The 57,671-nt window shown below is 58.6% G+C and carries 52 protein-coding genes and 1 riboswitch (2 of these 53 cut by a window edge); of the genes, 27 read left to right on the top strand and 25 right to left on the bottom strand.

Going from position 1 to position 57,671, the window contains the following annotated elements; all coding sequences use genetic code 11:
• The 3 genes from lepB to VFQ24_18735 form a co-directional block, all read right to left on the bottom strand.
• A protein-coding gene (gene lepB / locus VFQ24_18745; protein HET9180401.1) for a signal peptidase I crosses the window boundary here: on the bottom strand, positions 1-347 show its 5' end (the start). It extends 418 nt beyond the left edge of the window; only the first 347 of its 765 coding nucleotides appear in the window; the start codon lies at positions 345-347; its stop codon lies off the left edge, out of view.
• Positions 340-1,053: a ribonuclease III gene (rnc, locus tag VFQ24_18740; protein HET9180400.1), complete on the bottom strand. Its 714-nt coding sequence runs from the start codon at positions 1,051-1,053 to the stop codon at positions 340-342. The genes lepB and rnc overlap by 8 nt, the downstream gene beginning before the upstream one ends.
• Before the next feature lie 98 nt (positions 1,054-1,151).
• Entirely contained in the window at positions 1,152-2,249 is a 1,098-nt protein-coding gene (locus tag VFQ24_18735; GenBank protein HET9180399.1) for a hypothetical protein, read from the bottom strand.
• Between the two features lie 223 nt (positions 2,250-2,472).
• Between VFQ24_18735 and glmM the strand changes: the two genes are divergently transcribed.
• Positions 2,473-3,849, top strand: coding sequence for a phosphoglucosamine mutase (glmM, locus tag VFQ24_18730; GenBank protein HET9180398.1), 1,377 nt, complete (start codon positions 2,473-2,475; stop codon positions 3,847-3,849).
• A gap of 78 nt (positions 3,850-3,927) precedes the next feature.
• Complete coding sequence (locus VFQ24_18725; GenBank protein ID HET9180397.1) at positions 3,928-4,743, top strand: hypothetical protein; 816 nt, start codon at positions 3,928-3,930, stop codon at positions 4,741-4,743.
• A 115-nt stretch (positions 4,744-4,858) separates the two neighbouring features.
• On the opposite strand, the gene VFQ24_18720 is transcribed toward VFQ24_18725, so the two are convergent.
• The 5 genes from VFQ24_18720 to VFQ24_18700 all read right to left on the bottom strand — a co-directional run bounded on the left by VFQ24_18720 (position 4,859) and on the right by VFQ24_18700 (position 8,320).
• Positions 4,859-5,128: a hypothetical protein gene (locus VFQ24_18720; protein ID HET9180396.1), complete on the bottom strand. Its 270-nt coding sequence runs from the start codon at positions 5,126-5,128 to the stop codon at positions 4,859-4,861.
• A gap of 152 nt (positions 5,129-5,280) precedes the next feature.
• Positions 5,281-5,706: a c-type cytochrome gene (locus tag VFQ24_18715; GenBank protein HET9180395.1), complete on the bottom strand. Its 426-nt coding sequence runs from the start codon at positions 5,704-5,706 to the stop codon at positions 5,281-5,283.
• Between the two features lie 72 nt (positions 5,707-5,778).
• Positions 5,779-6,462: a type II CAAX endopeptidase family protein gene (locus VFQ24_18710; GenBank protein HET9180394.1), complete on the bottom strand. Its 684-nt coding sequence runs from the start codon at positions 6,460-6,462 to the stop codon at positions 5,779-5,781.
• Between the two features lie 178 nt (positions 6,463-6,640).
• Positions 6,641-7,624: a hypothetical protein gene (locus VFQ24_18705; GenBank protein ID HET9180393.1), complete on the bottom strand. Its 984-nt coding sequence runs from the start codon at positions 7,622-7,624 to the stop codon at positions 6,641-6,643.
• A gap of 87 nt (positions 7,625-7,711) precedes the next feature.
• On the bottom strand, positions 7,712-8,320 hold the full coding sequence (locus VFQ24_18700; protein HET9180392.1) for a TetR/AcrR family transcriptional regulator: 609 nt from the start codon (positions 8,318-8,320) through the stop codon (positions 7,712-7,714).
• Between the two features lie 256 nt (positions 8,321-8,576).
• On the opposite strand from VFQ24_18700, the gene rlmN reads away from it, so the two are divergent.
• Positions 8,577-9,758 carry a 23S rRNA (adenine(2503)-C(2))-methyltransferase RlmN gene (gene rlmN, locus VFQ24_18695; GenBank protein ID HET9180391.1) on the top strand — a complete coding sequence of 394 codons (1,182 nt, stop codon included), beginning with the start codon at positions 8,577-8,579 and terminating at the stop codon, positions 9,756-9,758.
• A 134-nt stretch (positions 9,759-9,892) separates the two neighbouring features.
• Here rlmN and pgeF read toward each other — a convergent pair whose 3' ends face one another.
• Positions 9,893-10,849, bottom strand: a complete 957-nt coding sequence (pgeF, locus tag VFQ24_18690; protein ID HET9180390.1) for a peptidoglycan editing factor PgeF — start codon at positions 10,847-10,849, stop codon at positions 9,893-9,895.
• Between the two features lie 309 nt (positions 10,850-11,158).
• Here pgeF and acpS point away from each other — a divergent pair, with 309 nt between their 5' ends.
• From acpS to VFQ24_18675, 3 genes are all read left to right on the top strand, one after another.
• The gene (gene acpS / locus VFQ24_18685; protein ID HET9180389.1) at positions 11,159-11,542 is read left to right on the top strand and encodes a holo-ACP synthase; all 384 of its coding nucleotides are present in this window, start codon (positions 11,159-11,161) and stop codon (positions 11,540-11,542) included.
• Complete coding sequence (locus VFQ24_18680) at positions 11,526-12,260, top strand: energy transducer TonB (GenBank protein HET9180388.1); 735 nt, start codon at positions 11,526-11,528, stop codon at positions 12,258-12,260. The genes acpS and VFQ24_18680 overlap by 17 nt, the downstream gene beginning before the upstream one ends.
• 61 nt (positions 12,261-12,321) lie before the next feature.
• Entirely contained in the window at positions 12,322-12,774 is a 453-nt protein-coding gene (locus tag VFQ24_18675; GenBank protein ID HET9180387.1) for a hypothetical protein, read from the top strand.
• Positions 12,775-12,843: 69 nt separating this feature from the next.
• Here the strand turns inward: VFQ24_18675 and VFQ24_18670 are convergent, their stop codons facing one another.
• The 3 genes from VFQ24_18670 to gltX all read right to left on the bottom strand — a co-directional run bounded on the left by VFQ24_18670 (position 12,844) and on the right by gltX (position 16,446).
• Positions 12,844-14,022: a VWA domain-containing protein gene (locus VFQ24_18670; GenBank protein ID HET9180386.1), complete on the bottom strand. Its 1,179-nt coding sequence runs from the start codon at positions 14,020-14,022 to the stop codon at positions 12,844-12,846.
• A 92-nt stretch (positions 14,023-14,114) separates the two neighbouring features.
• A complete protein-coding gene (rlmB, locus tag VFQ24_18665) occupies positions 14,115-14,861 on the bottom strand; it encodes a 23S rRNA (guanosine(2251)-2'-O)-methyltransferase RlmB (GenBank protein ID HET9180385.1) in 747 nt (248 codons plus the stop codon).
• A 67-nt stretch (positions 14,862-14,928) separates the two neighbouring features.
• Entirely contained in the window at positions 14,929-16,446 is a 1,518-nt protein-coding gene (gene gltX / locus VFQ24_18660; protein ID HET9180384.1) for a glutamate--tRNA ligase, read from the bottom strand.
• A gap of 233 nt (positions 16,447-16,679) precedes the next feature.
• On the opposite strand from gltX, the gene VFQ24_18655 reads away from it, so the two are divergent.
• The 5 genes from VFQ24_18655 (at position 16,680) to VFQ24_18635 (ending at position 20,406) form a co-directional block, all read left to right on the top strand.
• Positions 16,680-17,021, top strand: a complete 342-nt coding sequence (locus VFQ24_18655) for a PilZ domain-containing protein (protein ID HET9180383.1) — start codon at positions 16,680-16,682, stop codon at positions 17,019-17,021.
• Positions 17,022-17,283: 262 nt separating this feature from the next.
• Entirely contained in the window at positions 17,284-18,294 is a 1,011-nt protein-coding gene (locus VFQ24_18650) for an NAD(P)-dependent oxidoreductase (protein HET9180382.1), read from the top strand.
• Positions 18,295-18,377: 83 nt separating this feature from the next.
• On the top strand, positions 18,378-19,514 hold the full coding sequence (locus VFQ24_18645) for an alcohol dehydrogenase catalytic domain-containing protein (protein HET9180381.1): 1,137 nt from the start codon (positions 18,378-18,380) through the stop codon (positions 19,512-19,514).
• Positions 19,515-19,624: 110 nt separating this feature from the next.
• Positions 19,625-19,894 (top strand): hypothetical protein, encoded by a 270-nt coding sequence (locus tag VFQ24_18640; GenBank protein ID HET9180380.1) that lies wholly within the window; start codon positions 19,625-19,627, stop codon positions 19,892-19,894.
• Positions 19,895-20,190: 296 nt separating this feature from the next.
• The gene (locus tag VFQ24_18635) at positions 20,191-20,406 is read left to right on the top strand and encodes a DUF4926 domain-containing protein (GenBank protein ID HET9180379.1); all 216 of its coding nucleotides are present in this window, start codon (positions 20,191-20,193) and stop codon (positions 20,404-20,406) included.
• 31 nt (positions 20,407-20,437) lie between these two features.
• Here the strand turns inward: VFQ24_18635 and VFQ24_18630 are convergent, their stop codons facing one another.
• From VFQ24_18630 to VFQ24_18620, 3 genes are all read right to left on the bottom strand, one after another.
• Positions 20,438-21,427: an aldo/keto reductase gene (locus VFQ24_18630; GenBank protein ID HET9180378.1), complete on the bottom strand. Its 990-nt coding sequence runs from the start codon at positions 21,425-21,427 to the stop codon at positions 20,438-20,440.
• 716 nt (positions 21,428-22,143) lie between these two features.
• Positions 22,144-22,575 carry a pyridoxamine 5'-phosphate oxidase family protein gene (locus VFQ24_18625; GenBank protein ID HET9180377.1) on the bottom strand — a complete coding sequence of 144 codons (432 nt, stop codon included), beginning with the start codon at positions 22,573-22,575 and terminating at the stop codon, positions 22,144-22,146.
• 74 nt (positions 22,576-22,649) lie between these two features.
• The gene (locus VFQ24_18620) at positions 22,650-23,513 is read right to left on the bottom strand and encodes a M55 family metallopeptidase (GenBank protein HET9180376.1); all 864 of its coding nucleotides are present in this window, start codon (positions 23,511-23,513) and stop codon (positions 22,650-22,652) included.
• Between the two features lie 489 nt (positions 23,514-24,002).
• Between VFQ24_18620 and VFQ24_18615 the strand changes: the two genes are divergently transcribed.
• Positions 24,003-26,204, top strand: coding sequence for an APC family permease (locus VFQ24_18615; GenBank protein HET9180375.1), 2,202 nt, complete (start codon positions 24,003-24,005; stop codon positions 26,202-26,204).
• 118 nt (positions 26,205-26,322) lie between these two features.
• On the opposite strand, the gene VFQ24_18610 is transcribed toward VFQ24_18615, so the two are convergent.
• The 4 genes from VFQ24_18610 to VFQ24_18595 form a co-directional block, all read right to left on the bottom strand.
• On the bottom strand, positions 26,323-27,768 hold the full coding sequence (locus tag VFQ24_18610; GenBank protein HET9180374.1) for a sialidase family protein: 1,446 nt from the start codon (positions 27,766-27,768) through the stop codon (positions 26,323-26,325).
• A gap of 37 nt (positions 27,769-27,805) precedes the next feature.
• The gene (locus VFQ24_18605) at positions 27,806-29,695 is read right to left on the bottom strand and encodes a M61 family peptidase (GenBank protein HET9180373.1); all 1,890 of its coding nucleotides are present in this window, start codon (positions 29,693-29,695) and stop codon (positions 27,806-27,808) included.
• Positions 29,696-30,051: 356 nt separating this feature from the next.
• Complete coding sequence (locus VFQ24_18600; GenBank protein HET9180372.1) at positions 30,052-31,446, bottom strand: glucoamylase family protein; 1,395 nt, start codon at positions 31,444-31,446, stop codon at positions 30,052-30,054.
• A gap of 74 nt (positions 31,447-31,520) precedes the next feature.
• Positions 31,521-32,405, bottom strand: coding sequence for a carboxypeptidase regulatory-like domain-containing protein (locus VFQ24_18595; GenBank protein HET9180371.1), 885 nt, complete (start codon positions 32,403-32,405; stop codon positions 31,521-31,523).
• A 320-nt stretch (positions 32,406-32,725) separates the two neighbouring features.
• On the opposite strand from VFQ24_18595, the gene VFQ24_18590 reads away from it, so the two are divergent.
• The 9 genes from VFQ24_18590 (at position 32,726) to VFQ24_18550 (ending at position 40,491) form a co-directional block, all read left to right on the top strand.
• A complete protein-coding gene (locus VFQ24_18590) occupies positions 32,726-33,346 on the top strand; it encodes a TetR/AcrR family transcriptional regulator (GenBank protein HET9180370.1) in 621 nt (206 codons plus the stop codon).
• 81 nt (positions 33,347-33,427) lie between these two features.
• Positions 33,428-33,838, top strand: a complete 411-nt coding sequence (locus tag VFQ24_18585) for a hypothetical protein (protein ID HET9180369.1) — start codon at positions 33,428-33,430, stop codon at positions 33,836-33,838.
• A 95-nt stretch (positions 33,839-33,933) separates the two neighbouring features.
• Positions 33,934-35,064, top strand: coding sequence for an NmrA family NAD(P)-binding protein (locus VFQ24_18580; GenBank protein ID HET9180368.1), 1,131 nt, complete (start codon positions 33,934-33,936; stop codon positions 35,062-35,064).
• A 16-nt stretch (positions 35,065-35,080) separates the two neighbouring features.
• The gene (locus VFQ24_18575) at positions 35,081-35,593 is read left to right on the top strand and encodes a hypothetical protein (protein HET9180367.1); all 513 of its coding nucleotides are present in this window, start codon (positions 35,081-35,083) and stop codon (positions 35,591-35,593) included.
• Between the two features lie 446 nt (positions 35,594-36,039).
• Positions 36,040-36,241, top strand: a riboswitch (FMN riboswitch).
• Between the two features lie 260 nt (positions 36,242-36,501).
• Entirely contained in the window at positions 36,502-37,086 is a 585-nt protein-coding gene (locus tag VFQ24_18570) for a riboflavin synthase (GenBank protein ID HET9180366.1), read from the top strand.
• A complete protein-coding gene (ribH, locus tag VFQ24_18565) occupies positions 37,083-37,580 on the top strand; it encodes a 6,7-dimethyl-8-ribityllumazine synthase (GenBank protein ID HET9180365.1) in 498 nt (165 codons plus the stop codon). The genes VFQ24_18570 and ribH overlap by 4 nt, the downstream gene beginning before the upstream one ends.
• A gap of 8 nt (positions 37,581-37,588) precedes the next feature.
• Positions 37,589-38,803, top strand: a complete 1,215-nt coding sequence (gene ribA, locus VFQ24_18560) for a GTP cyclohydrolase II (protein HET9180364.1) — start codon at positions 37,589-37,591, stop codon at positions 38,801-38,803.
• 39 nt (positions 38,804-38,842) lie between these two features.
• Positions 38,843-39,907, top strand: a complete 1,065-nt coding sequence (gene ribD, locus VFQ24_18555) for a bifunctional diaminohydroxyphosphoribosylaminopyrimidine deaminase/5-amino-6-(5-phosphoribosylamino)uracil reductase RibD (GenBank protein ID HET9180363.1) — start codon at positions 38,843-38,845, stop codon at positions 39,905-39,907.
• A 191-nt stretch (positions 39,908-40,098) separates the two neighbouring features.
• Positions 40,099-40,491 (top strand): hypothetical protein, encoded by a 393-nt coding sequence (locus VFQ24_18550; GenBank protein HET9180362.1) that lies wholly within the window; start codon positions 40,099-40,101, stop codon positions 40,489-40,491.
• Positions 40,492-40,723: 232 nt separating this feature from the next.
• Here VFQ24_18550 and VFQ24_18545 read toward each other — a convergent pair whose 3' ends face one another.
• Both VFQ24_18545 and VFQ24_18540 read right to left on the bottom strand, forming a co-directional pair.
• Positions 40,724-41,401, bottom strand: coding sequence for a hypothetical protein (locus VFQ24_18545; protein HET9180361.1), 678 nt, complete (start codon positions 41,399-41,401; stop codon positions 40,724-40,726).
• Between the two features lie 201 nt (positions 41,402-41,602).
• Positions 41,603-41,821: a hypothetical protein gene (locus VFQ24_18540; protein ID HET9180360.1), complete on the bottom strand. Its 219-nt coding sequence runs from the start codon at positions 41,819-41,821 to the stop codon at positions 41,603-41,605.
• A gap of 341 nt (positions 41,822-42,162) precedes the next feature.
• On the opposite strand from VFQ24_18540, the gene VFQ24_18535 reads away from it, so the two are divergent.
• The gene (locus tag VFQ24_18535) at positions 42,163-43,641 is read left to right on the top strand and encodes an ATP-binding protein (protein ID HET9180359.1); all 1,479 of its coding nucleotides are present in this window, start codon (positions 42,163-42,165) and stop codon (positions 43,639-43,641) included.
• A gap of 71 nt (positions 43,642-43,712) precedes the next feature.
• Here the strand turns inward: VFQ24_18535 and VFQ24_18530 are convergent, their stop codons facing one another.
• The 3 genes from VFQ24_18530 to VFQ24_18520 all read right to left on the bottom strand — a co-directional run bounded on the left by VFQ24_18530 (position 43,713) and on the right by VFQ24_18520 (position 48,333).
• Positions 43,713-44,624, bottom strand: a complete 912-nt coding sequence (locus VFQ24_18530; GenBank protein ID HET9180358.1) for a Bpu10I family restriction endonuclease — start codon at positions 44,622-44,624, stop codon at positions 43,713-43,715.
• A complete protein-coding gene (locus tag VFQ24_18525) occupies positions 44,605-45,846 on the bottom strand; it encodes a DNA methyltransferase (protein HET9180357.1) in 1,242 nt (413 codons plus the stop codon). Before VFQ24_18525 ends, VFQ24_18530 begins: the two co-directional genes overlap by 20 nt.
• 1,002 nt (positions 45,847-46,848) lie before the next feature.
• Positions 46,849-48,333 carry a menaquinone biosynthesis decarboxylase gene (locus VFQ24_18520; GenBank protein HET9180356.1) on the bottom strand — a complete coding sequence of 495 codons (1,485 nt, stop codon included), beginning with the start codon at positions 48,331-48,333 and terminating at the stop codon, positions 46,849-46,851.
• Between the two features lie 292 nt (positions 48,334-48,625).
• Between VFQ24_18520 and VFQ24_18515 the strand changes: the two genes are divergently transcribed.
• From VFQ24_18515 to VFQ24_18495, 5 genes are all read left to right on the top strand, one after another.
• The gene (locus tag VFQ24_18515) at positions 48,626-50,005 is read left to right on the top strand and encodes a VWA domain-containing protein (GenBank protein ID HET9180355.1); all 1,380 of its coding nucleotides are present in this window, start codon (positions 48,626-48,628) and stop codon (positions 50,003-50,005) included.
• Between the two features lie 9 nt (positions 50,006-50,014).
• Positions 50,015-51,091, top strand: coding sequence for an A/G-specific adenine glycosylase (gene mutY, locus VFQ24_18510; GenBank protein ID HET9180354.1), 1,077 nt, complete (start codon positions 50,015-50,017; stop codon positions 51,089-51,091).
• Positions 51,092-51,605: 514 nt separating this feature from the next.
• A complete protein-coding gene (locus VFQ24_18505) occupies positions 51,606-51,863 on the top strand; it encodes a hypothetical protein (GenBank protein ID HET9180353.1) in 258 nt (85 codons plus the stop codon).
• Positions 51,864-51,888: 25 nt separating this feature from the next.
• Positions 51,889-55,317, top strand: coding sequence for a carboxypeptidase-like regulatory domain-containing protein (locus tag VFQ24_18500; GenBank protein HET9180352.1), 3,429 nt, complete (start codon positions 51,889-51,891; stop codon positions 55,315-55,317).
• Positions 55,318-55,525: 208 nt separating this feature from the next.
• The gene (locus tag VFQ24_18495; protein ID HET9180351.1) at positions 55,526-57,031 is read left to right on the top strand and encodes a DUF2779 domain-containing protein; all 1,506 of its coding nucleotides are present in this window, start codon (positions 55,526-55,528) and stop codon (positions 57,029-57,031) included.
• Positions 57,032-57,206: 175 nt separating this feature from the next.
• Here the strand turns inward: VFQ24_18495 and VFQ24_18490 are convergent, their stop codons facing one another.
• On the bottom strand, positions 57,207-57,671 hold the 3' portion of the coding sequence (locus tag VFQ24_18490) for an HNH endonuclease (protein HET9180350.1). 69 nt of this gene lie beyond the right edge of the window; 465 of the gene's 534 nt are visible here — the last part of the coding sequence; its start codon lies off the right edge, out of view; it ends in the stop codon at positions 57,207-57,209.

The raw sequence follows: 57,671 nt of genomic DNA, 5'->3' as shown, positions 1-57,671 counted from the left end.
CGGTGGAAAACGCGGACGCTGTCGCCCGGAAGTCCGATGACCCTTTTCACAAAGTGTTCGCCTGGTTCCTGCGCGTCCTCTGAGCTGCCCGGATATTTGAATACCACAATGTCGCCGCGATGGATCTGGCGGTAAGGAAGCAGCCTTGCCAGGGCGCCGTGCGGATAAGCAAACGCGAACTTGTTCACCAGGAGATGGTCGCCGATCAAGAGCGTGTTCTCCATCGAGCCGGTCGGGATCTTGAACGCCTGGACCACGAAGGTGGTCCCAAAAATCGCGAGGACCACCGTTACAACCAGGGATTCAAACGTGTCGCGGAAAGACGATTTCTGGTAGGGTTCAGCCATCTGCCTCCACTTTTTCTGTGAGCATCGCCAACGCGCGTCTGGCGGCCTGCTGCTGGGCAGCCTTCTTGCTGGCGCCGCTGCCCCGCGCCACCACGCCGGCGCCTGTTTTCACTTCAACGGTAAAGGTCTTCTGGTGCTCCAGCCCTTCCTCTTCAACTACGCTGTAACGGGCAGGCCCCTGGCGCTCTGCCTGGAGACGTTCCTGCAGCGCGCCCTTATAATTGTTGGCAAACAGATCGTCAACCCGGGCGACGAGGTCCGCCGGGAGGACCACCCGCTCAATAACTCGCCTGGCTTCTTCAAAGCCGCCATCGCGATATACGGCGGCCAGCAGGGCCTCGAGCGCATCCACGAGGATGCCGGATTTGCGCCTGCCGCCGCTCCGTTCCTCCGACTGGCCCAACCTTAAGTATTCACCCAGGCCGAGCTCGAGCGCAATGCCGCTGAGGTAATTGGCGGCCACAAGGCTGGAGCGCGCCAGAGAAAGCTTCCCTTCGTCGTATTCGGGAAAAGCTTCCAGCAGCCGCAAGGTAACCGCGAAGCTCAAGACGGCGTCGCCCAGAAACTCCATCAGTTCATTGTAGCGAGTTGGACGGGAGACTTCCTGGGCATATGAGGAATGGGTGAGCGCTTCGACCAGCAGGTCACGGTCGCGGAACTTGTAACCGATCCGCTTTTCCAGCCTGTTGAAGGAAGGTCGCGCCATGCTTTGGTGATGCACTACGGCCAGTCCGGGCCTCCGGCGCGGGCCGGAAGGTCGCGCCAGATCGGATTTTTTCCGGACCGGCTGGCTCAAATCCCGGCCTAGGGTTTTGCGGCGGCCTTGGGCTGGGAGCTTTCAGCGTTCTTCAATTCCTGGACCTGCTGGTTGGCAAGCTGCTCGATGACCGTTCCCGGAGCCAACTGCCCGGCCTTGGAGAAAGCTGCAACCGCGTCGCTGAGTTTGTTTTCACCCCGGTAAACTTCCCCCAGCCGGTAGTAATCCGAAGGATTCGGAGTATCCGACTTGGCGATGGCGGACTTGTAGCTCTCCTCCGCCTTGGCCAGCTCAGATTGGTCCAGTCCCTGCAGGGCCATCCTCGAACGTTCCAGGTGGACCATGCCAATGGACGCATACGCCCCGGATGCAATCTGGTCCTTCCGTTTCTGATAAGCGTCGTCAGATTCCTTGGACTGCTTTGGAAGCTGATCGATTTCCTGCAGCGCCTTCTGCGCGTAATCCGCGGCCGTCCCCAGCCTCTTTTCCTTTTCGGCATCGCTGACGCTGTTGAGCATCTGCGGCTGTGGGAGGACGCCCGAAACCATCAGCAGGCTGATGAGGTTATTGGGATCAAGATCCAGGCTCTTTTCGCCGTACTTGATCACATTCCCCGCATCGTTTTTCTGCTGATAAGCGCTCGCCTCGAGAGCGTACACATAGGTGAGGAGAGGGCTCTTTGGGTACTTCGCGGCGAAGTCGTCAGAGGATTTGATGATGGTCTCAGCGTCGGTCGAACCCTTGAGCTTGTTGTAAGCCTCGGCCTCCTCCGGGCTCACCTCGGCGTTTCCGACCTTGGACTTGCGCGCGGCGCGCATTGCGGGAGTGAATTGTTTTGCGTAGGTGAGGAACTGGTCGTCGGCGCCGGCTTTGGTGACTTTCTTCTCGATGTCGGGCGTAAATTCAAAGTCGAGTCCTCGGGCATGGACCTCATCCGCCGCCTTCTTCAATTCCTTCTTGTTGTGTTTAACAAGCTTGATCAATTCGTCTTCGGTGAGCGGCGCCTGCACCGGCGCAGAGGCCTTTGCAGGTTGCTGTTCCTGCTGCTGGGCCGCGTGGGCCGGGCGCACGCTCATCAGAACGCTTCCGGCCAGAGTCAGGGTCCAAACTGTTCCAAGGCTGACCGCCTTTTTTGTCCAGGACATAGTTCACTCCCACATTCAATTAGACGCTATTAGGCCCAGCGTACTAGAAGCTTTATTCCATGTCAACCGAGAGAGAGTGTCATTTCCGGCGGTGGCGGCAGCCCAGGATAGAAACACCATGCCCATGGCCGGCCGTTCCCACCTGCCCGAAATCCGCCGATTAATTGCCGCCTCGACGTTCCGAAGTTGAGTCACAACGCTTCCGCCATTACAATGGCACAATATGCAAACACGGAAACTCTTCGGCACAGACGGCATGCGGGGCAAAGCCGGGCACTATCCGCTTGACCATGAAACGGTGTTCAAGTTCGGGAAGGCGATTGGCGGGCTGATCGAGAAGATGAACGGCGCCGGCCAGCCTCAGGCGGTCCTTGGAGAAGACACACGCGAATCGGGCCGCCAGATTTCCCGCAACCTGGCCGCCGGGATCAGATCGACAGGGACCCGGCTGTTCTATGCCGGCGTCATCACTACGCCCGGTGTCGCTTTTCTCACGCGCCATCACGGATTCACCGCCGGCGTCATGGTTTCGGCCTCCCATAATCCCTATTACGACAATGGCATCAAGGTCTTCTCCAATTCCGGGCTTAAGCTTTCGGACTCTCAGGAACTGGAAATCGAACAGGCCATCGAACGCGATCGATCGACAAACGGCCAGCATCCGCAGGAAGACCTCTCGCCAGAGCCGGAATTCCTGCAAGAGTATGTCGCCTATCTTCGCGGCATCCTCCCTGCCGATCTGCCTTTGCCGAAAGGGCCGCTGGTGGTGGATTGCGCCAATGGCTCAGCGTCTCGTGTGGTTCCCCTGCTCCTCAAGGAAACTGGGATACAGGCCCGCATCCTCAACGCCGCGCCCGATGGCCGCAACATTAATCTCGACTGCGGCTCGCTTTTTCCGGCTTCCATGGCCCGCGAAACTCGGGCCGCAGGCGCCAGCCTCGGTGTTGCCTTTGACGGCGATGCCGACCGGGCGATCTTCGCCACCAGCGACGGCCGCCTCACCGACGGAGACCACATCCTCTATGCCGCGGCGCCCTGGTACGACCGCCTTCAGAAATTGAATGGCCACACCGTCGTCGGCACGCTGATGACGAACCTCGCGCTCGAGCACGCGCTGGCTCGATGCGGCATCGGGCTCAAGCGGGCGGCGGTCGGAGACCGGTACGTGCTGGAAGAAATGCTCCGCTCAGGGTACAATCTAGGCGGCGAACCCTCCGGCCACATCATCTTCGCGGACCTGTCGCTCGCCGGCGACGGCATCATCACTCTGCTCCAGATGCTGCGCATCCTCGGCGAGACTGGAGCATCGTTCACCGAGGCCGTGAGCGGATTGCAGCAGTACCCGCAGGTCATTCGCAACATTCCGGTCCGGGAAAAGCCGCCCCTTGAATCCATCCCTGAGGTGGCCCGGACCCTCGAGGCCTGCGCCCGCGAGCTTGGAGATTCCGGGCGGATCGTGGTCCGCTATTCAGGGACTGAGCCGCTGGCTCGCGTGATGGTGGAAGCACAGGACGAATCCGCGGTTGAGCATCACGCAGCGCGCATCACAAGGGCCATCGAAGCAGCCATCGGCGCGGCAACAGAGACCCAGGCGCACTGACACGCAAGGGGCAACTCGCTGCTTCGAATGAACATCGCACCACCGGGATCCAGACCATCGGGCGAGGAGGTTGCAAACATGGCCTACTCTGCTTACTCCAGGCTTTTTCTACCCGCGTTCCTGTTACTGGCGCTCTCTCAACCGCTGGCAGCCCAAAACGCCACCGAGACCGGCAAACCACCGCTGCCGGACGCAACCGTAACCGTTCCGGCGGAGACGCATATTCCTGTGAGTCTCGAAAATGCCATTAACTCGAAAACCGCCTATGCAGGCCAGTCGATCTACTGCCGGACCATCTTCCCTATCACCGTTGACAACCAGATCGTGATTCCTGTGGGCAGCTACGTCAGGGGAGAAGTTACCCAGGTGGTTAAGCCCGGCCGGATTCGCGGCAAAGCCAAGCTGGGCATCCGGTTCGATTCCCTCACGCTTCCCAACGGTGTGACCCAGCCCCTCCGCGCCTCGCTCTCTTCATTCGCAGGAAGCGGACAGGAAGGCTTCAACCGCAAAGAGGGCAAGGTCGAAGGCCAGTCCACCAAGGGCCAGGACGCAGGCAAAGTGGCACAGACCACCATCACCGGCGCTGAAGTCGGCTCCATCGCGGGAATTTCGGGCGGCCATACGCTCAGAGGGCTGGGCATTGGAAGCGCCGCAGGCGCCGCAGCCGGCGCCATCTGGGTGATGGCCGGGCGCGGCAAGCAGATATACCTTCCGCCAGGGACCAGCCTGGAACTTCAATTGGGCGCCCCGCTGCAATTTGCGCAGGGGCAACTCGACTTCAGCGGCGACCCGCCGCCCGCCCCGGCTGCTCAGCCTCAGCAGCCGGAGCAGAATAGACGCGTGCGCATCCGACGCCGCTTCCCGATGGGGCCCGGAATTTTCCGCCCGTTTTAACCGCGCGCATTCCAGTGCCTGGCCGCTCTAGGGTTGAGTTCTATCAAGAGGGACGACGGTCACACGCGCTTCCAATTGCCAACGCAGCAGGCGATTCCACACGGCTGCAAAGCCGTTACATAAAGACCAGCGACTGCCCGGTGATTTCAAACCTTTTCCGGCAACGCGGGTTTTGGCATTGGACAAAGTCATCGCGCCGCAGCATGTACGATCTGATTTTCTGGAACTTCGCCCGGTCGCGATCATCGGCGTTTCCCCGCAAGGTTTTCTTCTTGGTGCGTTCAATCCAGCGGACCTGGTAAGTGGCCGCCTGGCGGCAGAAATGGCAGGAAAGATTGGCAGCTTTCGAAACTTCTTTTTCGTCGAAAAATTCTCGCTCTTCCATAATCTGCACATTCTAGCTTGAATCCGGCAAGCCTTGCAGAAAGTTTTCGGTTGGGTCCGGCCCAAGGCCAGCTTGCCAGTCCATCGCAAAAACAGGCCTGCTTCCCCAAAGCCTGCCGGCCTTCAACTCTGTTCGAAACGGGCAAAGATCCTTTACTTCGGAGGAGGCAGCGACTTCAGATAGGCCACCACCGCTTCCGCATCGTGCTTCGATAGGCGGAACGCAGGCATCGGCGGAGCAGGAGGTTTGTTGCTACGGTTGAGACCTGTGGTCAAAAATCGGACAGCCTCGCTTTCCGTCCAGCCCGCCAGTCCCGCGATCGGCGGCGCCACGGACACCCAGCCTGGCACCGGATGAGTGGGCTGAAAGTCAAGCGGCGTCCCCTGCAATTCGCGCCCTGCAATCACCTCGCCCCGTTGATTGTGCGGCGAGTGACAGTCTGTGCAACCTGCCACACGGGTGGTGAGATATTTTCCGTGCGCGATCAGCTTCGTCCGATTCGACACCGGCCCTCCCTGCGCGGCAGCTACCGACGCCGCCCATAGCAACGCACCGCATAGTGCAAAAAATCTCGACATGCTCTTCCCTCCCCTTCGGAACAACAGCCGTCCTAAAGTAGCGCGACCTCTGCCGTTCGGCAAGAGGATTAGTCATCCCTGCTGCTGCAGAAATTCCGGTCCCAGCCAGAGCAACGCGACGGCATCAATCAAAAAATGTGCAGTCATTGATGGATAAAGCGAACCCGTCTCCACCATCGGCCAGGCCAGCAGCGCGCCCAGCAAACCCGCCCGAACCATTCCGTTCAGGCCCTGGTAAAAATGCGCCAGGCCAAAGGCCGCTGATGAAATCACCACGCCCCACACAGCCGAATGGAACCAGGCCGTCACCTCCACCAGCAGAAACCCGCGGTAAAGAAACTCTTCGCACAGGCCCGCCGTAGGCGCCAGCCCCAGAACGGCCCACAGCTTTTCGCGGCCGGTCTGCGGCAGCAAGAGCTGCACCATCTCGGATTCTTCTGGCCACCAGCCGCGCTGCTCGAGCAGCAGGACAAGCCCCAGCCCGGCCACCGATATCAGCACCAGCGCGGCAGTCCATTTGAAGAATTCCGATTCCGCCAGGACAGCCAGCCCTGCCGATTGCCATCCGGGCCCGGCCACATAAACCACCAGCGCCCCGATTCCCGCCAGGGCCCACTGCGAAACCACCGCAGAAAAATAGATGGCCGTTTTGGGAATTCCCCGCACCTGCTCCGGCCGCGCGCTGCGCCAGGAAAGCAGAGGAACACCGGCAATGAGGAACACCGAAAATGCGATGCGGAGCGCGCCTGGGAACATCAGCTTCCTTCATCAAGTTGACTGGTGTGCGAGTGGGCCAGTGTCTCATTCGCCGGGCGGCGCGTCAACCCGTTCAGCGCCTTTGAGGACAAATCTTCGGGCCAACGGACAACAAGTTAGGACGGTTCGTGTGTAGACATATGGTCCGCCGACAGGAGGATTGGGGACCGGGCTACCGCTAATTGTTTTTCCTGCTTTTTTCGTACTGTTTTTCCTGAGATTTTTGTTCGGCTTCTGAGGGAACACCTAAGTCGCGGCGCAGCGCATCGGAGATCAGGCTCCGGTCATAGGGGTCCTGAGTCATCTGTCCACCACGCTTGAACTTATACTGGGTGCCGTAGATCTGGGGCTGATTGATCGATTGCAGATAGCGGTCGAGTGTTGCGGCGGCTATCCAGATGGCGTTCCCATCGCCACGTGCGACGGCGACCATGGCCAGAGTATGAGCCAGCAGGCAATCTTCCGGTGTGCCGCCGTGTTGAAATATAAAAGCCGCCCTCTCGAAATCCTTTCCGCTGCGTAGCTTCCCCTCCGCAAGAAGCTGGCGCACGGTTTCGCGGCGCGCCGCGTCTCTTTTGTTAACTACCGACCAGTCAATTCCCGCGAAACCAGCCCGGCGGTCTTTCTGGTCCGCCTCGAAAATCCTCTGCATCTCCGCATTGGAAACTTTGGTCTCGTCCAGATAATAAGTACGAGCACTGTCCCAATCAGTGGCAACAATCACGGCTCCTTTTTCTTTGATCACCGGCCAGGACTCGAAAGTGGGAATATCGATGGTAAGCGTGGCATGACCCGATGAACTCAGGCAGAGCCGGAACTTGTCCTGATCGTTCTTGTCGGCGGGGTTTTGAGTTGTGAACGCGAGGCAATTCCCCGTGATAATGCTTCCGACGATGGGGTACTGGACAGTGGGGCCTTTGATGTCTGAGATGAAATTGCCCATTCCGGTAAAATTGAAATGGGTGGGGCGAGCTAGCCAACCATCGAGCCCGTTCGCACGCGTCGTTGCCGGTTTAAGAGTAACCACAATCAGGGCACGGTTTCCAAGCCTCACTACCCAATTCCCGGCAAAATCAGACGTTGTCTCGGCGAGGCCGGCGGCGGAAATGGTGGCCGCCACTAGCAGAAAACATAAAAGTTTTAAGGAAATGAAGCGATTCATGGCCCTCATTCTAGTTGGGTGAAGACTTCAGCGCAACGCGTTTGGCGTGTCATAGCGGCGGCGGATGAAATTCAAAATGCAAACTGATTACCCGCGCAGCAGGTAGGAGCCGAGGACGGCGCCGCAGCGGTCGCGGAAGACTTCGACGGGAATGTTCGAGGAATCCATCAGCCACTGCAGGCAGTAGCCGTCAACCAGCGCGCGGATGGTGGCGGCGGCGTCTTCTGGGCGGACACGGCGAAATTCCTGCAGCTTGATGCCCTCGATGATGATCTGGGCGTCGCGCTTGCGGCACCGGACGTAGAAATCGTGAAAGAGCTGGCGGAAGCGCTCCTCGCGGGCGCCGAGGGTGACGAAATCAAACAGCACCAGGTAGAGTTTGCGATTGACTTCGGCGCTGTGGAAAAGCAATTCGAGTTCCGCCGCCAGGCGCTCGCGGGGAGACTCCTGGCTGGTGGCCACCTGGTCGAGACTGCGGGTGAGTTCACCGAGCAGCCAGTCGAGCACAGCGTAAATAAGGTCTTCCTTGCTGCGGAAATAGTGGAGCGCTCCTCCTTTGCTGGAATTGGCGCGCGCCACAACCGAGTCGATGGTGGTTGCGGGGAGGCCCTTGTCAAGAATTTCGGCATAGCCGGCCTTGATCAGAGCTTCGCGGCGCCGTGCGGTCAGCTCAGGATCAACTCGGCGGGGGCTCATGGCGGTCCTTTCCCAGCTCAAAGGGAAGCTTATAGAATGTAAGATATACTGAATTGGGCGTCAATGCTTCGGGAAATTTATTCACGCCAGGGGCGCACAGCAATTATGAATTTTGAATTATGAATTGCTGAAAAACCTGCGGGGAGATCCGGTTGCAGGCCCGTGGCTGGCGCAGACGTTGGTTTTCAATGTCTGCGATCAGCGAAGCTGACGGGCCAGGCTGGCGGGTGTGACGACCGAGTTGCGGCGGATCACCTTGGCGATTGCAGCGGACTGGGGAATCAGTTTCAAGCAGAACCTCTCGCTCCGCGAGACCGCAGACACTACAAGGCAAGCGTCTGCGCCAGCCGTGATTATCAATCTTATGGAAGGCAATCTTTTTGGGCTCGACAGAACGGAACTTGAACAACTGGCGTTGGAGTGTGGCCAGGCGCGCTTCCGCGGCAAGCAGTTGTTTCGCAATCTTTATGCGCGGCGCTCGCGCGATCTGGACGCTTTCACTGACATACCCTCTGCTTTCAGGCAAGAGCTGACGACGCGCTATCGCGTGGAATGGCCTGAAATCAAGGCGCGGGTAGCATCGCGCGATGGCGCGGTGCGCTACCTGTTCAGGCTCCATGACGGTGAGAGCATTGAAACCGTTTACATGCCGCTGGAAAACCGCGTGACGCTGTGCCTTTCAAGCCAGGTGGGCTGCGCGGTGGGCTGCCGCTTCTGCTTCACGGCGCTGCTGGGAGCCCGGCGCAACCTGACGGTTGGTGAAATCGTGGGGCAGGCAGTTGCCGTGCTCGAAGCGCAGCAGACGCCGGCGGAGACTCCAGTCAACCTGGTTTTCATGGGCATGGGCGAGCCGATGCTGAACCTGGACGCGGTGATGAAAGCGGTCAGGATTTTTTCCGACTCCAACGGAATGGCGCTGGCGCTGCGGCGCATGACGGTCTCCACCGCCGGCGTCATCCCGCAGATCCGCAAGTTTGCCGAGGAACCCTCGCGGCCCAGGCTGGCCGTCTCTCTGAACGCCTCGAGCGACGAGCAGCGGACGGAACTGATGCCCCTGAACCGTAAGTATCCGCTGAATGAACTGCTCGAGATCTGCCGCGAGCTGCCACTGGGGCCGCGGGAGTACGTGACGTTTGAGTACGTTCTGCTCGACGGCATCAACGATTCCGACGATGACGCCCGGCGCGTGGCGGCGCTGGTGCGCGGCATCCGGTGCAAGCTGAACCTGATTCCCTTCAATAGCGGAGCGGAACTGCCCTATCGACCTTCTCCATTGGAGCGCGTGCTGGCTTTCCAGGACGTGCTTCGCAACCACCAGGCGCCAGCTTACATCCGCATTTCACGCGGCCAGGACGTGATGGCGGCCTGCGGCCAGCTTCGGCTGGGCGCGATGAAGCAGGCGGCGGTTGAGGCGATCCTGCCCCAACCACTGGCATGAGCTTGTTCAGCTACTCCCTCAGCCGCGTCATCCTGAGCGAAGCGAAGGATCTGCTTTATAGTCGCTGAAGTGACGCACAGCAGATGCTTCTCCCGCTTCGCGGGATCAGCATGACGGGTGGTCTCTTTGAACGGCTACGAAGCCTCAGGCCGCATTCCAATCACGGCCATCATCCGCCCCGCCAGGGCACCTTCTTTGCGAAACGAATAGAACAGGTCCGTGCGGCAGGCAGTGCAGTAATCCGCCACGAAAATCTGGCTGCGCGGAATGCCTGCGTGTTCCAGTTGATAGCGGACCGCCGCGGCGAGGTCCAGATGAATTTTTGTTAGAGCGTCCTCCGCCTGGTGTCCCGGCGGCGCCTGGAGCGTGAACAGCGTCTGGTAGCGCAAAGCCATCCGCAACTCCTCGCCCGTGGCGGCAACTTTATGGAAGAATTTCTCGCCAGCCGGGAATGCCCCGCAGAAAGCGTCTGCGACTTCAGGACCCACGTCGTAACAGCACCTGCGGATGGAGGGACCCACCGCCGCCACCAGATCTTCAGGCCGGGAATGGAACATGCGCCCCATCTCGCCTGCGGCTTTTTCAACGATGCGCGCCAGCGCTCCGCGCCAGCCGGCGTGCACCGCCGCCACGGCGCGCCGTTTGCAGTCAACCATCAGGATGGGCACGCAATCGGCCACGCGAATTCCCAGCAGCAGGCCGGCACGGTCGGAGAGCAGCGCATCGCCGGAGAGCGTGCGCGGCGCATGATCCGCGTCCGGCAACGGATTCCCGGCAAGCTGATAGTGGACCGGCATCTTCCCTTCGCCCGGCGAGGCGCAGTAAACAATCGCGGAGTGCGTTTGGCGCAAAGTGGCCATAGGAAAGCCGCCGCAGCCGAGCGCATGAACGAACCGCCGCATCTTTTCTTTCTCCCTGGCATGGCCGGCGCCCGCGTTCGATTGAGATTCTGGCCCTGCGGGCTTCGGCCCCAACGCGCCGCCCTTCCGCGTTCCGAACGCATGGACCAGCCAGGGAATGTCCGCCAGCGCTTCGCACTCGAGCCAGGCGCAGCCGTTTGAAGAGGTAAGTTTGAAAGTCCCGGCAGCCACGTTTCGACTATAACATGGGCGCCTGGATCAACCGGATGCCTGGCGCCCTGAAGGGCGGTGCTACGAAGACACCCCGTCACCGGCCGCTGGAGCGACGCTCCGGCGTTGAATATACACGGCCGCATGAGGCGCGCTGGTCCATTTGAATTCCAATCATCCCTCTGTTATGGTTAGCAAAGACCTTGCACCCATCTGGACTGCGAAGAAGCGTGAGGCGGCCGGCAAGGCCGAACCGGTAAGGGCAGTAAACCGGCAGAACAGCGCCGAGGCTCCTTCAGGGACTGCTGGCGCTGTTCGGGACTGAGCAGAATGACGGTCGGCACAGGCATTGACATCGCTGAAACAGAGCGGATCGGGCGCGCACTGGAACGCCATGGGGACCGCTTTTCACGGAAGGTCTTCACTCCCGCAGAGATCGCTTACTGCGAGCGATTCAAGAACCGAGCAGAACGTTACGCCGCGCGCTTCGCCGCCAAAGAGGCGGCCTTTAAGGCCCTGGGGACGGGCTGGGCCAGGGGCGTTCGCTGGCTCGACGTGGAGATAGCCCACCAGGCCAGCGGAAAGCCGGAGCTGTTGCTGACCGGGCGCGCGCGGGAAGTTGCAGACCAGCTTGGAGTTACGCGGGCCGTCATGTCCATCTCGCACGCCAACCGCTATGTTGTGGCGCAGGTGATTCTTGAGTCGAATTCATAGGCCATTGCCGGCGGACGGGCAGCGGGCTTCCTGCTGGCCCTTTCTGCTGATTTTCCTGCTGGCCTGCCCGCTCGCGCAGGCACAGGCAACTCTATTCCACCAAATTGAGAGACTAGATAGTGAGGCGGCGGCCAAACTGCTGATCCACGTCACGCGACCGGCCTACCCGGCGGTCGCCAAAGTCAATTTTATCCGTGGAGCTGTCAAGCTCCAGATCACAGTTACGCCGGAGGGGAGGGTGTCAGAGGTCCATGTGGTCGAGGGCCAGCCGATCCTCGCCGTGGCCGCTCTCCAGGCCGTCGAGGGATGGCTTTATCGGCCGTACGTTCTGCGGGGAGACCCGGTCCCGTTCAGCACCGACGTGGTCGTACAGTTCAACCTGCATTCGCGCCGCTATAGAGGTCAACTGCCCAGGGACGCTGACCTTTATCTGGAAAAGCAGGTCCGCCCGCCCGCAATCGTTACCCATCCCCAGGAGGCGCCCCCGTCCTCTGGACTTCGCATGAAGGTGCTGATCGGCCCAAACGGTGAAGTGCTCGATGCAAGTCCTCTGGACGCCACCAGCGGGGCAGCGGTAGAACTGGCCAGAAAGAGCCTGCAATTCTGGAAGTTCAGCCCCGCGCGATGGGGGTCAATTGCCGTTCCGTGGTATATCACGGTTAAGGTCCAGCCGCGCGGCCTGGCGATGAATCAGACCGCCAATGCGGTGAAGCACTGAAGGGCATCTTGAATATCCACGACTGGCGAGGGAGATTCGGCAGGCAAAGCAAGCGAGGCAAATGCATAAATTCTCAACCGCGAAAACGGCTGCGCTACTGGCCATCCTCGTGCTGCTAGCGCCGCACACCTGGGCGCGGCCGCACCACGAATCGGAGTTCAAGTACGTGGCCGGCACGGAGCCGATACCCAAAGGCTGCAAGGGGAAAGTGGAAGTCACCGAACCAGCCCTGGTGTTCCAGTGCGCGGGCGAATCGCTCTCCATACCCTATGACACGATCACCCAGATGGAGTTCCTGCCGCGAGTGAGCAGGAAAATCCGAAGGATGAAGCTGCCGTGGGTCATCAAGCCCACGTCCGCTCACGGCAGGCACGACGGCTTTTTCACCGTGCTCTACTCCAGCAATGGCCGGCCACACGCCATCATCCTGAGGGTGCGGAATGATACCATGCGCCCCTACCTGGCTGAGATCGGCCTCAGAACCAGGCAGCCCATTGAAAGCAGGCGGGATTGAAGGGCCCTTGCGGTACTTCGCGGTCCGGCCGCGCGGCGGGGATAACGACGTTCGCCGCGGGATTTCGCGCTAATTCGAGCCTTCGTAGAAATAGCCCCGGCGAGTGCGGATATTCAGCTTCTCGCCTTTGCGAGTCACTTTAACCTCTACCCGGTGAAATCCGGTTTCGGAAAGATTATCGGGAACATAAGCCAGCAGGTATTGGCTGTGGACATCCGCGGCAATCTGGCTAAGGTGGTTCTGAAGCGCCTGGGTGGACCATTGGGAATAAAACACGCCACCCGTATATTGGGCGTAAGCTTCCGCGTCGTTGGAAAAGATGATGTTCTGTGCGCCGCGGATCGCCGGGCGAATCGCCCCGGTAAGCGGAACAGTCGCGCCAAATGTGCCCATATCAGTACTCGGAGTGGTGGGTCTTCCCGGCTGGGGCGGCGTGGCGCCGCTCGAGTTCTGCGCCGAGGTCGGCGGGTTAAGGGGCGGCTTGTCGCGGGTCAGGTAGGATTTGGTCAGGCTAAGGCCCATGCCGTAGATCTCCACTTCCGCAGCGGTTGCGCGGCGAATGACCTCGTTCCTTGCGGTCTGGCTCCCCGAATCATAACCACTCGAGAAGACCACAATCACACGCCTTTCACCCTTGGGACGGTGCTGAAGCAGGTTGATGCCCTGCATCAGGGCGTCGTTCATTCGAGCTTTGTTGCCGTCCGGCAGCAGGCGGCGAAACGTGTCGTCGAGCGCGGCGCCGGAGTTTGAAAAACCCTGGGCCACTTTGACATCCGAGGCAAAGGTGATCACTGCAGCTTCGCCTTTAGGTCCCAGCATCAACTCTGTAAAAAGCGGCGCTACGTTCTTCAGGTCACCCAGCACGGGCGTCACGGAGTCGCTGGTCTGGACCAGGATGACGACGGCGATGCTGTGTGACTCGCGAGTGAACCCGGTAATTTGCTGAAGCTTGCCATTGTCATAAATCTGAAAATCCTTCTGGTCCAGGTTGTAGACGAATTCACCGGTCACCTTGTCAATGACGGTGACGGGAGCAGTAACCAGATTGGATTGGATTCGAATCGGGCCGCCTGTTGGGTTCTGCTGGGTGTCGCCGGCGCTGCCCGGGGCGTCTGCCGAGGGCTTGGCCGGCGCAGGCTGGCTGGGTTCGCTTTGCGCCAGAGCCATCGCGGCAGTCATAAGAAATAGCGCGATGACGCTGAAAGCGCGCGCGCCGGTCCTTCCAGCACCACGGTTTCCTTCTAGCATTCGATTTCTCATCCCTCTCTATCTACGATGTACCCCGCGGGACCAGGGTTACCCTCTGATAGTCCTTTAATCGGCCCGCAGTGGAAATCCATTCACCGATCCATCCGCTGGCGAATCGCTTCGTAAAGGACAATTCCCGCCGTTACAGATACATTCAGAGATTCCACGGGGCCGCGCAGGGGAATTCCTGCAAGACAGTCGCAGGCTTCACGGACCAGCCGGTGCAGACCATGACCTTCGCCCCCCAGCACCAGCGCGCACGCCGGCGCATAATCCAGATTAAGGTACGACTTCTCCGCTGCCGCTTCAAATCCATATATCCACAGCCCCATCTCTTTCAGCTCCGCGAGCGCGCGGACAAGGTTCTTGACCCGGGCAATCCGGGCGTGCTCCAGAGCTCCGGCAGCCGTCCGCGCCACCGCCGGAGACAAGCCCGCAGCGCGACGTTCGGCGATCACAATACCGTTTGCCCCGCCAGCCACCGAGGTCCGCACAATCGCCCCCAGGTTGGCCGGGTCTTCCACGCCATCCAGTACCAGCAGCAGCGCCGGACTCGGGCTTTGAACCACGCTCTCCAGGTCCTGATAGTCCCTCGAGGAGCAGACGGCAACCACGTCCTGATGATGGCCGGTTTGCGCCAGACGCTCGAGGGCCTGCCGCGGGACGAAGCGGAGTGGAATCCCACGCTGCCGGCAGTCATTCAGAATTTCCTGCAGACGCCTGCCGCTGGCCCCCTCACGGACCAATATATGATCGATGGGCCGCGAACCGGCGGCCTCCTTGACAGCATTGATGCCGTACACCACGTCGAGCGCCCGTGGAGCTTGCTGTTTGTTCATGCACTGATCATGCCGCCCGGGCGCCATGCAGACGGATGGCCCGCCCGCCGGACCGGCCAGGCGCGACTCACCCGCAAGAAAACAGATGGGCGGCCTCTGAGAATTCACGCAATCGGTCGGCTACGCTCCTGATCGGCGGCTCCAGGTGTAGTTCCGCCCCCTGTTCGAGGATCGGAACGAGCTTTTCCAGCTCCGGACCCGATTCGGCCGCTGTCAAGGCAACGCGCACCGGATGGAACAACTCCTTCCCTTTCCTGCCGGTTTCCTTCTGGATTTCCTTAAGGACCTCCCGAAACCTCGAGTAAGTGAGATGCTGCTCCTCGAGGACTTTCGAAGTCACTCGCTTCAGGACCTCGCTGGCGCCTGCGCCGCTGGCCGGCCCCTCCGCGCCCAGCAGTTCCGCAGCCTTCCTGGCATCATACTCAAAAATCAGCCGGACGGCGTCAGGCAGTTGGCTGAAATAATCGATTTTGTTAATGACCGATTCTATGACCAGTTCAAGCCATTCCATTGCCGAAGATGCTAAGGGCCAGGAAAGCAGGCCGGCTTCCGTCAGGAAGGGCACGGCCAATTCCGCCGCCTTGCTCAGCGGCAACTGCTTCAGGTAATGACGGTTCAACCAGTTCAATTTCTCCTGGTCAAAAACGGCCGCGCTCTTAATGATGTGGTCCAGCGAAAACTGCCGGACCATCTCCTCCGTGCTCAGGATTTCAGTCTTCCCGTCCGCAGGCGACCAGCCGAGCAGCGTCAGGTAATTTCGCAAGGCTTCCGGAAGGATTCCCAGGGACCGAAAGCTTTCGAGCGACGTAGCCCCATGCCGCTTGGACAGGCGCGCGCGGTCGCCGCCCAGAATGGTGGACAGATGAGCGAACTGCGGCGGCTGCCAGCCGAAGGCGTTGTAGAGCGCCAGTTGGCGCGGCGTATTTGAAATGTGATCGTCGCCGCGAACCACGTGCGTGATCTCCATCAGGTGGTCATCCACCACCACCGCAAAGTTGTATGCAGGCGCCCCGCCCGACCGCACCAGGACCGGGTCGCCGATTACCTCGCCGGAAAAACTGGTCTCGCCGTGGACGATATCTTTCCACGCAAACGCCCGCTCCGTTATCTTCAGCCGGATGGCTGCGAGTTCGCCAGCCGCCACCCGGCGCGCTGCATCTTCTTTCACAATCCCCCGGCATCGCCCGGAGTACTGCGGCTGCTGGCCGGCCTTGACGGCTTGCTGCCGCTCCTCTTCAAGCTGTTCAGGCGAACAGAAACAGTAATAAGCGCGGCCCTTGTCGATAAGCTCCAGGGAATGTTTGCTGTAAATGTCCTGGCGCTCCGACTGCCGATAGGGGCCGAGCGGGCCTCCGCAGTCGGGCCCTTCGTCCCAGTCCAACCCGAACCATTTCAAGTCCTCGATCAGTTGCGTCTCGAAACGCTGTTCCGACCGTTCAACGTCTGTATCTTCGATGCGAAGAACGAATTTGCCCCGCGAATGGCGTGCGAAGAGCCAGTTGAACAATGCGGTGCGCGCGTTTCCCACATGGACATAACCCGTCGGGCTTGGCGCAAACCGAACTCGAATAATTTCCGTTTCCATCAATGAAGGCCTTCCTCCGAAAACTAACACAGCCATCGAAAGCTGTACAGCGTGCGGGCTGTGGGCAGGTCCCCGAAGGCAGACCGGGCCCGGACTGAACGGGGCGATTTTTCCCGCCCACAGGACGTTACTAACAATTCAACATTAACCAACCGGTACGGATTGACAAACTTTTCTCTTTAAGGCACTGTAATGGGGTTCTAATCGTTCGTGCGAGGGGAGGGGAACCAACCGTGCGAGAGGCGAACGCTCGCTACACCTTCAGAGAGGGAAGCTTTCAGCTTCCGCTTTGTTCCACTCTGCTGACGGAATCGTCGGCGGAAAAGACCCGACATCCGGCAATTCTTTTGTCCCTGTCAGAAACAGGGGCCAGGTTCAGCTCCAGGAAGAAAGTCGTTCCGGGCGAGGCTGTAGGCATCATTCTGCATCCGGACCTGCGGTACGCAATCCGCGGCCGTGTGTCATGGACGCGCCTGATGCCGGACGATGTCAGCATCAGCTTCGGCGTTGACTTTGAAGAAGAGGTTCCAGAATCGCTGTGGAACGTCCTCAGGGAAAAAGCATCAGTAGCGTAAAGGCCTGAGGGACAGTTGTTCGCGATTTGTATTTTGACGTATTTTCCTTAGTCTGCGGGGCCGGCGGGACAGTCGGCATCTAAAAATCAATTTTCAAATTGGTCCCGATGGGAGACGGCGTTGAGGTGTCTGCCCCCGAGCCGCATTTCCGGGTTCGGAAATACCCGCGTGTAGCCTTCTTCGGACTTCGGATGTTTGTCGCAACCTGGGGCCCGTTTCTTATGGCTGGAAACTCCAGGCCGTTCCCCATATAATCCTGCGCATGACACAGGATTCGAAGGCAGCGACAGGAACCAGCCGTTTCTTGCTTACCGGGGCCAAGGGTTTTATCGGCTCATGGATCGTCCGCAAACTGACTGAACGTGGTGAGACGCTGTGGATTTATGACCTCGACACAAAAGCTCATCGTTTGCAGCAACTTCTGACCGACGAACAATTTGAGCGAATTCGATTCGTCCAGGGCGACATCACCAACTTCGAGCAGTTGGACTCCGCCGTCGCCGAAAACGGAATCACCCACCTCATCCACCTGGCGGCCCTCCAGGTCCCAGCCTGCGCCGCTAATCCGCGGCTTGGGGCAATGGTGAACGTGCTGGGGACCGTCAACGTGTTCGAAGTTGCGCGTAAGCGGCGCGACCAGATCAGACGGATTGTCTACGCGAGTTCGGTGGCGGTTTTCGGGCCGGAAGAGTTTTACGGTGAGGGCAAAGTTCCCGAAGGCGCACCCCTGCAGCCCAACACCCATTACGGAGTGTTCAAGCAGGCCAACGAAGGCAACGCCCGCATTTACTACCTGAATGACGGCATCTCCAGCGTGGGCCTGCGGCCGGGCACAGTTTACGGCGTGGGCCGGGACCAGGGAATCACCTCGGGACCCACCAAGGCCATCAAGGCCGCCGTTGTGGGGCGCCCCTACACCATCGGCTTCACGGGCGGTTTTGACATGCAATACGCCAAAGACACGGCGGAAGTCTTCCTGCGCTGCGCGGAAGTCCGCGTGGAAGGCGCCAAAACCTACACGCTGCGCGGCGCCGTGATGCACATGGATGAATTTCTCGCTACGCTGAATCGTCTGCTCCCTCAATCCCGTGAGTTGATCCGAGCCGAGGGAAAATCTATTCCGATCGCTTTTGATTTTGACGACAGCGCCCTGCAGCGCGATATCGACAAGGCTCCCCCCACGCCCCTCGAAGAGGGCATCCGCGAAACGGCGGAGATTTTTGAGCGGCTTCGAAACAAGGGTGAACTTGATTTAAGCGACCTCGAGGTATAAGGCCGTTGAGGGTGCCTCCGCGGCCGGTGATGGACCAGCCGGCAGGGCAGCAATTAACCGGAAACAGCCGTGGTGAGGTGGCGATGAAGGCAGCCGTCTTGCAGGATGTCGAAAAGCTGGTGGTCCAGCAGGTGCCTGATCCGGTGCTTGCGTCCAACGAGGTCATGCTTCGAGTGAAGGCTGTAGGCGTATGCGGCACGGACCTTCACATCTACTGCGGCCACGGTAATTACAATCTGGACGCCCAGGGCCGCCACATTCCGCTCACTGAACAGCCTCAGATCCTCGGGCACGAATTCAGCGGCGAAATCGTGGAGGTGGGCAAAGAGGCTGCCTGCTTGAACGTGGGTGACCGGGTCCTCTGCGACCAGGGAATCAACTGCGTCAGTCGCGGGCGCCAGCCACTGTGCCCCTATTGCGCCACGGGAAATTCGCACCAGTGCGAAACCTACGGCGAGCACGGCATCACGGGATTGCAGGGAGCTCTTGCCGAGTATATCGCCATGCCCGCAACCAACTGCCTTCCTTTGCCCCCTGATATGCCGATGGATCTCGCGGCGCTGGTTGAGCCGGTGGGATGTGTGCTTCACGCCAGCGAACGCACCGCGCAGACCACTGCACGCTACACCCTGGAGGGCGATGAGCGCATCAAGAACATCCTGATCTGTGGCGCAGGTCCGGCCGGTCTTTACTTTCTGCAGTACCTGCGGAACGTCCTGCACTTTGAAGGACTCGTGCTGGTCAGCGATGTCCGAGAAATTAATCTCGTGCTGGTGCAAAAGTTTGGAGGGACGCCCATCAATGTCGCACAAGCGGACTTGCGCGAGTCGGTGCTGGAACTGACGCGCGGTGAAATGATCCATTACCTGATTGATGCATGCGGAAACTCCGCCATTTTTGAGCAGATGCCGGGCTTGATCCGCAAACAGGCCACCGTTCTGCTCTATGGCCACGGGCATCAAGGACGCGACATCAGCCTGCTGGCGAACATCCTGTTCCTGGAGCCGGTTTTGGTCGCGGCGGTTGGCGCATCAGGCGGGTTCGATCCTGACGGGCGGCCTGCAACCTACCGGCGGGCGCGCGAGCTGGTGAATTCTCGCACCATTCAGGTGTCGCCATTGGTGACGCACCGCTATCGCTCGCTGGAGGAAGTCCCGCGAGCCTTTGAGAATGACTTCCAGCGCGAGGATTACATCAAAGGCATTCTCACTGTCGAATAAGAGCCATGCCCGCCGGGGCAATGCGGCCACGAAGATTACCGCCTGCGCTGGTGGGTATCGCAAATCATATTTGACAGGCTTCGTGCACCAGAATGGTGTACAATGGTGTCATGACAGTACGATCGACAACTCGAGCAAAATATGTCCGGAGAAGCGTGACGCTTTCCCGCGAAGTGGCGAGGCAGGTGGATAGCATGGCCAGGCGCCGGCGCTTGAGCGATAACCGGGTGCTCGTCGAACTTATCGAAGAGGGTATCGAAGCTCAGAAGCAGAAGGAAAAGACGTTTTTTGATCTGGCAGAGCAGTTTCGCGCAGCGACTGAACCCAAGCAAGTAAAGGCTCTCGGAGAAGAGTTGGGACGCTTTGTCTTCGGTGAGTGATGCCCCACATCGAAACCTGGTCCCGCCTTCCCTCAGCCGTCCGTAATCACCTGATCGAGCGCATGCGCGACAGGAATGTCAGGATCCAAGACCTCAATAAGCTGCGGACCTGGTTGGAATCAAAGCCAGAGGTCCCCCGGGGTGCCTGGTACAAAGACTTTGGCTCTTTTAAGCTCTGCGGCGAAGGCAGCTACCCGAAGACATTCCTTCTGCCTGGTCAAGCCGCAAAGGGACAAGAAGTTTGACGCCCATCATACCGTCTCGCTGATGATTATCGTTGCGTTCTGTGTGGGAAAATGGAAAGTATCAAGCCATTTGCTGTTGTTGCACTCCTTGAAAACATACCCCAGCGTTCTCTTCGCCGAGGCCGGGTCGGAACTGTTGTTGAGTCGCTGGAACCCGGCGTGGTCGAGATAGAGTTCAGCGATAACGACGGAAGAACGCGCGCCACACTTGCCCTTCGGGCTGACCAGTTCATGATTCTCCATCACGACATGGCCGAAGTCGACTGATTGTTCCAAACCGAAATTCAACAGCAGCCGCCTATACTGGGACCGGGGCTTCCTCCGGCAGCAGTCCTTTTGAACGGAGTTCAGCCCAGAACCCGCCGGGAATGGGATGGCTGACGAGGCGGAAGTTTTCTTCCAATTCGGCCACTGACCGCGCACCTGGAATAACGGACACCACCGCGGGATGCGCCAGCGGAAACTGCAACGCGGCAGCTTTCATCGGTACCTGGTGACGCGCGCAGACCTCTTCAACCTTTCGCACCTTCTCCATGATTTCAGGCGGCGCATCGGCGTAATTGAACTTTCCGCCCGGCTTCGCGCCGGTGGCCAGGATGCCGCTGTTGTAAGGCCCGCCGATAATGATGCTGATCTTCTTCTCGACGCAGAGCGGCAATAAATCTTTCAGGCCGGTGTGGTCGATCAGGGTGTAACGGCCCGCCAGCAGGAAACAATCAAAATTGCCTGCGCGGGCAAAGCGGGCGGGCATCTCGGCCTGATTCATTCCTGCGCCAACGGCCGTGATCTTCCCTTCCCTGCGAAGCTGGTCGAGCGCGGTATATGCTCCCGTGATTGCCTGGTCGTAATGATTATCGGGGTCGTGGATGTGCAGCATATCGATCCGGTCAACCTGCAATCGCTTCAGGCTCTCGTTGAAGGAGCGCATCACGCCGTCGTAACTGAAGTCGAACACCGGTTTGAAGGGAGCCGGGTTGTCGAATTCATCTTTCTCCAACGTGCCCGGCTCGACCGGCTCCAGCACTCGGCCAACCTTGGTGGCCAGCACCCGCGAACCCGAGGGAATTCCGGTAAGCCCCTGGCCCATCCACTTTTCGCTCTTGCCATGACCGTACAGCGGCGCCGTGTCAAAAAAATTGATGCCCATTTCCAGGGCGCGCCGGATGGTTGCCACGGCGGCTTCTCCCCGGACATCCTCGAACAGGCCTCCGAGCGGCGCGCCGCCCAATCCCAGGCGCGTGACTTGTAAAGGGGTCTTGCCAATTTGAACTTTTTGCAGAGGATCCATGGAATTCTCCGGTGTTGGCATTGATGAAGGCAACGTTTGATCCCGGCTTCAATCGCTCCCGCAGGCTTCGCAATCTATCACGCCATGAACAACCGCGGCAAGCCTCGCCGCGGGCTTTGGCACGAGCGTCCTCGCCCGTGTTTCGATCAAAAGATACTGCCAGGCCCGCCCTGAGCGAAGCGAACGGGATGGCCGTGCCACCGAGCAGGGACCAAGCTGAGCTGCCACCGCCAATCGCCTACCACCCGCAGTGGTGTATAATGGTCGGGACTATGGAAGGCGTGATTATCCTCGTCGTTTTGCTGATTGCGTGCTTTCTCATCCTGCCCAGGATTCCCGGCCTAGCCCGTTACACTTGATCGCAGCGACCGCCGGCCCGGTCGGGCCAGGACGATCGTCCTGATAACAAGAGCTGCGGGTAAAATTCCTCTATGCCGATCTTCGAGTACACTTGCCGGAAGTGCAAAAAGACTTTTGAGAAGCTGGCGTTGAGCAGGAACCAGCCCACCCCGACATGCCCTGAGTGCGGCTCCAAGAAAACCGAACGGCGATTCTCTACCTTTGCGACCTCCGGCACTCCGGCCAGGACTGGCGGACGAGCCTGCGCCCCTTCGGGCGCCGGTTGACGCCTCTGATGAAGAGCGGTCCGCTCTTTAAACCTCGATTGATTGCTTCCGCAGGCTGGGTATGCGGGACCTTGCCGGATAATAAGGGCTTCATGAGCTAAACTCGAATTCCACAATTATTGGCGGCGTCTGGTTCCAATCGCTGAACCGCAGCCATCGAGGCTTGACGCGAATATAGATCAAGCCCGGCCAATGTTGGCGCTCACGGCCATCGGGAAACCGAGCGAAGTACAGCTCCTTCAAATAGTGGAGATCAGTTCCCGCAGGCTCATCAGCCATCCCTTCGTATTGCACACTGCGCTCATCGCCATCGGTGAGCCCGCCGATCACGAAAGCACAGTGAGGATTCTGACGTAGGTATGCCGCTTTTCGGGAGGTGGCAAGAGTGTCGAAAACAATCTCGAAAGCATCAGTAACGACAAACCCCACGACGGCAGCCTGCGGACAGCTCGTGGTCGAGACGGCAGCTTGCACGCCCAACGAATGTGTGCGCATGAATTGCAAGACTTCCTCCCGAGTCATGGGACGAATTCTCCTTTGCCAGTCCAGATGGGGAGGATTATAAGCTCGCGACGCCCCGAGCTTTGCCACAAGAGCTAGAAGGACGAGTATTTCAGCCAGGCGTCCTGGAGGTCTTTGCCGCGGAAGGCCCAGGTCCGCTCGTCGATCTGCTCAACTCCTGCGCGGGCCTGATAGTATTGCACTCCCCGCGTGGTGAACTGGACCTTAGCTTCGACAGGCCCGTCCGCCGGATACGGCGGAATTTCGCCCAGGCGCTCCATAGCGCGACGAGCCGTTTGCTTAATCAGTGCCGCGGCCGCAGGATGAGGAAGCATAAAGCCTGCCGTGCGGCCGGCGCCAGCCTTGACGGCGGCGCACTCGGCCTTGGGGACGAGGGCATGAAGTTCCTCACAGGCCGCGGCATCGCCGGACAGCATGATGGCGGGGACACCGAGTGTGCCGGCCAGCATCACGCGCACGCCAATTTCACCCACCGGCTTGTTATTGATCCACATATTTTCAACCCCGAGGGAGCTGAACGAATGGTTCAGGATTCCGTTCATGGCTCCGGCCATGGCATGCTGCCCCACAAACACCATTGCGGCATAGGAGCGATCCAGCTCCAACGTGGGCGCCACGGGCTGCCCTGTGAGCAGAAGCGCCCTGGGATTGATGTCGAGTGCTGAGAGGGACCGGCTGCTGTCGTGGCCGTCCCAAACCACGACGCCCGTTGCGCCACCTTCCAGCAGCCCATCAACCGCAGCGTTGACTTCCCCGGTCAGGAGTTTGCGGGCCTCCTGGAACCGCGCGCTTTCGAGAGGTTCGCACTGGAGTTCGGTGCTGAAGACGCCGGAAACACCTTCAAGGTCCGTGACCATGAATACCTTTTTTGGTTTTTCGGCCTTCGATGAGCCTCGGTTCAGTAAAGCCAGCAAGGAATCCACTTGCGCTTGCGACATCTCAACATCCCCCTTCCCGGGCCTTCACCGTACGACGGGCAGCAGGCTTTCCGTATGGCACGGAGGGGTATTCTACACCCGTGCGGCACTTCTGGCCGGGCAAATCATGTCGATTCGCGACCTCGCGTCAGTCTGGATCAAAGAGGCTGGCTTCGACCAGGCCGCGTACGGTGTGAGCAAAAGGCGGTTCCCGAGGGTCGGGGATCACAACGGCGCGACCGCCCCTGGCCCATCCATCCCTCCGCCGGGTCTCTTCAGGAAAGGTTCCAGAAGTGATGGCTATGGCGTCGATAAGAAAAACTAATGATAATCGCTCATGGATGTGTGAGAATATACGGGATCACTTTGAGGCAAGGTAGTCTCCTGTGTCGAACTTCCAATTCTTATTCAATAACGCCATAAGCTCCATTCTCCACACACCCATCAATGGGAAATAGCACCTCAGATCAATCGTCTCCCACAAAACGAGTGGTGACGCTGCCACGCGTTATGGTCGCCACTACGGCGATGCTGACGTTCATCTCTTTCTGGCGCGCGGCGGCCATCGTTCTGAATGATCTGGCTTCCTCCGCGTTCTATGCCGGCGGCATCGCCGAACACGCGATCGGACCGTCGGCGCCGTGGTTCATCCTGGCCGTCATGCTGTTTGCCTACGCCGTCGCACAAATGTACGTGGAAAGCTGCAGCATGTTCGTGCGCGGGGGCGTCTACCGGGTGGTCAAAGAGGCCATGGGGGGAACGCTAGCCAAGTTTTCCGTCTCGGCGCTGATGTTCGACTACATCCTGACCGGGCCGATCAGCGGCGTTTCAGCCGGCCAGTATCTGGTGGGTTTCGTCAATGAACTCTTCCAGTACGCCCACATCAATGTCGTCCTTCCCACCAACTCCACCTCGGCGATTTTTGCGGCGGCTGTGACACTTTATTTCTGGTGGGAGAACATCAAGGGCATCGAGGAGTCCAGCGAAAAAGCCAGACGTATCATGGAGTTCACCACCATCCTGGTGGTCCTGGTGATCGGGTGGTGCAGTTACACGCTGTGGATCAAGGGCGGCCACCTTCCACCGCTTCCTGTGCCCTCCAACCTGCATTTTTCTGTAGAAGCCGAGGGATGGCTGCGCTCCAGCCGGCTGCCGGAAATCATTGGCGTGGTCGGAGTTCTTGTGGCCTTTGGCCATTCCGTGCTGGCCATGAGCGGCCTCGAAACCCTGGCCCAGGTGTACCGCGAAATCGAGCATCCCAAGCTGCCGAACCTGAAGAAAACCGCCTTTATCGTCTTCATCTACAGCATGGTGTTCACTTCGCTGGTCTCCTTCTTTGCCTTCATGATTATTCCAGATGCACATACTCGCCTCGGCTATAAAGATAATCTGATCGCGGGCCTGGCGATGAATGTGGTGGGGCCTCTGACGCTTCGCCTGTTGTTTCATGGCTTCGTGGTCCTCGTGGGAATCATGATCCTCGCGGGCGCGGTCAACACAGCCATTGTCGGATCCAACGGAGTCCTTAATCGCGTTTCTGAAGACGGCGTTCTGGCAGATTGGTTCCGGCAGCCGCATCGGCGCTTTGGAACTTCCCACCGCATCATCAACCTGGTGGTCGCACTGCAGCTCCTGACCATCTTTCTCAGCCGCGGCAACGTGATCCTGCTCGGTGAAGCATATGCTTTCGGAGTGATCTGGAGTTTCGCCATGAAGGGCCTGGGCGTCCTGGTTCTCCGCTTCACCCGGCCTGGACCGCGCGAATTCCGTGTGCCACTGAATCCGAAGCTGGGTCGCCTGGAGTTTCCGCTTGGTCTCGGGCTGATTACGCTGACGCTGTTTGCAACGGCTATCATCAACCTCTTCACCAAGGAAATCGCAACCATATCAGGCGTTTCTTTCACCCTGCTGTTTTATCTCCTCTTTGTTATTTCAGAAAAACATAACCAGCGCCGGAGGGCAGCCGCGAGCGAGCTTGACCAGTTCAACCTGGAGCCCAGTAAGGAGATTACTGCGGAAGGGGTTGGATCGCGGCCGGGCAATATCCTGGTGCCGGTCCCGGACTATTTCAAGCTCTACCACCTGGCTTCTGTGTTGGAGCGGGTGGATATCGAACGCCAGGACATTGTGGTGCTCCACATCCGGGTCCTGTTGCGCGCCGGTTCCGGCGAGCACGGCCTTGAACCGGAGCAGTTGTTCACGGTGTACGAGCAGGAATTGTTTACGCGGGCGCTGGCCCTTTCAGAGAAATACGGGAAATCCGTAAAGCTGGCAGTGATTGCGGCAACGGACGTGTGGGACGGCATCCTGCGCGCCGGCCAGAACCTTCAGTCGTCTACGATCGTCCTGGGGTCCTCGACCAAAATGTCGGCGGCGGAGGAAGCTCGCCGGGCCGGGCTGGCATGGGAAGGATTGCCCAACCCCAAGCCGCAACTGACCGTGGAAGTCTACTCACCGCACGGCAGGGAAGAGGTTTATTATCTGGGCCCGCACGCTCCTCACCTGACTCCCAACGAAATCGACCTCCTGCATAAAATCTGGCTCGACTGCAGCCAGCGCCTGGAGCCCGAAGAACTCCACCATCATGACATCGTCCATTTTGCCCTGACTGAAGTTGAGCACAAACTGCAGGAAGAGCATGACGGCCAGGTCCTGGAACGGCTAAGGCAGCACCTTGAGCAGATGAAATCCCGCCGGGTTCCCCATTTATAATATTACCAATACTAAGCAAGTCGTTTCCCACAGTAGAACTGTTAACACTCATATTGAAAGACAAAGAGACCGCGGCGGACACTCAAGTTGCAGATGGCAACCTGAATTCAGGGGGCAGCTAGCGGGAATTCCCAGGTCGGGAAAAATCCGCAACGCCGACCCGGACGACGGTGTGGTGCAAGGGGCTTTCGGCCTTGCGCCGGCTGGAGGCCGGCCGCTCTTCCGTCCAGACTCCGTAAACCCGCCCGCCGAGCGCGGCAATGCCCGTGTAATCGCCAATAAAATCGTTGTTGGGATCGAACGGCTGGCCCATCCAGAGATAATTGATAAAGCTACGGCCGTGGTCGGTTGACCGCGCAAGCAGCACAACCGCCTTGCTGTTTTCCGGGTCATCCTGCCGGTCGTAGAAAATGAGATTGGCGGCTCCCGTCACCGGATCGACGGCCAGCCACGGGAAAAACTGGTCAGCCCCATTGTGAATGGGATCGGCATTCACCCGCACTGGCGGCATCCAGGTCTGGCCGCGGTCAGCCGATGTGGAACAGAAAACATCCACGTCGCCATTGCGATAGTCGCTCCAGGTGAGATACAGGAGGCCCGCGCCGTTGCCTCCCTGGGGATCGATCGAGATCACGGGGAAGCCGTCGGTCCTGTCCACATCGGTAATTTTGAAGTATGGCGGCGCGATGGGAACAACGCCGCGCGAGGGCGCAAAGGTACGGCCTCCGTCGCTCGAAGTCGTAAACACCACGTGCGTGCCGTCGGCCCAGACCACGTAAAGCGCGCCATCCGGTCCCACCACTCCTGAAAAACCCTCTACGTCACCGTTATCGTCACGCGGCAATCCAGCCTCGGTGCTGATCCGAACAGGCTTTGACCAGGTTGCGCCGTCGTCCTCCGAACGTGCCAGGAGGACCTCGGATTGCGTCAGAGTGAATCGCGTCCATCCGACGTAGAGGTTTCCTGCATACGGTCCTTTCGTGTTGTCGGCCACGATATAGGGCTTGTCCTCGAAGGGAATGCCGGGTTTCGTGGCATGCTCAACCACCGGAACCGCGGGCCGCTGCCACGTCATGCCGCCATCGAGCGAGCGCCTCACGAACACGCCATTGCGGGTGGCGTTGTGTCCCCAATACTCTTCCGTCCCCAGCTTGTCAAAAGCGATGTAACAAAGAAAAGCGTGGCCTTCGTTGTCATACGCCACAGAAACGTCACCCGACACGCCATAGTTGCTCGGCATGGTGTCCCGAGCGGCGCTCCAGTTCGTGCCGCCGTCATCTGAAAACGCGATCCGGGCCCCGGTCTGGTAAGCAACAACCACCTGTTGCGGGTTGCGCGGATTAATGGCAACCGAAGGCTCGTTGAAATATCCGCGGTGGGGCGTAAGAGTGGCGACTTCTGCTGCGGGCGGAGCCTGTCGTGTGGGGGGCTGGCCGGACGCAGCCACGGCCACAAGGACGCAAAAACCAAAGCTCGCGAAATAAACCGGCAAGACTCGATGCCGGAGAGGGTGGCAAAAGCGCGCGCGCCCACTCTTCAGAACTCGCACAAGAATCGAAGCCAAAAGAACCTCCGCTTGATGATGTCACGTCCCCACGCGATTAATGCGCGGCAAGGGGCTTCAGCAAATTGTCGAGGAGGTCCGGACTGCCGGCTTCCCGGACCAGGTGCGGATATGATTCCCCGCCGTGATAATCAATGGTGCAGGTCCTGTAATATTCATCATTCAGTACCAGCAGGCGCAGCGGCTCTTTCGAGGTGGCGCCCGCCCGCAGCGCCAGCCGAAGCACCTGCGGCGTGAACTGACGCCCATTCACTGCAATCACTTTCATCCCCGCGGAAATTCCGGCCTGGTAAGCCGGCTTGGTTACCACCGAATCTTCAACCGAGCCATCGTTTTTCAGCAGCAGGCCGATCGAATAACTTTCGTCGATGTCGTTGTGAACGGCCTCCGAATTCTGCAAAAGAGAGGGTTCAGAGCTGGTGTAAGTCACTTTCCAGCCGCTGCCCTCGATGCCGCCAAGGGGGGCCTCAGGCGAAGTTGAATTCAAGCGCTCATGTAAGAATCCCGCCCAGTCATAAGGCGCGATTTTGCCGAGCGCGTCCACCAGGTCCTGGAAAGTATATGGCTTCAGCTCCGGGCCGTCGTTCGGTCCGCCATAAAACAGGCGGCAGAAGTCGTCCAAAGATTTCTTGGCATGGGTCTCGCGGCTGATAATGCTGTTGACTTCAAGCCAGAGCAGGACGCTCTCATCATAGAAGTCCACGCCGCGCCGCCAGTTTTCCCACTCAGCGGGAGCACCGTAAAGAACCTGGGCGTCGGCCGCTGTGTCCAGCAGCGGGCGCCAGGTCCTTCCCGGCCGGCCCGGGCCATAGCGGGCGGCAATCAAAGCAAGGTTCTGCCTGTATTCACCAGGAGTCCACAACCCGCTTCGCGCCGTTAAAAGGTCGCCCAGATATTCGGTGAGCCCTTCATATACCCAGAGCATGTCGGTCTTCATCGGCTCTTCGTAATACGCGGCGCTCAGGTCCTTCGGGCGGCGGAACTTTCCATTCCAGGAATGGACAAATTCGTGAGGCAACAGCGTGACCATGTTCAGCCGCTGGCCTGCATCGATCAGCGAGAACTCGTCCACGCGGCTGTCGTCGGACTCGTGGTGTTCCAGCCCAAAGTGGGCCACGTGGTCGCTCAGGGTCAGCAGAAAATGATAGTCCCGATAGTGCCGCGCTCCGAACAGCTTGCCCGTCTCGGCCACCAGGTTCGTATAGTCCCGCTGCAATTCAGCATTCATGTCGAGCGCCGCCTCGCTGTCAGCCGCCAGGTCAATTTCATGATGGATGGACTCTCCCTGAGGCGTGACATCCACAACCCGATAGTATTGGCCGGCGCTGACCGGCGAATCGACCAGGCGGTTGAGAGAGGCCGGCTTGAATTCAATTCTGTTCCCTTCCTGACGCGCAACCGGGAGCGCTGTCCCGAACTTCCAGCCTTCAGGAAGCTTCAGACTCGCATTGAAAATAAGGTCCTGCGCAGGATGGCCTGCGGGGTAGAGAAGGTCCTGGTTCCAGCTTATGACGACCAGCTTGTCGGTGGCCGAAGCGCCGGCCGTAAATCCAGACGTGGCCTCGGGCTCGACGTAATCGAGTTTGACGTCAAGGACGCTGACGCCCTGGGGGATTTCGAGATGCAATGTGAACATGTCCAGCAGGTCGCGCCGCCAGGGAATCACGGCGCCGTTGCCGCTGAATTTCAATCCCGTCATGTTGACGATCGGGCCGTCCGGCGCGTGTTCACCCGGGATCCATTTGGGGTAGTAGAGCGTGAGTGGGCCGGGAGAAACTGGAATCGTCATATGAGTGTGAATGATCTGCTGCGGCGCCTGGGTGGCATCAACTTCGAGAGTGATGGGCGGTTGGGCCTTCAGGCCCAGTGTTCCTGTCGCTATTACGAACGCAAGCGCAAGGCAGGTCCGGCAGCGCGAAATGATCATCGGCTTTCATCCTCGATCAAACTGAATTTATGGGAACGGCGTTCCGAGCGTGCTTTCGAAGTGGACCACCGTTCGGAAGGCGCGCACCGTCGTGGAGGAAACAGGCATTATGGGCCGGCCTGTCCCTTCCAAACTTACGATCATAGCGCGGTCTATCGCCTTCGTCCAAGTGCGCGCCGGGGCCACACACCGCACTGCTGCGCCGGCCACCCGCAGCGCAAAGCCACCGTTATGGAAAGGCTCTCGGATCGCGGCCGACCAGAACCGGCACGGCTCCCTGCCAGGGGAGCGACACGGTTTCACCGCAACCATGACATAGGGCGAGCCGCCTGGCAAACGCCCGTCGTTGCGGAGCCTCAACTGCCTGAAGCAATCGGTTGCTGCGTCTGAGGCGGTCCGGACGGCTGATAAGGTTTGAAGCCGGCTCGGGCCATGCCGCGTATTGCTTCCGGACTTTTCATAAACGTGTCCCAGACGAACCCTGTCCGCAGATTCTCCGCCATCAGCATGGTAATTCCCGTATCGATTCCGATAACGTCTGGGTCGTACCAGTTCTTGAGAGGATTGAAGGCATTGATAAAACCATACTTGCTCCAGGCGCCTCCGTAACGAGTCCTGATGTTTCGCAGCACGCGCAAGGTAGCCTCGGGTAGAAATGGCAGTGATCCTCCCGCCGCGCTCGGCACCACGGTTCCGTCAATGGGCCCCATTTCCGGCGGCCCTCCCCAGGCCACGTAGCCGTTCGATTGGGAATCCGATGCCGTAATGCCCCAAAGGTCATTGCTATAGTCAGGAAACTTTGGCGCCAGTTCGATGCAGAAGATGCGATGGGCTTCAGTGGCGATTCTCGAGTTCTGAAAATAATCAGCGTACTGGTCGCGCTTCCCACGGAAATCAAACCAGGCCTGGGAGTATTGATGAACGAACAAAGGAGCGAAAGAGCCGATATAGCGCAACCCGCGATATTCAAAGGTAAGCCGCTTCCAGGACGTCCAGGTCTGCGGCGGCAACGGATTCGTATGCGCTCCCATCCCCAGCAGGTACATCATCATGAGCTCGCTGTAATCAACCCAGCGGCTCGGAAGGAAGCCAATCTCGGGCATCCATCCCATCGACAGCAGCGGCGTGTCTTCTGCCAGCCATGACCAGTCAGCGCGATTGAAGATGGCAAACGCCAGCCCCTGGATGGCGCGGTCCCGGAAATATTCCCGGCACGTAAGCACGCCGCAAAACAGGATTGCCGTGTCAATCGTCGAGACCTCCGAGTCCCACAGTCGTTCGCCCGTATTGACATTTGCGAAGTGAAAGAAAAAGCCCCGGTGATGGGCCAGGTTCTTCCAAAGAAAGCGCAGCGCATTGAGCACCCGCCCCCGGGCGTCCGAGAGCGAAATATAACCGCGTTTGTGTCCAATACAGAGGGCCGTCAACCCGAAGCCCGTGGCGGCGATACTGGCGACCACAGTGTGGTCATCGGCGCGGACGTTGCAGCGGTCTTTCACAAGTCCGGTTTGCGGGCTGGACTGTTCCCAGAAAAAAGCAAAACTGGACCGTTCCAGATCCTCCAGAAACTGATCATCCTCTTTCGAAAGGGTCGGTTTGGCGGGAGGGGCGGCCGGCCGCGACTGAGGCTGAGCGGGCGTCCGGGCCAGGAGATCGCTTCCAGCCAGCGGCAAACTGATGCCGGCCCCGAGGAGCTGCCGCAACATCGCGCGGCGCGAGGGCAAATGCCTGCCATCTGCTTTTCTGTCCATCTCTTTCAAATCGGCCGTCCTTCGAGTCTGGAAAAATGCTTCTTTCCGCGCGCCAGTTTTGGCGGGATCTCCGGTCAAAATTCGTAACCCGGCGTAAGTTCACACCGGTAAACCTTCGACTTGCTCAGGTTGACCCTCACCTGGCAGGTTGCCCACGACAGAAGGGGCTTTGGGCCTAGTGGAAAGATAATATGATGTCCGCCCAAGTCTGCTTCCAGGGCCACCGCTTCGGCTGAGGCCGGGAGCGTGAAATCCAGCACCCGCCCGAACATCACGGGGTACGACTTGCGCAGTTCCGCGCTATACAGCGGATGAACCACCTCTGCTTCCACGAGGAAGGTAGCCGTGTCCGACCAGTTAAGCGCCGAGGCGCGAAGTATGCGCACGTTCGTGGGAACGTCCTCGGGAGTGATTCTGGTAAACGAGCACGGGCCCGCAACGCAGGAAACGCGCACATTGCGAAACTCATTCCCTTCTCCGGCGTCCATCACCACTGATCCCCTCGCCGCTTTCCATTTGCCGTCGGGCGAGCAGGGGTCGTGATGATTGCACGGCACGTTCCCGGTATTCACGGCCTGAAAGGTCCTGACCGCGCTGCCAATGTTCGCCGCCTCGGTGGTCTTCACAGAATATCTCACCGAAACATTCGAGACCTTTACCTCGGGGACATTGGGTTGAGTTTCGAGCTCCGAAGGCGTCGGAATCAGCCTCGCCACGTAGAGCAGACCTCCACCGACTACTGGCAGGTCCAGGGGCTCATATCCCGGGAGGCGAAATTGGAGCAACACGGGCAGGCTGGAGGGGCCGCTGATGGGCAATACAAGCCTGAAGAAGCCTGAGGGGTCCGACTCGCCAGTGGTGGCTACGGAACCCTCGCGGGCGGTTATTTGGACGCCGGACAGAGGTTGTCGTCTTTCCGCCTGCGAATCCTGGCGGATGACCGACCCCTCCAGTATCACTGGCTGTGGCCGCCTGTGACGGAGAAGTAGCAGAATTGCGGCATACGCACCAATGGCCGTCAAGATGACGACAGCCCACAACCCTGGTTTCACGCGACGGGTCATCCCGAAACATTTTACGATAATCCTTTGAGGGATTGGCAATACCTTTGGCATCCCAAGGACCGCTACTGAAAACGAGGCAAGACCTCTGAGTAATGGTCCACCCTCGCGGGACGCCTGGTATATCGAGATCTTGCGAGAAACCCTGAACCGACACTCGGAGGGTGAACGGTAGGGGACTGGCGGCTGTGGGGGCTTTAACAAAATCGATTTTCTGCTTGACAAGCATTAGAGTACGTGCGTACTCTTATGTCATGCGATACTCGCTGGAACACAAAGCGCAGAACCACGAGAAGATTCTTTCCATGGCCGCTCGCTCGTTCCGGGAGCACGGCGGGGACAGCAGTGGCATCGGCACGGTCATGAAGAAGGCAGGCTTGGCGAAAGGGGGCTTTTACCGCCACTTTGACAGCAAGGATGACCTTTTTGTTGGCGCGGTAGCGCGAGCGTTCGATGAGATGGGAAGAGGCATGCTGGAAGCTGCACAGTCAGCGCCCGAAGGCCAGGCTCTGCGGGCCATTATCGAACGCTATCTGAGCACACGCCACGCGAACTCGCCAGGAATGGGTTGCGTCTTCGCCGCCCTCGGGCCAGAGCTCGCCCGAAAGCCGTTGCCCGTGCGAAAACGGATTGAGGCATTGCGCGAAGCGTATCGTGAGCGTCTATTGCCATTTGTGCCTGGTCAGACGCGAGAAGAAAAGCTGACGAAGTTTCAACTGCTGTTCCCGAGCATGGCTGGGGTGTTGACGAATGTCCGGATGACCTCGTCGGCTCAAAAACGTGAGCACATGTTGAGGGAGGCAAGGAACTTTTTCATCAAGTGTTTCGCTGAAGAGTAAAATTTTTTGCCTGGAAAGAGTATGGTCGTACTCTTATCGGGCAAATGGAACGAAGACAAACTGAATCGAAAGGATAACCCGATGAAACTTATGGTCCCTTTTCTTATGGCAGTGCTTCCCATGGTGTTCTTAGCGCAACCACAGTCGGCGACCGCCTCAGGCGTGCCCAGCATCGCTATACCTAAAACCACGGAAGTCATCGTCATCGAGACGCCCAGGCAGGGCGTAACCCCTGACCAAATCATGGCCGTCATACCGGCAGAAATTCGGGCAACGGTGAAGCTCTACCTCGACGGGAAAATCCGCCAGTGGTATTCGCGCGGCGATGGCAAAGGCGTCATCTTCGTGGTCGACGCGAAGACCGAGGACGAGGCGCGGGCCATTATGGAAACGCTGCCGCTCGCGAAGGAACATTTGATGGATCACCAGTACATTCCCGTCGGACCCTTGATGCCGCTGAGGGCATTGATGGGCCCAGGAGCGCAGCAGTGAGCTAAAGCTGCCACCGTTGGTCAGTAAGAGTAACCGTCGCTGGCCTTTCTGAGGCGCGGCGGAATAGCTGACAAATTTCTTAGAAGGAGACGTTTATGATCAAGCCAAGGATCATCGTGACCGGCGCGACTGGGAAGACCGGGAGCGTTGTCGTTAGCGAACTGCTGAAGGCCGGTTATCCCGTTCGTGCCATGGTGCATCAAGAAGATGGCCGCAGCGCGCGGCTGAAAGCGCAAGGGGCCGAGGTCGCGGTCGCTGACATGAGCGATGTCGAGCGCGTGGCCGACGCGCTGAAGGACGTCCAGCGCGCCTATTATTGTCCGCCTTTCGATCCGTACATGATTCAGGGAGCTCTCGCCTTCGCCGTCGCCGCCAAGGAGGCCCGGCTCGAACACATCGTCGTCATGACGCAATGGCTGGCCAGCCCTTCGCATCCCGCGCTCATGACCCGCCAGCATTGGCTGGTTGATCGGCTGTTCTCGATGACGCCTGGCGTCGGGCATACGATCGTCAGGCCAGGCTTCTTCGCTGACGCCTACCTGGTGACGATCGGGTCGGCCATACATCTCGGCGTGTTCCCGTGGATATTCGGCGGTAGCCGCAATGCGCCACCTTCGAACGAAGATATCGCGCGGGTCGCCGTCGCGGCCTTAATCGATCCTGCACGGCAAGCCGGAAAAAACTACCGCCCCACCGGACCGGAGCTTCTTGGTGCGGAGGACATGGCCAAAGCCGTCGGCCGAGCCGTTGGGCGATCAGTCAAGGTCGTGCCGACGCCGGCTTGGCTGTTCATGAAAGCCGCACGAATGATCGGTTATCTAATCGACGTGTTGAGTGGCATTCGCTACTACATCGACGATCACAAGCGCGGCGCGTTCGAGCTGGGGGCGCCAACCACCGACGTGCTCGATGTGACCGGCCGGCCCCCAGAGGACTTCGAGACGATTGCTCGTCGTTATGCGGCGCTGCCCGGCAACCAGCGGACCTTAGGCAATTGGTTTCGCGAGTTTGCGCAGTTCATGATCGCCCCGCTCAGCCCTGGCTTTAAGTTCGACCGATACGACCGCGAACTGCGCCGCCCGTTCCCGTCGAAGCCGCAATTCGCCACCGAGTCCAAAGTCTGGCGCCGCGAGCACGCCATCGCCAACACCGCCAAGCCCGCAGTACCGGGACGTGACCACCTCCCTATCCCCGCCACCAGTCGCGGTCAACGGCTGGAATTCTAAGAAGGAGACGTTAAACATGCCACAACAAATGATCTGGTTTTTCCTGAGCATCGCGTTCAGCTTTATTGCCTGGGGGACCGTCACCGCTCGATATATCTGGCCGGAACTTCGCCTCCGGCCACGGGCCGATGCGCTGCGGCCTCTGCTCATCCTGCACAGCTTCCGCTTCATCGGGCTGGCATTCCTGGTTCCCGGTGTCGTGTCACCCGATCTGCCGCCTGCCTTCGCGCACTCTGCGGCCTATGGAGATATCATTGCGGCGACACTTGCCTTGCTGTCGCTGTCATTGCTCCCCGGTGCGGCTGGCGTTGCCGTCGCATGGATCTTCAGCGTCTGGGGTTCAGCCGATATCCTGAACGCTTTCTACCAGGCCAATCACGCCGGACTATTGGCGGGACAGTTGGGAGCCGCATTCTTCCTGCCGACTTTGATAGTGCCGCTGCTGCTGATCACGCACGGCCTCGGGTTCCGGATTCTTCTGCGGCATCAACCTCAACCCGCCATGCAAGAAAACCGGCATTTTGCATAAGGCCCCTCGGCCATCGCGAGGAGTGCTATTGCGCCGCACCGGGCGTTCGATTGCCGGCGGAAATGGAAGAGAGGTCTGAATGTCGGATAACGTGAAACTCCTAATGAGGATTGCATAATAGAATGATGGGCTTCCGTAGCGCCGGTCCCGCTAAGCGGGAGCGGCCCTGGCAATTGCCGCCGGGACGGCGGCGCTACAAACGAGCCTGTCACCATATTTTGCAGTCCTCCGGAAGAAGAGTCTCTGCGCTGTTCAATGACCGCGTCATTCGAACCCGTCTCTTGTGGGCCCGTAATTCTCCGCGAACCGGCATTCGCTGTCCTAGCGCCGGGCTGCCAACTATCCGACCTTGACGTAAGTGCCACTCGGAGAATACCCTGCCCTAGCCCAGCGCAGCTTGAGGCGCCACTGTCTTTCATGGTATAAGTAGAATGACAACTTGTTGAGATGACCTTCGGGGCAGGGTGAGGGACGACGCTTAGAACGTCTTCCCAATTCCCGATCGGCGGTAGAGCCCGCGAGGAGAACTCGACCTTTTAGTCTGCTGAGCTTGCCAGTGAAGCGGTGATGGCAGGAGAAGGATTGAGTTCTTCAGGACTCGGTGGAATTCCGGGGCCGACGGTATAGTCCGGATGGGAGAGGGTCAGGCGCCTGAGACTGTGTGCTGGCGGGCCTTTAGCGGGGCCGCGCCGGTGCGTGTTTGCGGGTGCGGACAGTTGGCTTGAAATCCTTGCCCCGTTGCGGGGTCCAGTTGGCGCGGCGATCGCCCGCTGGCGTGACCCTGTCTCCCAGAACATGATAATTGGCTTCCAGCCCAGGGCTGAGCCGCCTTGCAGAGTTCCAGGGCGCGTCGTAGCGCGCTATAGCTTCAAAGGCGTAGCGGCCGGCGAAAGCCGAACCGAGGCCATGTGTTCAGCGGCATTGTTGAGACCACCAGTCCCGTGCTCAGGGTCAGCAAGGCCCGCCAGCAGCGGATCGTGACCATTCGCAAGCCCCCGGACTGGAAGCTGCAGGACGGCGAAAGCATCTCCGTTGAAGGCGTATGCTCAACCGTGCAGAGTTTCAATAATGGATCGTTCCGGGTTGTTTACATGCCCGAGACGCTGCGAAAGGCCACTCTGGGAAATTTGAAAGCCGGGGACGAAGTTAACCTCGAAAGGTGCCTGACGCCCCAGAGCCTGATCGGCGGACACCTGGTCCAGGGGCATGTCGATACGACCGCGCGGATTAAGGCGATCCAGAACGAGGGCGCGGCCAGGCTCTTTACGTTTTCAATACCTGTGCGATTTTCCCGCTACATCGTGCCCAAAGGCTCCATCGCCGTCGATGGCATCAGCCTGACGGTGGTGGATGCCACGCGCTCCACCTTCCAGTGTTCCCTGCTCGCTTTCACACTGAGCCGCACAACTCTCGGCGGCAAACGGCCCGGCCGCCAGGTCAATATCGAAGTGGACATACTGGGCAAATACATCGAAAGGCTGCTGAAGAAATGAGATTGCGGAACGCAAAGTCCAACGCCCCGGCTCCCGGTCTCGCGCGTAAGGACGCTTCGCGTTTCCGCATCGCGATCGTTCGCGGCGAATACCACCGCGAGATCACGATGAGCCTGGAGAAGAAATGTGTGGCGACCCTGCAGGCCGCGGGAGTTCCGAAGGAGAACATCCGGACTTTTGCCGTCCCGGGATGCTTCGAGATTCCCATCCTGGCACAGCGGCTGGCGGGACAGAAGAAGTATGACGCTCTGGTCGCGCTCGGGGCCGTGATCAAAGGCGACACCTACCACTTCGAGCTGGTGGTGAACGAGTGCGCCAGGGGAATTATGGACGTCTCGCTCCGGCATGACGTGCCCATCATTTTTGAGGTCCTTGCCACTTACAACGTGCGCGACGCGTTGCGCCGCGCGGGAAACAATAAATTCAACAAGGGAATCGAAGCTGCGCAGACGGCCTTGTCTTTGCTGGCTGCTCTGAGCAGTGCCAGAGGCTGAGCAAAACTATGTCGCATGCAGTTACAGTTGAAGAAGCAGTGCAGGAAATCCGCGCCGGCCGGCTCATCATTGTCCGCGATAGTCTGGACCGTGAAAACGAGGCGGATTTTGTGATGGCGGCGGAAAAGGCTTCTGCCGCGCAAATCAATACGATGATCAGAGACGGCGGAGGCTTGATTTGTGCCGCTCTCACCCGCGAGCGCGCGCTGAAGCTGGGCCTGCCGCCCATGGTTGCGGCCGATGACAACGGCACTCCGTTCGGCTGTGACTTCACGGTTTCGGTTGATGCCCGAAAAGGCACTACAACGGGAATTTCAGCCCAGGACCGCGCCACCACCGTCCGCCTGCTGGGCTCTCCGCGGGCGCAGTCCTACGACTTTGTGCGGCCGGGGCACGTCTTCCCGGTCCGGGCGCGCAGTGGCGGTGTTCTGGTGAGGGCTGGGCACACGGAGGCTTCCGTCGACCTGGTGCGCATGGCCGGGCTGAAGCCCGTGGCGGTCATGTGCGAGATCCTGGACAAAAATGGGAAATCCGCGCTGGCGCCCAGCATTGAAAAGATCGCCCGCAAGCACCGCCTGAAGGTAATCAGCATTGAACAACTGGTTGAATACCGGCGCTATCGCGAAAAGCTGGTCAACTGCGTGGCCAGGGCTCAACTGCCCACTGACTTTGGCAATTTTACCGCCTACGTTTACGAGTGCCCATCTCAGAACCGCGAGCATCTGGCGTTGGTGATGGGAAAAATTGTAGCGGACCGGCCCGTTCTGGTGCGGGTCCATTCACAGTGCGTAACCGGCGATACTCTGCACTCCATTCGCTGCGACTGCCGCGCACAGCTTGCTACGGCTATGAAGAAGGTCAGTGAAAAGGGTCAAGGGGTGATCGTCTACCTCAGCCAGGAAGGACGCGGCATCGGGCTCGCCAACAAAATTCGCGCCTATGCGCTCCAGGACAAGGGCCTGGACACGGTGGAGGCCAACGAACGGCTGGGGCTGCCCGCCGACATGCGGGACTACTCCGTTGGCGCTCAGATTCTGAAGGACCTCGGCGTCGGCAAGATTCATCTGCTGACCAACAATCCCCAAAAGCTGTCTGGGATCAGGAGACATGGTCTTAGTATTCTGCGGCGTGTTCCGCTGGAAATTGAACCTTGCAAGACCAACCATGCATACCTGAAAGTGAAAAAAGACAAGCTCGGACACCTCCTCAGCAAGGTGCAGTGATTGCGCGCACGAGCCTCTCGTCAGCTACCTGAATTCTACATGCGCGCGGCGCTTCGCCTGGCGCGTGAGTGTCCGGGGTTGCCCTATCCGAATCCATGGGTCGGCTGTGTCATAGTTCGCGACGGGCGCGTGGTGGGGAAAGGTTTCCATCACGGCGCAGGCACCAACCACGCGGAAGTTGAAGCATTGCTCGACGCCGGCCCGCGCGCCCGCGGCGCCACACTCTACGTTACGCTCGAGCCCTGCTGCCACTACGGGCGGACACCTCCCTGCACGGACGCCATCCTCAAGGCTGGGATCCGCGAAGTCTATTATGCAATGAAAGACCCCAACCCGGTGGTTTCCGGCAGAAGCGCCCGGCTGCTCGCGAAACACGGGCTGCGTGTCCATGGCGGGCTTTGCTCGGGCGAAGCAACCCTATTGAACGAAATGTATGTGAAGCTCCGGTCTACCGGCATGCCATTCGTCACCGTCAAAGCAGCGACCAGCCTGGATGGAAAAATCGCAACTCGGGCAGGACAATCAAAGTGGGTCACGGACAAGGATGCCCGCCGCCGCGCGAGACTCCTGCGAACCGAACATCAGGCTGTGATGGTGGGAATCAACACCGTCCTGAGTGACGATCCCCACCTGGGGCCGCGACAGCACGGCGCAGCAGAGCCCTGGCGAATAGTTCTCGATTCCCGCCTGCGCATTCCGCTCGACAGCAAAGTGGTGAAATCCGGGAAATGCATTGTCGCTTGCACCGCTGGAGCCAGTTCCGCAAAGAAGGCTCGTCTGGAGCATGCCGGCGTAAGGGTGCTAACCTTCCGCGGCAAACAGGTTCCTCTGCGGGCCTTGCTCAGGCATCTGGCCAATGAAGAAATCATCAGCCTGCTGGTCGAAGGAGGCGGCGAAGTCCTGGGAAGTTTCTTTGACTTGCGCCTCGTAAACAGAGTTTGCTGGTTTCTTTCACCGCTGGTCCTGGGTTCTGTTCGAAGCCGGGCCGCAGTGGCAGGAATGGGAGTAGCGCGGATCGAGCAGGCATGCCGCCTTCAGGATGTGAAAATGGAGCAGGTTGGCAGCGCATGGCTGCTCCAGGGGAGACCGCGCTGGCCGCGGTAAGCCGTTGTTTTGCGACCGCCATCCAGCCACCGCCTGGGTTCAAGCCTACGCAGCGCATCGCCGTTCTATGGCGCAGAGGTGGTCCAAATGTGAGCAACTCGCCACTCTTCCCACCCTCAGGCAACCACCCATTGGGGTTTTGCTCTCATAATAAGTGAGAGCAAAAATCATCAATGGGAGGTTACACCTTCATGCGTAACAAAATACACACAGTAGCCTTATCGGTATTGAGCGTTATTTTCTTATTTACTGGGATGGCATTCGCCAGAACCAAAAACATCAACGTGCTTTATCCTGCGACGGTCGGCAAGATGCTGACACTGAAGCCTGGAAATTACAAAATCGAGGTCGTCAACAACAATCCCAAGGCGCCGGCGGTCCAATTCTACAACCATGACGGCAAACTTGTGGGAGAGGCGCCAGTCAAGCTGGTCGACAAATCTCACAAGAATAATCAGACCCTGGTCGACTACTACACCATCGCGTCCAACGACCACGCCATCACAGAAATCAGTCCTAGCGGCTGGAAAGAGGACCTCGTGTTCTCCCAGCCAACGTCTGGCAATCTTAAGCCTAAAAATTAGTTTTGGCCGCGGTCCCGGGGGTTTTGCACAGCGCCAGACTCCGGGGCTGCATTTTCAGGACGAGAAACGCGGCCCAGACGAAGCGCCTGCGCGCATTTTCTTGAGCTAGTGCCGTGCGTCGCATTTCTGTTTACAATGCCCCCGTGGCACGGCCATCCTGGCCGTGCTCCGACACGGGCGGGACGCCCCTGCCACGCCCTGCACATTGTAAAGGCTTTTTAGACGCACTACACTAGCGATTTCCAACCGTGCCGACAAACAGCACGTGGGCGCAATTGGTCTGCCGGTCATATTCGGAATTACGGACCTCCGCGCCGCTGACCTCGCGCCATTGATTACGACGCGGGCTCCGCTTCAGGTAAGCGTGCCAGGAAAAACTTATGCGGCCGTCCGCAATCATCCGGTCGAGGGGCGGATTGTAGCCCACAGGGATAGTAACCACCAGGCGTCCGCCGGGCGCGAGAAGCCTTTGGAGATTTTCGATGGCCCTCGGCGCCTTCGTCTCGTCTCTTGGCTCCTCGTCCCACCCCACGTGCTCGAGCGTTGAGATGCTCAGGATCAGTGTATATTTCTTATTGGATTTCAGATCGCAAACGTCTTGGTTCCTCACACCCTCCGCCTGCTCATACTTGTCGACCACTTCGTGCGAAACCGGACCGTAGTGGGAAAGGACATTGCCGATTTCCAGCACCTGATCTGGAGGAATCCCGGCCAGGAAACTCCGCGCAATCGGAATCTCAATGGCCCGTTCATTTCTCCACGTCGCATTATAACGGTGCCAGAAGCAGCGATAGGTCTGCCCGCGAAAAGTAAAGCGGGAGGGCCGTCCCGTCAGGCGGACGAGCCAGTAGCAGATCAGCTTATTTCGCTGCTTCAGCCGCCCCAGGTAATTCCGCAAGCTGTTAAACAAGAATGCTTCCCGTCAGGATAAGCAGTAGCGGCGGCTTTACGCCGCCAACTCACGTTGAGAGCATTGACGTTGTGGCGGGATGAACCCGCCGCTACGCCCTCTCCGGGCGATATTTCAATATGCTGCCGGAAAACACGACTACAATCGCAACCTGTTGATGCCGTCGAAGGCGGCGTTCTTATAACCCCCGGCGAGACGCCGCTACGCCTGAATCGCCGCACGGCGTCCCGCCAGCCCCGAGCCAATCACCAGCATGTCGTAATCGTCGTTCGGCACTTCTCTCCTTCGGCTCTCCGTAATCGTAGCGCCGGGCTTCAGCCCGGCATCTTCGCCCCAATTCCCAAAAACCCCTGCCGACCTGAAGGTCGGCCCTACAAAGGCCGGAAGGTCTGGTGTTGTAGGGGCTTCAGCCCGGCACATGCTCCTGCACCTAGCGCCGGTCCCGCTCCAGCGGAGCCGGCACGTGCCGCCCTGAAGGGCGGCGCTACATGGACCATCACTTCCGATGGCTGGCTCGAATTTCTTGCCAGAAAACGTAAGCCAGAATTCTAGCATTTCGTCGGTACTCTTCGAAAATCATCGCTGTCTTTCGAGTCGCGGTTGAGGATATCTGCAGACCGAACCAGTTGCCATCGGCCACTCGCCCCACTCAGATGTATTCCTTGCGAAGGAGAGGGCCCTGTGCAAGAATTTTGTAATTGTGGGGTGCACGCATTGCTGGTTGCGCCTCGGCCCCTTCACATTGGACCTCGTGATGACTAATGCTGACTGATCGCAGCGAGCTTGCCCGGCGAATGCGTGACTTCCTGGATATGATCCGCTCCAAGCCTGCATGCGAGCTTGAGTGCCAAACACTTGAGGTTAAGGGATGGGGCGGGAATACGGTGGAGCTTTCGCAGAATTTCTGCGAGGCGGCCACATGCCTCGCGAATGCCGAAGGCGGGCTAGTCGTTCTGGGGGTGTCGAACAAGAAGACTGCGCCGGACTGCTTTGCTACTTGCCGGTTCCCGCAAGTAAATCCAGACTGGGTCGAGGAAAGGATCGGCACATTAACAACTCCACCTGTAGTTTGCCGGACATTCTGGGTGAGGGAGTTGGTGCCCGAGCTAGTCCATGACCCCGAGGGGGCCGTTATCGTCGTGGCGGTGCCGAAAACGTCGTCTGTCGAGCTCCACAAGTTTCGCGGCGTATGCTATAAGCGCAAGGACAACCAGTGTCCCATTGAGTATTCCACGTCCGCCGACGACTACAGCGACTTGGTGATTCCGGATGCGGGGCCTGAAAACGTCGATCAAGGGACGCTCGAGCAGGTCCTCTGCGAATCACGACATGCTACTCGGTATGGAATTGGCGGACTTGATTTCCTGAGGAACCTCGGCCTGATAAGGAGTGAGCCACGACTTGACTCCGACCGGGAGCGCCTGACGATTGCAGGACTCTTGCTCCTTGGAAACCCAAGGGCGATCGCAAGATATATGCCCCATGCACAGGTTGCGTTCTCGTATCTTGGACGGTCTGGAGTGTCGGAAAGCGGCCGCACAGAAACGCTGAACATATACCGAGCCCTGGAACGTTTCGTTAAACACCTTGCGGAACAGGTGCCGCTTGATTCCGAGACGCTCCAAGAGGTAATTGCTAACGCGCTGATCCACAGGGACTACAGGTTGAAGGCGATCACGGAAATTACCGTATCTGAGGATGACATTGCGTTTCAAAACCCTGGCAGCCTCCTGGCAGGGCTTACGCCGCAGAACCTCATCAGGGCCCATCCGATATATCGAAACTTTAGGCTTGCGGAGGCTGCGCGCCAAGCGGGATTGTGCCGGAAATTCGGCGACGGCGTCGACCGAATATACTACAACTCTCTCTCCGCAGGCCACGATTTCCCTCTGATAACAGTGGATGCGGATTCGTTTTGCATCCGATTCTCACGGCGCAAGAGCACGGCCTTTTCTGCCTTCGTGCGTGCTCGGGCTCAAGCTCTTGATAATCTGGACAGGATCATAGTAATCAGGTTATTGCATGCGACAAAGACCGCAGAGCCTCATGAAATTGCAGCCGCGATGCAAAGACCCATGCCTGAGTGCGAGCGCACCCTCGCCGAAATGGCGAAGGCAAATATGATTCAACTTGCGGGGGAATCCTACCGCCTAGCGACAGGCGTTGAGAGCGATATCCAATCTTTCGAGCCGGAGAGCAGGCAGTTGGGGCTTTGGCAGCGGGGAGGCCCTGAAAGGTAAAAGCCGACAGCCACCGCACCCGGGCTGCGCCGTAGGCTTTTGCGCGCGAATTTGGCGTCCGCCGGTCGGCGCTAGAAGTAGCCCTGTCTTAGTACGTTTCGTTCCTCGGGGGCTTCGTTCCGGAGTAGTTTTGCGACGTGTTGGACAAACCGCCGGAAAACGTCCGGACTGAACGGATTCGCCTTGAGGTTATCAATGTATGCTTGGCGGTGTGCCCTCCGCTTTTCCCGCACCGCATACTCGCTTCGAACGTTTGAGTTAACCCTTTTCGCCTTGCGGAGTATAAGCACTTCGTCAATGTCTGTGGCGGCCGTGCTGAGAGGGGTCATATCCAACCACTCGACTAATAGGTAGTATTTCGCGCCAGCGACGGCAAACTTCGTGTCGCGTGCGGTCGCACAGGCTTCTTGAAACATGGTCTTGTCAAGATTTGTCTTGCACTCCGCAGCGACGTACGTGATGCTCGTTGTCTCAGTTTGGCACCTTCCCTCATCGAAAGCCTTACTGTGAGACGCCTTGATATAAAGCGGTCTGCTGATGGCAAAATCCTGATCCTTGCTTCGAATGCTCAGCCCTCCGCCGTGCAAGGGGTTCTCGAGGCTGGACTTAAAGAAAAGAGACGAGTACGAGCTCACTGGCCCCACGGCTATGTCCAGCCCCTTGAGCTCCGGTATGACCGCAGGGCATATAAGCCAAGGCAAGAACTCCTCGATCACGCTATTGTCGAGCTTAAGTTGGCCCTTTTGCCTATAGAGAAAATCAGCCTCACTGTCAAAGATCACGTCCACGTCGAGATACAGTCGGTAGTCGTTCAAGAGACGCACCAATTGGTCAATTCTCTTGTCTTGCGTTTCCTTCACTTGGTCCATCTGAGCGGCCCACTCACGATAGCGCTTCTTCGCTGCCTCGATGGCAGGCCTGTCGCTTACAGGGAGCTTTGCGTTCTCCAAGACCGCGTTCAACTTATCGAGGTGAGGGGGCACAGTTGATCTCCTCCAGCGTCCTTGCGGCTCCAGGGTCATAGATTGGCGAGGGGAAAACTTCGTGAACGCGCCCTAGCGCATCCTTTATATCGGCAACAGCCAACGCGGGGGCGGTCTTAAGTGCGCCCTCCAAGATAAGCTTTCCGATAAGCTTGGGATCAGTCGCCGTGCGCGTCATATTTGCGATGCCCGTAAAATGCAGGACGTCCTCAAATATTCGGGTACCAAACTTATTCTTAAACACCCGTTCCTGGCGGGCCCTCATGCGTAAGCCCAAACACTTAGTCGCCACAAGCGCCACAATGTCTCCATTAAGCAAGGGCGTACCCCGGACTCTCGACTCGCGCCCAACGACAAAGATGATTCGCCCAGAACTCTTGCACACACGCGTGAGTTCCATAAGCACCCCTGCGATGTCGAGGCAATACTGGATAACCGTAAAGAACCTGTTCGCCCTGTGCTTGCGGTTTGACCCGATCTCTGATTTCGCCACATTCAGGAGATTCCACCCAAGGGCCTCAGCCGAAGCACGGTATTGCTGGTGGTAGTTGAAGACGTTTATGTAAGGCGGGGAAGTCACCACCAGGTCGACGGATTCACTCGCCAATGGGAGCTTGCGCGCGTCGGCGTTCATAGCGTTCAGAGCCGCGCCTGAGTATGGAAGCTCACTGAGAACCGAGGCGATTTTGCTCCACACGCTCATTACTTTATTGCGGTCAAGACCGGGCCTATAGAAGTCCGAAAGGACAATAAGGGCCTCAATGAGATCCAAGGATTGGGGTTCGTCTAAAGACTCCCGGGCCTTAAGGAGCGCTCGTTGCGCAGAGAGTTCGGCATCGGCTGTCCCGGCTTCGAAGAGAGGACACGAGTGCGGTAATGCACGTGCGATGGAATCCTCAACTTCCGCGATCAACCCGCGACGGTCCTCCTGTTTGCAGTTCATGAACTGGTATAGCCGCGCGATTGAGTAAGCCGCAGGGTTTATCTCTGCTGCGACTGCTTCCAGCCCTTTCCTCCCGCACTCGCACAGGACCGTCCCGCTCCCCGCAAAGGGATCGAGGACAATGTTGCCGACCCGGGCGTACCGCGCCAGAAAAAACTCGACAAGCTGAGGCGAAAACTGCCCGGACCAGCGGAACAAGTTGCTTCTTCGCTTATCCTCGATATTTAGGAGACGTTGCTCGGAGCTGTCTGCGTCTAGTGGAATCGCCCTCAGATACAAGTACTTCCCCCTCTGCCTGTGCCATGCGGCGGCACCGTGAACTGAAGTTCAGCCCTGTACGGAAGGTGATTATAACGCAAGCAGCTTTCCGGGAACGAACATATGATGGTGGGCCGTGGCACACCGATTGACCGGGGCGGTCAGCGAAGCTGAGTGGGGCATTATGAAGTTTGAAGTGTGAAGTATGAAGGATGCCGAAGGCAGCGGCTAGTGATGAGTGACGAGCAGGATGGCGAGTCACACGCCGGGTTTCGGTTTCGAGCGATTCGTGAAGACAAGCAACGTAGCGCGGACCTCCGAACGTGAGGTCCGCGGCACTTCGCACTAGGACAAGCGCCGCAGAACGCAACCTCGCGGTCTGCGCCACTCCGCTCGCAGACACGAACCGGCCACCGCCTGCGCCAGCCCGAAAAACACGGCCAGGATAGCCGTGCCACAAAAACGAAACGATCTTCACTTTTTGACCAACAGTACGCATGGGCGACAAGCCGCCCTCGCATGTTAGACTCCTGCCGCTTTCTGACCGAATATTTTCACCCACGTTCAGCTTAACTCGCCACCTGAGCGCGCGCTTGAATCGAAGGCAAGCACACGGGCGTGGGCGCTTCAGTCACATTACCATCACGCGGGATGGGTTATCGTGGGGACGGCAAGCAGTACCCCCCTACAACCGGACACGCGCGGCGCGCGGGGAGGGCCGTAGGGGCGGGGCTTGCCCTGCCCAGGGGTCGAAGGGCGTCTGCAGGGTTTTTAGCTAGGCTGTGTATAGTAGGCTATCAACTGCCTCTGGAAGCCCTCCAATGGGACGTTTGGGATTTTCAACCTACCCAATATGATATTTTGTAAGTTATATATAATACACACTTATTTAAAATATATCAGGCCGAAAATTTGTCTTTATGAAAAATGTGTCTAATTCTGGAACGGTGGGTAAAAATTACAAAAAGGCCGTTCGGTGCATTGCAAAGCGCGGGACTGGAGTGCGAAGCGATTCCCTACATCCTACGTGCGCTGAGGTAAATCCAAACCCAGGGTTTTCCAGAGGCCATCCACTTTTCTTTTGGTCTCATCATCCATGATGATTTCATCGGGCCAGGGGCGAGTGAATCCTTCGGTGGGCCACTTCGTGGTGGCGTCGATGCCCATCTTTGAGCCAAAATTCGGCAGCCGCGAAGCATGCTCGAGCTGGTCCACAGGCCCGAGCACAAACTGGATGTCGCGTTCCGGGTCGATATGATTCAAGGCCTTCCAGGCCACCTCGCCGAGGTTATGAACGTCAACGTCATGGTCCACCACAACGATGCACTTTGAGAACATGGCGCCCGGCAATCCCCAGATGGCGTTCATCACCTTGCGCGCGTGCCCGGGATAGCTCTTGCGAATCGAGACGATGATCAGGTTGTGGAACACGCCTTCGGGCGGCATGTGCATATCCACCACTTCCGGCATCTGCTGGCGCATCAGTGGCAGGAAGATGCGCTCGACCGCATGGCCCATCCAGTAATCCTCCATGGGCGGAGGGCCGACGATGGTGGAAACATAGATGGGATTCTTCCGCCGCGTGATGCAGGTGAGATGAAACGCCGGGAAATTATCCTGGAGCGAATAATACCCGGTATGATCGCCAAACGGCCCTTCCACGCGGATGTCGTCGAGATCGACGTAGCCCTCCAAAACGATTTCCGCATTGGCAGGAACTTCCAGGTCCACCGTTTCGCAGCGCACCAGCTCCACGGGCTTCTGGCGAAGGAAGCCCGCAAACAGGAATTCGTCCAGGTCCTCCGGCAGCGGCATGATGCCCGCCAGCATGGTGACCGGATCGGCGCCCATGGCCACGGCCACATCCATCCGCCGGCCTTTGCCCTGGCGGTCAAGCCACCGGAAATGTTCCGCGCCGCCCTTGTGGACCTGCCAGTGCATGCCGGTGGTCCGCTCATCAAAAACCTGCATGCGGTAGCAGCCCACGTTGCGCCGGCCGCTCTTTGGGCTGCGCGTAACCACCATCGGCCAGGTGATGAACCGACCGCCATCCTGCGGCCAGCATTGCATGACTGGCAGGTCCCGAAGGGATGCGGCTTCGCGCTGGATGACCTCTTTGACCGGGCCGCCCTTTACCGTCTTCGGGAAGAATGAGCCGAGTTCGGCGACCTTGGGCAACATTCTCACTTTGTCCAGCAGGCCCTCGGGCGGCTTCATGGCCAGAAGGTCCCCGATGCGCTTTGCCACATCGTCGAGTGAAGCTACTTCCAGCGCCAGCTCCACACGCTTCTTTGTGCCAAGCGCGTTGATCAGAAGAGGAATGGAATAATTCCGGCCGTCTTTTGCCGAGCGGGGCTTTTCAAAAAGCAGGGCCGGGCCCGCAGCCTTGGAGACGCGGTCGGTGATCTCGGTGATTTCGAGGTCTACATCAACCTCAACGCCGATCCGTTTCAGTTCCTTTTCCCGTTCCAGCCTGGTGATAAATTCTCGAAGGTCGTTGTACGCCACGGCATTCCTTGTGCTTAAAGGTTGTAGAGGCGGCTTTATGCCGCCATTCCGATTTATAAACGTGGGTCTGGTGGCGGTCCCGCCCCGGCGGGACACCGCTACGATTCCCAAGAATTACAGATTGCGCCCGGCAAATCAAGGACGCAACGCGCGCGAATGCTCTGTTGACAATTCCAGCCTCAGGAAATAATACTGGTCTTGTTGTGTTGAACGGGAGGCCGACACAAGCGCGCAGAGCGGGTTTTTCTGTGTATTCGTTCCGGCGGGAACACCCTCCTTCGAAGGCCGCTCCATGACAGATTGGGGAACCGGTTCCGCCCGACAATGGTCCAAATGGACCCTGATTCTGTGTTGCGCGCTCGCAGGTCTGCTTTTCAGCCTTCCGGCGCGCGGCCAAAGGCGCAGCAAACGCCATCAACCAGCCACGAACCAACCACCCCGCGCCGTGGTCCACACGCCGATCCCGCCTGCTGTGCAAATTTGTGTGGTGGTCCGCGACGTGCGGGGAGAGGCGGTCGGCAATCTGCGTCAGCGCGACTTCCGCCTGTGGGACAACAACCGCCTGCAGCAGATCAGCGACTTTGCCGGAAACATCATTCCCGAGCCCGTCCAAAACCTGAAGGAGCCCGGAACCGTCCGCTACACGGCGCTCTATTTCGATGATCTTCATTATGATTTTACGGACACCATCCGCGTCACGGACAGCGCCTATTCCTTCTTCAAGTCAACACTGGGACCGCGCAACAAGGTCGGCGTGTTCACGGCGTCAGGCGAGATAACCCTTGACTTCACTGACGATCGGGAAAAACTGCACCGGACCTTGCTGGCCATCAAGCCTCACCTCGCCTCGGGAAGCCAGGCTAAAACCTGCCCGCCGCTTACAGATTTTCAATCGCTGATGCTGCTCTACGGTCGCGACCCCCTGGCGCTAAGAATCGCCCTCGAGGATATGAACGCCTGCAGCACGCGCAGCGGCCAGGAGGACCCACCCACCAGCAGCCTGCCCATTGCAACGCTCAAGAAGATGACCGCAAGCATCAACGCCCGCGCCAGGCAGGTGATTGCTGAAAGCGAAATCCAGTCCCGGAAGACCCTGGACGGGTTGAATGGCCTGATCGCTCGGGTTTCCGCGCTGCCGGACCCGCGCAGCATCATTGTGGCGTCTCCCGGGTTTCTGGCCGGCTCCGAGGCGAGGGAGGTGGACCTGCTGGCGCGGCGGGCAACACGCCTGCACATCATCATCAGCACCGTGGACGTCACCGGCCTGATCAGGCAGCTTCCAACGCCCGCCCCGACACAAAATCGCAGGCTGGACGAAGAGCGGGAATCCATTGTGGCCGCAAAAAACCAGATGATGGCGGACCGAGCGTCGATGGCCGCCGACGTTCTTCTGGACCTCTCCACCATGACCGGCGGCAAATTTATCGGCAACAAGGACGACCTGGAATCCGCATTCGGAGCGGCCATTCCCCTGCCCCCCGCTTATTACGTGCTGGGGTACAATCCAACTGACTCGAAGCAAGACGGCCGCTTCCATAACGTGCGCGTCCAGGTGGTCCGGCACGGATTGATGGGAATACAGGCCCCGCCGGGGTATTACGCGCCCGGCACTGCAGTCGAGATTGTACGGTCATCAGTGCGCGACCGGCACTCAAAACACCGCCTGAAATAGCCGCCTGCCATGGAACCGCTTTCCTCCGCCCACGCCGCTGCCGCTCGACGTTCTCTGCTGCGCTGGTACCGGCGCCAGTCCCGAGCCCTTCCGTGGCGCACGTCCAGGTCTCCCTACATGGTTTGGCTGTCAGAGGTGATGCTCCAGCAGACGCAGATCGAAACCGTCATTCCTTTTTACCAACGATTTCTTCGCGAATTCCCCAGCGTTGAGCATCTGGCAAGAGCACCGCTGGAACGGGTCCTGGAACTCTGGTCAGGCCTGGGCTATTATCGTCGCGCCCGCAATCTGCACCGGGCGGCACAAGAGCTGATGGAAAAGCATCAAGGGCAATTTCCTGCGGAAATGGCGCAAGCACGGACCCTTCCCGGAGTGGGCGATTACACGGCGCGGGCAGTGCTGAGCATCGCCTACAACCAGCCCTTTGCGGTGCTCGACGGGAATGTGGCACGGGTAATGGCGAGAGTGCTGGCGCTCCGCGGCAGCCTGCCTCAACCAGAATTTCGCCGGAAAGTCGAGAAGGGGCTCGTCCTGCTCTTGTCCCGGCGGAGTCCCGGCAATTTCAACCAAGCTATGATGGAGTTAGGGCAAACCATCTGCCTGCCACGGTCGCCGCGGTGTTCCATATGCCCGGTGCAGCGGTGGTGCAGGGGGTTCAAGGTTCGCAGACCAGAAACTTTTCCTGATGCCAAGCTCCGCCGAAAAGCTGAAGAGTGGCACATGGCGGTTGCTATTCTTCATAAAAATCGACGGGTTATGCTGGTCCGCGGTCTCGATGACGGCCTGCTGGACGACCTGTGGAATTTCCCTTCCGCCCTAGGAAAATCCAGCCTCGAAGCTCTGAGGCTCCTTAGGGAAAAATTGAACAGCTTGCTGGGCGCCACCCCTTCATTAAGAGGACCCTCATACGAGCTTCGGCACCACATTACCTATCGATCCATCCAAGTCTTTGTCTACAAAGGCTTTCTTCCAGGAAACGCGCCTGAAGAGCGGTCCCGCTGGATCGAGCCACGCCTGGTGGAACGTGCGGCGGTCTCCCAGTTGACGCGCAAGATTGCCCGGAAGATTGATGCCCGCCGGAGCTAGCCCATAATCCAGTCCGGATCTTTGCAGTAGTATACCGGAACGCACACCTTATTTGGAGTTCCGACTGCGGCTATTCAAGTTGTTTCCTGGCTGGATCCGTTTCGGCACACCAACCCTCCACGGACTGCTGTTGGAGTGAGTCCGAGGGTACTGATTCGGCATAATGAATTTCCTCTTATCCCTCTCATAATCATTACTTTCTTGTTAACCAGGCTTTCACCTGATACAATCTTGTGTCGAGGTTGTCCGCTGTGTTACCGTTGCCGATAGGGACTTTGAATTTTATTACCGTGTGTGGTGATCAGGATTACAGCAGATTCCGGCCGGTGCCGATAGATTACTATCGAATCGTCGTGGGAAGTTGTCTGGAAACTCGCACGCAGGATCACCCTCTCCGTCGAATCCATACCAGACCTTCCACCACCCGTTAGCATGCTTGGCAACGAGGAAGACTCTCATGACCCCGGTTTCGCACTTTCGGTCCCTGAAAGTGTACCAGGCAGGCCACCCGCGCATGAAGCCATTGGTGCGGGCGATTCGCTGGCCCGAAGAAACCGTTCCGGTCAGGAATCTCGATTGTGAAGTGCCATTAATTTTCAGCTCACTCGGTATCGAATTCGGTCCCTTCGTGGCGGATACATCTGAACCTCGCTTCATCATCCAGAGAGCCGCCTTTGCAACCGCCTGGGCAGGCGAAATTCTCAGCTCAACAAATTCAGGAGAGAAGGAGGCATGGCAAGATGGAAACATCCGTTACTTTCCATGCGCTTAGAAGTGCTTTGCGCCGGGGAATAATCTTGGCAGTCTTATCTTCATTCGCGGTTTTGCTGACTCTGTCCCCGCAAGCGGCATTCGCCGATGTAAACGCCAGGATCCAGGGCACGGTCACAGATCCATCTGGAGCCGTGGTTAAGGGCGTGGCGATCACCGCCACAAACGTCGCCACGGGGGTCAGTAAGAAGGTGAGTAGTTCGTCTGACGGCTCCTTTGCCTTTTTGAGCCTTCCTGCTCCCGGAGTGTATACGGTCACGGCCGAGAGGAGCGGGTTTAAGAAGTTTACCGCGGAGCAGGTCGAGTTGTCTTTGAACCAGATTTACGTGCTCCGGATACAGATGGAAATTGGAGCAGTGACCCAAGAGATCACCGTAAAAGCGGAACCGGCCCAGGTTCAGACGACAAGCATGCAGCTTGGAGCTACCATTACGGGTAATGCGATTGTGGATATTCCTCTGAACGGACGCAACTGGATTAGCCTGCAGCAGACGCTTCCAGGGGTTGTGGCAGCCATTGATTTTGATTTCAATTTTCCTACGAATGGCTCCCGTTCGCAGTCCAACGATTTTTTGATCAACGGGAACGATGCAAACGATTTACCACTGAACACACCGTTGGTGATTCCGAGTCCCGACGCAATCGCCGAAGTTCGCATGATCACCAGCACGATTAATCCGGAATATGGCCGGAACGGTGGGGCCATCATGAACGCGGTCACCAAGTCAGGATCGAATGCATTCCACGGTGACGCCTTCGAGTTCTACCGCGACCCCTTCCTGAACGCTCGCAATTTCTTCCTGCCGGAACACGCTCTGTTCCACCAGAATCAGTACGGCGGTACCCTCGGCGGGCCTCTGTGGAAGGACCATACCTTCTTTTTCTTCTCTTACCAAGGAACCAAGAACCGCGAACCTGTGGCGCCGGGCCGTGGCTTCGCAGGCGGTACCACAACCGTACTAACACAGGGCCAGCGCAACGGCGTGTTCCCGGACCTGGCGACATCGTCGGGGTTCTCGGCCGCCCCGCTGGCCGGTGAAGACGGTAACACCTACCCGGCGGGGACACCTTATTCGACGCTGTTTCCGACCGGGCACATCCCAACCGCGGATATAGACCCCGTGGCAATGGGTTTGGTCAACAAGTACATGCCCCTCCCGAACTTCGGCCCCACGGAGTTCTCCTGGAATCCCATCTCTGTCAACAATATTAACCAATACATCACTCGAATCGACCAGGATTTTGGCGCCAACGACTCGATTTTTGGCTATTGGCTCATCGAGCCAGAAACTTCCCTGTCTGACGAGTCCTTCGAGGGCGGAAGCCTGCCCGGCTTCGGGGAATCGGATAACTCCAAGATTAACAATATGAACCTCAATTGGGCCCACGTCTTCAGCGGCAATATGCTGAATGAAGCCCGAGTTGGATACAACCGGCTGAATTACCCAAGCGCCTTCCCCATCACCCCGACTCAGCCCTCCTCGGTGGGCTTCACCGGAATCAGTCCGCAACTCACCTCGGGAGCTGGCGTGCCTTGCATCGACATTACTGGTCTCAAGTCAGACACGGCGCAATGTGCTTTTGGGTTCAGCGTCGATGGTCCACAACCGCGCATCGATCAGACCTTCCAGGTGACGGACAACTTCTCTTGGATTAAAGGAAACCACACCCTGAAGTTCGGCTTTGATATGCGGCGCTCGGCAGTAGAAAACCCATTTGGGTTCATCAACAACGGCTACTATGACTTTTCCGCCCCGGCAGGCTTCCCATTCACAACAGGGAATCCATCAGCGGATTTTCTGCTGGGAGCGTCAGACTTCTATGAGCAAACCAGCGGGGGGTTCATCGACGCACGGGTCCAGGCGTACTATTCATATGCCCAGGACGAATGGAGAGTCCGGCCCGATCTAACCGTCACCTATGGATTGGGTTGGCAGATCAATACGCCGATTAAGGACATTTACAATGACGGCGTGGCTGTCAACGCTTTCCGTCCAGGCCAGCAATCGACAGTCTTCCCTACGGCCCCGGAAGGTTTGTTGTTTCCCGGCGATAGCGGAATTACAACATCCACTTATCATACCCACTACCATGACTTCGGACCACGGATTGGCTTTGCGTGGAGCCCCGGCAAGTCACGAAAAACGAGCATTCGCGCAGGATTCGGAATTTATTACAATCAGTCTGAAGAGGAGCTCACACTAGAGAATCTGCAGGCTCCTCCGTTCTCGCTGACTGACTATGGCGTCTCCCTGACCGCGGTACCGAACTTCGGCAATCCTTACGCAAGCGCCGATGGAAGCATTGTGATTCCGAATGCGTTCCCCTTCGCACCCCCAAAGCCCGGAAGTACAACCGTTGATTTCCTCCCCTATGAGCCAATGCGGCTGAATGTGATGGATCCCAACCTCCGGACGCAGGCTGCGTACAACTATAATTTCAATATTGAACGCGAACTGCCAAGCCAGACGATCCTGACGGCGGCCTATGTCGGCCATCAAGGGCGACATCTTGAGACGGCGTACGAACTGAATCCCGCCGGCCAAGCCCCGGGCGTCAATCCTGCCTGCGCAGCGATCCCCGGATGCAACGCCTTCCAACTTGGCTCTTATTATCCGTTCGGTGTTCCCTTCAGGTACGATCCCACCGTTTTCGGATCAGTCGGGCAGCAGGCAACGGACTCAAACTCAAACTACAATTCGCTCCAAATTACCTTGAACAAGCGCGCCACCCACGGCCTCACTTTCCTGGCCACTTACGCCTGGTCGCACTCGCTTGATACGAGTTCTAGCTTCGAGAATGTTGGAGGATTTGGAGAACCCAATCCTTTCAATTTACATTCAAACTACGGCGATTCTTCCTATGACGCGAGACAGCGATTTGTCGTCAGCTACGGCTATGAAGTGCCAAGCATCCGGCGATTTGGATCCTTCAACAAAATTCCAAGCGCAATCACCGACGGCTGGAGGTTTGCTGGCGCCACGACGTTCCAGGCAGGGTTTCCGGTCGGGCTTTCAGACTCAAGCAACGGATCGTTCATCTGCTACTCTTCAGTCAGCTTCTATGGCTGCCCTGACCGCCCGAACGTGCTCGGTTCTGTAACTAAGGTCGATCCACGGTCCAGTTCGTACACCGACAATGCTCTCGGCCTGGGCTCTCAAGACCACTATTACTTTGACCCCAATAGTTTCGCACCCGAAACGCCGGGAATCCTCGGTAACGCGGGGCGCAACTTCTTCCACGGTCCTGGCATCAATAATACTGACCTTGGAATATACAAAGACACGAAGATTACCGAATCCACCAAAGTGGAACTGCGATTTGAATTTTTCAATATCTTCAATCACACCCAGTTCAATAACCCCAGCGGCAACGTCTCGTCGGTGAATTTCGGCCGTGTGCTTTCGGCGCGCGATCCGCGAATTATCCAGTTGGCGGCCAAGTTCTACTTCTAGCATGGCCGGAGGCGGGGAGCCGGTGCGCGGCGTCTATTTAGAAAAGAGCTTCGGTAACGCGATATGCGAATCAGCCTGACAGAGTGGCGCGTCTCTTAAGGAATTCCGTAGCGCCGGTCTCGCCAAGCGGGACCAGCCCTGAAAATTGCCGCCGGGACGGCGGCGCTTCAAACGATCTTGTCACCATATTTTGTAATCCTCAGTAGTCATGCCGTCCAACGATCACTCCGCCGTCAGGCTCTCGAAATCCAGATTCATGGCCGGCGTCCAGTGCCTGAAGCGCCTGTATTTTCAGGTGCATCGTCCTGAGCTCGCTGCCCAGCCGGAGGAGTCTGCGTTGGCCACCCTCCAACAGGGGCAGCAGGTCGGCGAATTGGCGAGAGAGGCATTCCCCGGTGGCGTACTGGTCGAGGCAGACAAACTAAATCTTCCCGAAGCTGTCACGCGGACTGCGCAACTCATCGCCGACCGGGACGTCAAAACCATCTTTGAGGGAACCTTCAGGCAGGACGATATTGTTGTCCGGACGGATATTCTGGCACGAGGGCCGCAAGGCGGATGGCGCCTGGTGGAAGTGAAAGCCTCGACCGAGATTAAGAAACACCACCCTTACGACGTCAGCATCCAGCAATACGTCCTGAACGCTTCCCGCCTGGAGATTAGTCCCTGCCTCATGCACGTGAATCGGGAATATGTCTATGACGGGCAGAAGTATGACCTCGAAAGGCTCTTCACGATTCGGAACATGGGGCCGGAAGTGGAGAAGTTGCGAGCGAAACTGCCGGAACTGATCAGGCAGCAGCGCGCGGTCCTTTCCCGGCCCGATCCTCCGGAAATTGCGCCGGGCCGTCACTGTGAAGATCCCATTCGGTGCGAATTTTACGACCACTGCAATCCCGAGTTACCGGATGACCACGTCCAATTGCTGCCCGCCATCTCAGCAACGCGGCTCAATCAACTGGCCGCCAGGGGCATCACTTCCGTCCATGAGATTCCTGCAGATTTCCCCCTCAGCGCGCGGCAACGCCGCGCCTGCCATTGTGTCCAGACCGGCGCGCCATGGTTCGCCGAAGGCTTGAAAGAAGCGATTGGCCAATTAGAGTATCCACTCCACTTTATGGATTTCGAAACGGTGAATCCGGCCCTGCCGCGATTCGCCGGCATGCGGCCTTACGACCCGATTCCCTTCCAGTGGTCTGTTCACACCAGAGAAACGGCTGACGGCCCGCCGGAGCATCACGAATTCCTTGCCGAGGACGAGAGCGATCCCAGATTGCTATTCCTCGATTCACTGCTGGGAATCATTGGACGGGACGGCCACATCGTCGTCTATAACCGTACCTTCGAATCCCAGCGCCTGGAGGACCTCGCCCGTTGGGTTCCTGAATACGCCGGCCGGATTGGCCAGGTCCAGGCAAGGCTCTGGGACCTGCTGGATGCCGTCCGAAAGCATGTCTATCATCCACGTTTCAGGGGTTCGTTTTCCCTCAAGCACGTTTTACCGGCGCTGATTCCTGATATGACGTATGCCGGAATGCAAGTGGCGGACGGCGAGGAGGCCGGGCTGACTTGGGAGAAAATGGTCCGCGGCCAGGTGAGCCAGCAGGAAAAGGCAAGGCTTCGCAACGCTCTGCTGGAATACTGCAGCCTGGATACACTTGCCATGGTTCGGCTGCTGGATTACCTGACGAATGCTGCCTCCAGCGAAACGTAGACAGGTCCCCGCTCCCTCCATCCGGATTCATCCGTCCGATTTTTTCCTTCGGTGCCCGACAGTACAATGAAATAAGAAAGCCCGGACCGCACTTCAACGTCCGCGGTCGAGGTGAGCGGATACCACCAGGGGACGACAGAGGAAATGAGATTCCGAAGCGCCTGTGGCTGGCGCGTCAGTAAAAGAGATACTTCCGCCAGCGCTGGTCTGCGCGGCCGAGCATCCGCATGATGTGGCGGCTGGTGTGCAGCGTGAAGGGCCGCGGCTGGCGTCGCAATGTGAGCCCCGCCTCTTCAGGCAACCGATCACCCTTCCGGCTGTTACAGGTGTGGCAGCAGGCCACAAGATTGTCCCAGTCGGAGTGGCCGCCCCTGGATCGCGGGATGATGTGATCGAGGGTCAATTCGGCAGCCGGCAAAATTTTGCAGCAGAACTGGCACGTGTAGCGGTCACGAATCAGAATGTTCTTGCGCGAAAGCGGACGCGACTGATGGGGAATACGCCGGAACTCGGTGAGCCGGATAACGGAAGGTATCCGGAACTCAACCCGCGCCGAGTGCAGATAGCCGCCGTTCTCTTCCTCGGTAATCGCGTTGCCTTTGAGGACAAGCACAATGGCGCGCCTGGCCGCAGTCACGTT

Source organism: Terriglobia bacterium (genome assembly GCA_035712365.1).
GTDB lineage: Bacteria > Acidobacteriota > Terriglobia > UBA7540 > UBA7540 > SCRD01.
Note: the sequence above shows the minus strand (reverse complement) of the source record. Positions and strands in the feature narration are given on the sequence as shown.

Bases quoted from the DNA above. Each gene is read 5' to 3' on its own strand.
- rnc (HET9180400.1), bottom strand. From the start codon at position 1,053: ATGGCGCGACCTTCCTTCAACAGGCTGGAAAAGCGGATCGGTTACAAG.
- VFQ24_18735 (HET9180399.1), bottom strand. From the start codon at position 2,249: ATGTCCTGGACAAAAAAGGCGGTCAGCCTTGGAACAGTTTGGACCCTG.
- glmM (HET9180398.1), top strand. From the start codon at position 2,473: ATGCAAACACGGAAACTCTTCGGCACAGACGGCATGCGGGGCAAAGCC.
- VFQ24_18725 (HET9180397.1), top strand. From the start codon at position 3,928: ATGGCCTACTCTGCTTACTCCAGGCTTTTTCTACCCGCGTTCCTGTTA.
- VFQ24_18720 (HET9180396.1), bottom strand. From the start codon at position 5,128: ATGGAAGAGCGAGAATTTTTCGACGAAAAAGAAGTTTCGAAAGCTGCC.
- VFQ24_18715 (HET9180395.1), bottom strand. From the start codon at position 5,706: ATGTCGAGATTTTTTGCACTATGCGGTGCGTTGCTATGGGCGGCGTCG.
- VFQ24_18710 (HET9180394.1), bottom strand. From the start codon at position 6,462: ATGTTCCCAGGCGCGCTCCGCATCGCATTTTCGGTGTTCCTCATTGCC.
- VFQ24_18705 (HET9180393.1), bottom strand. From the start codon at position 7,624: ATGAATCGCTTCATTTCCTTAAAACTTTTATGTTTTCTGCTAGTGGCG.
- VFQ24_18700 (HET9180392.1), bottom strand. From the start codon at position 8,320: ATGAGCCCCCGCCGAGTTGATCCTGAGCTGACCGCACGGCGCCGCGAA.
- acpS (HET9180389.1), top strand. From the start codon at position 11,159: ATGACGGTCGGCACAGGCATTGACATCGCTGAAACAGAGCGGATCGGG.
- VFQ24_18675 (HET9180387.1), top strand. From the start codon at position 12,322: ATGCATAAATTCTCAACCGCGAAAACGGCTGCGCTACTGGCCATCCTC.
- VFQ24_18670 (HET9180386.1), bottom strand. From the start codon at position 14,022: ATGCTAGAAGGAAACCGTGGTGCTGGAAGGACCGGCGCGCGCGCTTTC.
- rlmB (HET9180385.1), bottom strand. From the start codon at position 14,861: ATGAACAAACAGCAAGCTCCACGGGCGCTCGACGTGGTGTACGGCATC.
- gltX (HET9180384.1), bottom strand. From the start codon at position 16,446: ATGGAAACGGAAATTATTCGAGTTCGGTTTGCGCCAAGCCCGACGGGT.
- VFQ24_18650 (HET9180382.1), top strand. From the start codon at position 17,284: ATGACACAGGATTCGAAGGCAGCGACAGGAACCAGCCGTTTCTTGCTT.
- VFQ24_18645 (HET9180381.1), top strand. From the start codon at position 18,378: ATGAAGGCAGCCGTCTTGCAGGATGTCGAAAAGCTGGTGGTCCAGCAG.
- VFQ24_18640 (HET9180380.1), top strand. From the start codon at position 19,625: ATGACAGTACGATCGACAACTCGAGCAAAATATGTCCGGAGAAGCGTG.
- VFQ24_18635 (HET9180379.1), top strand. From the start codon at position 20,191: ATGGAAAGTATCAAGCCATTTGCTGTTGTTGCACTCCTTGAAAACATA.
- VFQ24_18630 (HET9180378.1), bottom strand. From the start codon at position 21,427: ATGGATCCTCTGCAAAAAGTTCAAATTGGCAAGACCCCTTTACAAGTC.
- VFQ24_18625 (HET9180377.1), bottom strand. From the start codon at position 22,575: ATGACTCGGGAGGAAGTCTTGCAATTCATGCGCACACATTCGTTGGGC.
- VFQ24_18620 (HET9180376.1), bottom strand. From the start codon at position 23,513: ATGTCGCAAGCGCAAGTGGATTCCTTGCTGGCTTTACTGAACCGAGGC.
- VFQ24_18615 (HET9180375.1), top strand. From the start codon at position 24,003: ATGGTCGCCACTACGGCGATGCTGACGTTCATCTCTTTCTGGCGCGCG.
- VFQ24_18605 (HET9180373.1), bottom strand. From the start codon at position 29,695: ATGATCATTTCGCGCTGCCGGACCTGCCTTGCGCTTGCGTTCGTAATA.
- VFQ24_18600 (HET9180372.1), bottom strand. From the start codon at position 31,446: ATGGACAGAAAAGCAGATGGCAGGCATTTGCCCTCGCGCCGCGCGATG.
- VFQ24_18585 (HET9180369.1), top strand. From the start codon at position 33,428: ATGAAACTTATGGTCCCTTTTCTTATGGCAGTGCTTCCCATGGTGTTC.
- VFQ24_18580 (HET9180368.1), top strand. From the start codon at position 33,934: ATGATCAAGCCAAGGATCATCGTGACCGGCGCGACTGGGAAGACCGGG.
- VFQ24_18575 (HET9180367.1), top strand. From the start codon at position 35,081: ATGCCACAACAAATGATCTGGTTTTTCCTGAGCATCGCGTTCAGCTTT.
- ribH (HET9180365.1), top strand. From the start codon at position 37,083: ATGAGATTGCGGAACGCAAAGTCCAACGCCCCGGCTCCCGGTCTCGCG.
- ribA (HET9180364.1), top strand. From the start codon at position 37,589: ATGTCGCATGCAGTTACAGTTGAAGAAGCAGTGCAGGAAATCCGCGCC.
- ribD (HET9180363.1), top strand. From the start codon at position 38,843: ATGCGCGCGGCGCTTCGCCTGGCGCGTGAGTGTCCGGGGTTGCCCTAT.
- VFQ24_18550 (HET9180362.1), top strand. From the start codon at position 40,099: ATGCGTAACAAAATACACACAGTAGCCTTATCGGTATTGAGCGTTATT.
- VFQ24_18540 (HET9180360.1), bottom strand. From the start codon at position 41,821: ATGTGCCGGGCTGAAGCCCCTACAACACCAGACCTTCCGGCCTTTGTA.
- VFQ24_18535 (HET9180359.1), top strand. From the start codon at position 42,163: ATGCTGACTGATCGCAGCGAGCTTGCCCGGCGAATGCGTGACTTCCTG.
- VFQ24_18515 (HET9180355.1), top strand. From the start codon at position 48,626: ATGACAGATTGGGGAACCGGTTCCGCCCGACAATGGTCCAAATGGACC.
- mutY (HET9180354.1), top strand. From the start codon at position 50,015: ATGGAACCGCTTTCCTCCGCCCACGCCGCTGCCGCTCGACGTTCTCTG.
- VFQ24_18505 (HET9180353.1), top strand. From the start codon at position 51,606: ATGAAGCCATTGGTGCGGGCGATTCGCTGGCCCGAAGAAACCGTTCCG.
- VFQ24_18495 (HET9180351.1), top strand. From the start codon at position 55,526: ATGCCGTCCAACGATCACTCCGCCGTCAGGCTCTCGAAATCCAGATTC.